General features: G+C 59.3%; 52 protein-coding genes and 1 pseudogene (1 of these 53 running past the window's edge). 32 read left to right on the top strand and 21 right to left on the bottom strand.

Annotation, left to right across the window (positions count from 1 at the left end; genetic code table 11):
- The 3 genes and pseudogenes from QSK43_RS17775 to QSK43_RS17765 form a co-directional block, all read right to left on the bottom strand.
- Positions 1-98: pseudogene (locus tag QSK43_RS17775) on the bottom strand (sugar ABC transporter permease); the annotation flags it as partial.
- A 71-nt stretch (positions 99-169) separates the two neighbouring features.
- Positions 170-1447: a D-tagatose-bisphosphate aldolase, class II, non-catalytic subunit gene (locus tag QSK43_RS17770; RefSeq protein WP_332304559.1), complete on the bottom strand. Its 1278-nt coding sequence runs from the start codon at positions 1445-1447 to the stop codon at positions 170-172.
- Entirely contained in the window at positions 1444-2451 is a 1008-nt protein-coding gene (locus tag QSK43_RS17765; RefSeq protein ID WP_332304569.1) for a tagatose kinase, read from the bottom strand. The genes QSK43_RS17770 and QSK43_RS17765 overlap by 4 nt, the downstream gene beginning before the upstream one ends.
- Before the next feature lie 310 nt (positions 2452-2761).
- On the opposite strand from QSK43_RS17765, the gene QSK43_RS17760 reads away from it, so the two are divergent.
- The 10 genes from QSK43_RS17760 to QSK43_RS17715 all read left to right on the top strand — a co-directional run bounded on the left by QSK43_RS17760 (position 2762) and on the right by QSK43_RS17715 (position 12938).
- A complete protein-coding gene (locus QSK43_RS17760) occupies positions 2762-4075 on the top strand; it encodes an ABC transporter substrate-binding protein (protein ID WP_332304558.1) in 1314 nt (437 codons plus the stop codon).
- A 181-nt stretch (positions 4076-4256) separates the two neighbouring features.
- Positions 4257-5027: a galactitol 2-dehydrogenase gene (locus QSK43_RS17755; RefSeq protein ID WP_332304557.1), complete on the top strand. Its 771-nt coding sequence runs from the start codon at positions 4257-4259 to the stop codon at positions 5025-5027.
- A gap of 16 nt (positions 5028-5043) precedes the next feature.
- Positions 5044-6054 (top strand): D-altritol 5-dehydrogenase, encoded by a 1011-nt coding sequence (locus QSK43_RS17750; RefSeq protein ID WP_332304556.1) that lies wholly within the window; start codon positions 5044-5046, stop codon positions 6052-6054.
- Between the two features lie 116 nt (positions 6055-6170).
- Positions 6171-7184, top strand: coding sequence for a LacI family DNA-binding transcriptional regulator (locus tag QSK43_RS17745; protein ID WP_332304568.1), 1014 nt, complete (start codon positions 6171-6173; stop codon positions 7182-7184).
- Between the two features lie 263 nt (positions 7185-7447).
- Positions 7448-8806, top strand: a complete 1359-nt coding sequence (locus tag QSK43_RS17740; RefSeq protein WP_332304555.1) for an NAD(P)H-dependent oxidoreductase — start codon at positions 7448-7450, stop codon at positions 8804-8806.
- Positions 8807-8823: 17 nt separating this feature from the next.
- Entirely contained in the window at positions 8824-9126 is a 303-nt protein-coding gene (locus tag QSK43_RS17735) for a putative quinol monooxygenase (RefSeq protein WP_332304554.1), read from the top strand.
- Entirely contained in the window at positions 9117-10040 is a 924-nt protein-coding gene (locus QSK43_RS17730) for an NAD(P)-dependent oxidoreductase (RefSeq protein WP_332304567.1), read from the top strand. The genes QSK43_RS17735 and QSK43_RS17730 overlap by 10 nt, the downstream gene beginning before the upstream one ends.
- A gap of 21 nt (positions 10041-10061) precedes the next feature.
- The gene (locus QSK43_RS17725; protein ID WP_332304553.1) at positions 10062-11057 is read left to right on the top strand and encodes a DctP family TRAP transporter solute-binding subunit; all 996 of its coding nucleotides are present in this window, start codon (positions 10062-10064) and stop codon (positions 11055-11057) included.
- Between the two features lie 55 nt (positions 11058-11112).
- Positions 11113-11661, top strand: coding sequence for a TRAP transporter small permease (locus QSK43_RS17720; protein ID WP_332304552.1), 549 nt, complete (start codon positions 11113-11115; stop codon positions 11659-11661).
- Positions 11658-12938, top strand: coding sequence for a TRAP transporter large permease (locus QSK43_RS17715; RefSeq protein WP_332304551.1), 1281 nt, complete (start codon positions 11658-11660; stop codon positions 12936-12938). Before QSK43_RS17720 ends, QSK43_RS17715 begins: the two co-directional genes overlap by 4 nt.
- 24 nt (positions 12939-12962) lie before the next feature.
- On the opposite strand, the gene QSK43_RS17710 is transcribed toward QSK43_RS17715, so the two are convergent.
- Together QSK43_RS17710 and QSK43_RS17705 are read right to left on the bottom strand one after the other, a co-directional pair.
- A complete protein-coding gene (locus QSK43_RS17710; protein ID WP_332304550.1) occupies positions 12963-13859 on the bottom strand; it encodes a LysR substrate-binding domain-containing protein in 897 nt (298 codons plus the stop codon).
- A gap of 90 nt (positions 13860-13949) precedes the next feature.
- A complete protein-coding gene (locus tag QSK43_RS17705) occupies positions 13950-15146 on the bottom strand; it encodes an MFS transporter (protein WP_332304549.1) in 1197 nt (398 codons plus the stop codon).
- Positions 15147-15269: 123 nt separating this feature from the next.
- Between QSK43_RS17705 and QSK43_RS17700 the strand changes: the two genes are divergently transcribed.
- Complete coding sequence (locus QSK43_RS17700) at positions 15270-16124, top strand: AraC family transcriptional regulator (protein WP_332304548.1); 855 nt, start codon at positions 15270-15272, stop codon at positions 16122-16124.
- Here QSK43_RS17700 and QSK43_RS17695 read toward each other — a convergent pair.
- A complete protein-coding gene (locus QSK43_RS17695) occupies positions 16121-17017 on the bottom strand; it encodes a helix-turn-helix domain-containing protein (RefSeq protein WP_332304566.1) in 897 nt (298 codons plus the stop codon). The two genes, QSK43_RS17700 and QSK43_RS17695, sit on opposite strands and share 4 nt — an antisense overlap.
- 86 nt (positions 17018-17103) lie before the next feature.
- Here QSK43_RS17695 and QSK43_RS17690 point away from each other — a divergent pair, with 86 nt between their 5' ends.
- From QSK43_RS17690 to QSK43_RS17665, 6 genes are all read left to right on the top strand, one after another.
- Positions 17104-18375: an ABC transporter substrate-binding protein gene (locus QSK43_RS17690; protein ID WP_332304547.1), complete on the top strand. Its 1272-nt coding sequence runs from the start codon at positions 17104-17106 to the stop codon at positions 18373-18375.
- Between the two features lie 253 nt (positions 18376-18628).
- On the top strand, positions 18629-19489 hold the full coding sequence (locus QSK43_RS17685) for a carbohydrate ABC transporter permease (RefSeq protein WP_045020538.1): 861 nt from the start codon (positions 18629-18631) through the stop codon (positions 19487-19489).
- On the top strand, positions 19486-20322 hold the full coding sequence (locus tag QSK43_RS17680; protein ID WP_332304546.1) for a carbohydrate ABC transporter permease: 837 nt from the start codon (positions 19486-19488) through the stop codon (positions 20320-20322). Before QSK43_RS17685 ends, QSK43_RS17680 begins: the two co-directional genes overlap by 4 nt.
- Before the next feature lie 10 nt (positions 20323-20332).
- Positions 20333-21418: an ABC transporter ATP-binding protein gene (locus tag QSK43_RS17675; protein ID WP_332304545.1), complete on the top strand. Its 1086-nt coding sequence runs from the start codon at positions 20333-20335 to the stop codon at positions 21416-21418.
- Between the two features lie 66 nt (positions 21419-21484).
- Positions 21485-23488, top strand: coding sequence for an aldo/keto reductase (locus QSK43_RS17670; RefSeq protein ID WP_332304544.1), 2004 nt, complete (start codon positions 21485-21487; stop codon positions 23486-23488).
- 333 nt (positions 23489-23821) lie between these two features.
- A complete protein-coding gene (locus tag QSK43_RS17665; RefSeq protein ID WP_332304543.1) occupies positions 23822-25054 on the top strand; it encodes a Xaa-Pro peptidase family protein in 1233 nt (410 codons plus the stop codon).
- 29 nt (positions 25055-25083) lie between these two features.
- Here QSK43_RS17665 and QSK43_RS17660 read toward each other — a convergent pair whose 3' ends face one another.
- The 3 genes from QSK43_RS17660 to QSK43_RS17650 all read right to left on the bottom strand — a co-directional run bounded on the left by QSK43_RS17660 (position 25084) and on the right by QSK43_RS17650 (position 27112).
- On the bottom strand, positions 25084-25401 hold the full coding sequence (locus tag QSK43_RS17660) for a cupin domain-containing protein (RefSeq protein ID WP_045020530.1): 318 nt from the start codon (positions 25399-25401) through the stop codon (positions 25084-25086).
- A gap of 41 nt (positions 25402-25442) precedes the next feature.
- A complete protein-coding gene (locus tag QSK43_RS17655; RefSeq protein ID WP_332304542.1) occupies positions 25443-26180 on the bottom strand; it encodes a FadR/GntR family transcriptional regulator in 738 nt (245 codons plus the stop codon).
- 134 nt (positions 26181-26314) lie between these two features.
- The gene (locus tag QSK43_RS17650; protein WP_332304541.1) at positions 26315-27112 is read right to left on the bottom strand and encodes an NAD-dependent epimerase/dehydratase family protein; all 798 of its coding nucleotides are present in this window, start codon (positions 27110-27112) and stop codon (positions 26315-26317) included.
- Positions 27113-27290: 178 nt separating this feature from the next.
- On the opposite strand from QSK43_RS17650, the gene kduI reads away from it, so the two are divergent.
- The 8 genes from kduI to QSK43_RS17610 all read left to right on the top strand — a co-directional run bounded on the left by kduI (position 27291) and on the right by QSK43_RS17610 (position 34929).
- On the top strand, positions 27291-28115 hold the full coding sequence (gene kduI / locus QSK43_RS17645; RefSeq protein ID WP_045020526.1) for a 5-dehydro-4-deoxy-D-glucuronate isomerase: 825 nt from the start codon (positions 27291-27293) through the stop codon (positions 28113-28115).
- Positions 28112-28855 (top strand): 2-dehydro-3-deoxy-D-gluconate 5-dehydrogenase KduD, encoded by a 744-nt coding sequence (gene kduD, locus QSK43_RS17640; protein WP_332304540.1) that lies wholly within the window; start codon positions 28112-28114, stop codon positions 28853-28855. Before kduI ends, kduD begins: the two co-directional genes overlap by 4 nt.
- 113 nt (positions 28856-28968) lie before the next feature.
- Entirely contained in the window at positions 28969-29880 is a 912-nt protein-coding gene (gene kdgD / locus QSK43_RS17635; RefSeq protein ID WP_332304539.1) for a 5-dehydro-4-deoxyglucarate dehydratase, read from the top strand.
- 36 nt (positions 29881-29916) lie between these two features.
- On the top strand, positions 29917-31053 hold the full coding sequence (locus tag QSK43_RS17630; RefSeq protein ID WP_332304538.1) for a mandelate racemase/muconate lactonizing enzyme family protein: 1137 nt from the start codon (positions 29917-29919) through the stop codon (positions 31051-31053).
- Complete coding sequence (locus tag QSK43_RS17625) at positions 31050-31928, top strand: amidohydrolase family protein (RefSeq protein WP_332304537.1); 879 nt, start codon at positions 31050-31052, stop codon at positions 31926-31928. Before QSK43_RS17630 ends, QSK43_RS17625 begins: the two co-directional genes overlap by 4 nt.
- 142 nt (positions 31929-32070) lie before the next feature.
- Complete coding sequence (locus QSK43_RS17620; protein WP_332304536.1) at positions 32071-33048, top strand: TRAP transporter substrate-binding protein; 978 nt, start codon at positions 32071-32073, stop codon at positions 33046-33048.
- A 78-nt stretch (positions 33049-33126) separates the two neighbouring features.
- Entirely contained in the window at positions 33127-33648 is a 522-nt protein-coding gene (locus QSK43_RS17615; protein WP_332304535.1) for a TRAP transporter small permease, read from the top strand.
- A complete protein-coding gene (locus QSK43_RS17610; RefSeq protein WP_332304534.1) occupies positions 33649-34929 on the top strand; it encodes a TRAP transporter large permease in 1281 nt (426 codons plus the stop codon).
- 8 nt (positions 34930-34937) lie between these two features.
- On the opposite strand, the gene QSK43_RS17605 is transcribed toward QSK43_RS17610, so the two are convergent.
- Entirely contained in the window at positions 34938-35894 is a 957-nt protein-coding gene (locus QSK43_RS17605; protein ID WP_332304533.1) for a helix-turn-helix domain-containing protein, read from the bottom strand.
- A 213-nt stretch (positions 35895-36107) separates the two neighbouring features.
- Between QSK43_RS17605 and QSK43_RS17600 the strand changes: the two genes are divergently transcribed.
- The 6 genes from QSK43_RS17600 (at position 36108) to QSK43_RS17575 (ending at position 43058) form a co-directional block, all read left to right on the top strand.
- Positions 36108-36989, top strand: a complete 882-nt coding sequence (locus tag QSK43_RS17600) for a carbohydrate ABC transporter permease (RefSeq protein ID WP_045020511.1) — start codon at positions 36108-36110, stop codon at positions 36987-36989.
- Between the two features lie 4 nt (positions 36990-36993).
- Positions 36994-37878 (top strand): carbohydrate ABC transporter permease, encoded by an 885-nt coding sequence (locus tag QSK43_RS17595; protein ID WP_332304532.1) that lies wholly within the window; start codon positions 36994-36996, stop codon positions 37876-37878.
- Positions 37879-37881: 3 nt separating this feature from the next.
- Positions 37882-38982, top strand: a complete 1101-nt coding sequence (locus QSK43_RS17590) for an ABC transporter ATP-binding protein (protein ID WP_332304531.1) — start codon at positions 37882-37884, stop codon at positions 38980-38982.
- A 42-nt stretch (positions 38983-39024) separates the two neighbouring features.
- On the top strand, positions 39025-40293 hold the full coding sequence (locus tag QSK43_RS17585) for an ABC transporter substrate-binding protein (protein WP_332304530.1): 1269 nt from the start codon (positions 39025-39027) through the stop codon (positions 40291-40293).
- 111 nt (positions 40294-40404) lie between these two features.
- Positions 40405-41955, top strand: coding sequence for a polygalacturonase PglA (gene pglA, locus QSK43_RS17580; RefSeq protein ID WP_332304529.1), 1551 nt, complete (start codon positions 40405-40407; stop codon positions 41953-41955).
- Positions 41956-41963: 8 nt separating this feature from the next.
- Complete coding sequence (locus tag QSK43_RS17575; RefSeq protein ID WP_332304528.1) at positions 41964-43058, top strand: glycoside hydrolase family 88/105 protein; 1095 nt, start codon at positions 41964-41966, stop codon at positions 43056-43058.
- 83 nt (positions 43059-43141) lie between these two features.
- Here the strand turns inward: QSK43_RS17575 and QSK43_RS17570 are convergent, their stop codons facing one another.
- Positions 43142-43378, bottom strand: a complete 237-nt coding sequence (locus QSK43_RS17570) for an acyl carrier protein (protein ID WP_332304527.1) — start codon at positions 43376-43378, stop codon at positions 43142-43144.
- 308 nt (positions 43379-43686) lie between these two features.
- On the opposite strand from QSK43_RS17570, the gene QSK43_RS17565 reads away from it, so the two are divergent.
- The gene (locus tag QSK43_RS17565) at positions 43687-44784 is read left to right on the top strand and encodes an acyltransferase family protein (protein WP_332304526.1); all 1098 of its coding nucleotides are present in this window, start codon (positions 43687-43689) and stop codon (positions 44782-44784) included.
- A gap of 267 nt (positions 44785-45051) precedes the next feature.
- On the opposite strand, the gene QSK43_RS17560 is transcribed toward QSK43_RS17565, so the two are convergent.
- The 10 genes from QSK43_RS17560 to QSK43_RS17515 form a co-directional block, all read right to left on the bottom strand.
- Positions 45052-45363, bottom strand: coding sequence for a hypothetical protein (locus QSK43_RS17560; protein WP_332304525.1), 312 nt, complete (start codon positions 45361-45363; stop codon positions 45052-45054).
- A 12-nt stretch (positions 45364-45375) separates the two neighbouring features.
- Positions 45376-45666, bottom strand: coding sequence for a hypothetical protein (locus tag QSK43_RS17555; protein WP_332304524.1), 291 nt, complete (start codon positions 45664-45666; stop codon positions 45376-45378).
- A 582-nt stretch (positions 45667-46248) separates the two neighbouring features.
- Positions 46249-46386, bottom strand: coding sequence for a hypothetical protein (locus QSK43_RS17550; protein WP_167341582.1), 138 nt, complete (start codon positions 46384-46386; stop codon positions 46249-46251).
- 517 nt (positions 46387-46903) lie between these two features.
- Positions 46904-47119: a hypothetical protein gene (locus tag QSK43_RS17545; RefSeq protein ID WP_332304523.1), complete on the bottom strand. Its 216-nt coding sequence runs from the start codon at positions 47117-47119 to the stop codon at positions 46904-46906.
- 33 nt (positions 47120-47152) lie between these two features.
- Positions 47153-47389, bottom strand: a complete 237-nt coding sequence (gene rpsU / locus QSK43_RS17540; protein WP_003517876.1) for a 30S ribosomal protein S21 — start codon at positions 47387-47389, stop codon at positions 47153-47155.
- 26 nt (positions 47390-47415) lie between these two features.
- Positions 47416-47706, bottom strand: a complete 291-nt coding sequence (locus tag QSK43_RS17535) for a cold-shock protein (protein ID WP_332304522.1) — start codon at positions 47704-47706, stop codon at positions 47416-47418.
- A 110-nt stretch (positions 47707-47816) separates the two neighbouring features.
- Positions 47817-48026: a cold-shock protein gene (locus tag QSK43_RS17530; RefSeq protein WP_003517872.1), complete on the bottom strand. Its 210-nt coding sequence runs from the start codon at positions 48024-48026 to the stop codon at positions 47817-47819.
- A 386-nt stretch (positions 48027-48412) separates the two neighbouring features.
- Positions 48413-49648: a Gfo/Idh/MocA family protein gene (locus QSK43_RS17525; protein ID WP_332304521.1), complete on the bottom strand. Its 1236-nt coding sequence runs from the start codon at positions 49646-49648 to the stop codon at positions 48413-48415.
- A 20-nt stretch (positions 49649-49668) separates the two neighbouring features.
- Positions 49669-50490 (bottom strand): sugar phosphate isomerase/epimerase family protein, encoded by an 822-nt coding sequence (locus QSK43_RS17520; RefSeq protein ID WP_332304520.1) that lies wholly within the window; start codon positions 50488-50490, stop codon positions 49669-49671.
- Positions 50491-50533: 43 nt separating this feature from the next.
- Positions 50534-51527, bottom strand: the 3' portion of a protein-coding gene (locus QSK43_RS17515) for a dihydrodipicolinate synthase family protein (protein WP_332304519.1). The gene runs 170 nt beyond the window's last position; 994 of the gene's 1164 nt are visible here — the last part of the coding sequence; its start codon lies off the right edge, out of view — the gene reads right to left on this strand; the stop codon is at positions 50534-50536.

Genomic DNA, 51527 nt, shown 5'->3' with positions numbered 1-51527 from the left:
AGCGTCATCGCCAGAGGTACGATCATCCACACCAGCAAAAGCAGCACCGAAGGCGCAAGCATTACCCGCGCCAACCCGCTCGTGTTTCGTGTTGCCATTGGTAGTCCCCTCCCTGACCAATACCCGCGACGTCTCCGCCGGGGCATCCGAATTTAACTTGAGGATTGTCTCAGTGGCGACCTTCGCCTGTCGCCGCATGGTAGGTGGCAAGCACCTGATCCACCGCCGCGACCAGAACCTCCTCCATACTCTTGCCTGCAACCATGGCGAGCGGAAACTCGCCGAGGTATTGGCGCAGCAGGGTTTCGGGTATTGTCTTCCCATCAAGCGCCTTCTGCAAGGTGGTAACGGCCGCGAGCGCCTCGGGCCTTGTCCAGTAATAGCGAATGCGATCGCTGTAGCTGTAGTGACGCTGCAATCTGAGCGTGATGTCATCACCATGGTAATGACCCTGCCAGTCGCCGGGCGCGCCGAGCATCAGCTGTTCCATGGTCCGCGCCAGTGGCCGGTCGCCATAGTCGCCGACCATCTCGGATGCGATCATATCGAGAGCGTAAAGTGCTTCGCGGTAAGCGAAGGTCAGCCCCGGACCGACCTTCAGGATCGGATATCCATCGCGCACCAGGGCTGTCAGCGCTGGTCTCGTTTGATAATCCGTCGAGTGTGCCTCGAAGACCAGTTGCGGTTCGCCGTCCAGCACTTGGCTGAGGCTCCGAGCGGCCTGCGGGTCATAAGCGACGACATTGTCGCTGCCGAATTCCACGCCGGGCTGTACGACAAAGGCGATGACCCGTTCGAACGCATCGGAAAGACCGTGCTGCGCGAATATTTCACGATGAAGATCGATGGTCTTGCGCGCCGCCTGCGGCTCCGTGGGCGCAACCGTGTCGAGCACGTGATCGGCGCCGCCAGGCACCGGTACTTCGGTGCCGAGAATGTAAAGCGGTTTTGACAGACCCGCCTCAGTGGCGGCTTTTTCGGCGACAGCCGCGAGTTTCGCGGCGCGATTGGCAATCGTCACATCATCCAGTGCGGCCGGCTCACCGGCGCAGCCCATCGACGCATCCAGATGAATCTTGCAAAAACCAGCTGTTACATAGGCGTCGACCATGGTGGCTGCTTTTGTCAGCGCGTCCTCTGCTTTCTCCCTGCGCCAGGGATTGGGGCCAAGATGATCGCCGCCGAAAATCATGAGTTCGCCGGGCAGTCCTTCTTCCTGCGCAATACTGTTGACGAAGGCAACGAAGTCGCGCGGCGTCATGCCGGTATAACCGCCGAGATGATTGACCTGATTGCAGGTGGCCTCGATCAGCACGGCTGTTTGACTGGCAGCTGCGCGGCGGATTGCGGCGCGCAGAACAACGGGGTGGGCAGAGCAGACCGAAGTGATGCCTGCGGGCTTGCCGGCACGGCGCGCGGCGGCGAGGTTTTCCAATATGCCGGTCATCTGGCTTCTCCGGAAGTTTGTGCAGCCATGAAGGCGTCGAGTTCGGAAAGGCTGGCGGTGCCCTCCATCGGGCCGCGCCTGATAACGTTGTGCGCACCTGATGCATTGGCATAAGCCAGCGCCTGTTCGGGATGCATGCCGAGGCGGCGGCAGGTGAGGTAGGTTGCGCCGAAACAGTCGCCCGCACCGGTCGGGTCGATTTCGGAGACCGTCAGTCCGGGAGCGTCAATGCGGCCATGGGTGCGGCTGAAGTGGCTTGCCCCGCCTGCGCCGCGCTTCAGCACGATTTCGCCGATACCGGAGGCGAGGAGCATTTCTATCGCTGCGTCCTCGTCATCCAGACCGGAGGCGGCTTGAAGTTCTTCGCCGGAAGGCAGCAGAAGGTCAGTGACATCAAGGAGATTATCGATCAGCTTGCGGCCCTCGTCACCCTGCACCAGTTCCTTGCGGATGTTCGGATCGAAAGACACCGACCCACCGCGCAACTTGACGCTTTTGATCGCCTCCAGAATGATCTCGCCGATACCGGCAATCGCAAACGCCGATCCCATCACATGCACATGGCCTGCCTGTTCGATGAGAGCCTGCGCTTTATCAGTCATGTGCGTTTCGCGCGCTGCGGAATGGGCGATGTTAAAAACGAAGTCCCGCGCGCCGTTCTCCCTGTAGCGGACGAAAGCGCTGCCGGTCGGCCGGTCAGCTATGGTGGCGATCGCCGATATGTCCACGCCGTCACGGCGCAGCCGCTCGATGTTGAGGCGGCCGAAATCGTCATCACCCACTGCAGCGATAATGCCGGCGCTGCCGCCGCAACGCGCTACCTGATCGATGAAGATGGCGGGAGCGCCGCTCGGAAAGGGGCCGATCAGCGTTTGCGGCTCGAGAAAGCCATCCCCCACTGTCGTCGCCATGATTTCCACGAGGATTTCACCCGCCGTAATGGTCGGGCCTTTCGTATGCGGCGCCAGTGCGGATACCTGCCTCATCGTCTCCTCCATATGCATCGGCTCCCATCTTTCCGGTTGGCGCAAATCCCCGGCATCCCGGCTCTGTTATTTCCCGGATATCAGTTAAAATTTACGCGCGTCAAGATATTTATTGACGAAAATTTTGTTGCGATGCAGCAAGTAAAGTGGATTATGAATTTATTTTTTATTACATTATCGGCTTTAAAACAGCGGGTTATAGCGATATATCCAAGCTTGCTCACGTCACCATATATATTGGGATGTTGACAAGTGGCGCGATTTTGCGAGATAAAAATTTACGCATGTATTGTTGTGCGTGGACATCCGTAAAGGAGGAGCGGGTCTCATGAGCAAATTCATTGGAATTCTGTCGGCGTCTGTGGTCGGAGCGGGCCTTTTGGCCGGACTTGCGCAGGCGGAAGAAATCAACATCGCCACTGTCAACAATGGCGACATGATCATCATGCAGAAGCTTTCCAGCGCCTGGGAGAAGGAAACAGGAAACAAGATCAACTGGATCGTGCTGGAAGAGAATGTTCTGCGCGAACGCGTCACCACCGATATCGCCACCAATGGCAGCCAGTTCGACATCATGACCATCGGCGGTTATGAAGCACCGATCTGGGGCAAGCAGGGCTGGCTGGCGCCGGTCGATGATCTCGGCGACGATTACGATTACGCCGATCTGCTCGATCCGATCAAGAAAGGCCTGACGGTGGGCGGCAAGCTCTATGCCGTGCCGTTTTATACCGAAAGCTCGTTCACTCTCTACCGCAAGGACCTGTTCGACGCGGCCGGCCTGAAGATGCCTGATAATCCGAGCTACGACCAGATCAAGGACTTTGCGGCCAAGCTGACCGACAAGTCGAAACAGCAATATGGCATTTGCCTGCGCGGCAAGCCGGGCTGGGGCGAGAATATGGCTTTCCTCGGAACCATGATCAACACCTATGGTGGGCGCTGGTTCGACATGGAGTGGAAGCCGCAGCTGACGAGCGAGCCGTGGAAAAAGGCGATCTCGGACTATGTGGCGCTGATGACATCTTACGGCCCCCCCGGTGCAGCCACCAACGGCTTCAACGAGAACCAGACACTGTTCGCATCCGGCCATTGCGCCATGTGGATCGACGCCACCTCGGCTGCGGGACGCATTTACGATCCCAAGCAGAGCCAGGTAGCCGACAAGACCGCTTTCACGCGTGCTCCGGTAGAGGCAACGCCGAACGGGTCGAGCTGGTCGTGGTCATGGAACCTTGCAATTCCGAACACCACGAAGAAGCTCGAAACCGCCAAGTCATTTGTCAAATGGGCGACCTCGAAGAACTATGTTAAGACGGTCGGTGAAAGCGAAGGCTGGGTCGCCGTGCCGCCGGGCACGCGCAAATCCACCTATGATCTACCGGAATACAAGAAGGCTGCGCCCTTTGCGGATACGGTGCTGAAAGCCATCATGTCCGCCGATCCGTCGAAGCCGACAAAGGATCCGGTTCCCTATGCCGGCGTCCAGTTCGTCGCCATACCGGAATTTCAGTCCATCGGTACGATTGTCGGCCAGCAGATTGCGGCAGCACTCTCCGGCCAGCAGACCGTCGATACGGCGCTCGAAGGCGCACAGAAACAGGTTGAGCGTGACATGACCCGCGCGGGCTACATCAAGTAGCCGCGTCCTCCCGGCGTGCCGCCCGTTCGCCTTCCGGCGACGGGCGGTATGGGCGGGGTTTGGGCCGCAGCGCCTGCTTCCTCATTCCTGTGACAAGCACAGGAATGAGGGGATGGTAAAAATTGCATCTAACAACAAACGAGCATGGCCGAGTTGCCCGCCATGCATCACGGAGATCGACATGAGATTGAAGAACAAGGTCGCGCTGATTACCGGCGCCGCCCGCGGCATCGGCCTTGGTTTTGCACAGGCTTTCGTCGCTGAGGGTGCAAAGGTCATCATCGCCGATATCGATATTGCCCGGGCGACCGCTTCGGCAGCCGCCATCGGCCCTTCTACCAAGGCCATCCGGCTGGACGTGACTGACCTTGGTCAGATCGATGCCACGGTGAAGGCGGTGGATGAGGAATTCGGCGGCATTGATATTCTCGTCAACAATGCCGCGATCTTCGATATGGCGCCGATCAACGGCATTACCGAAGAGAGTTATGAGCGGGTTTTTGACATCAATCTCAAGGGGCCGCTTTTCATGATGAAGGCCGTCTCCAATGTCATGATCGCGCGCGCACGCGGCGGCAAGATCATCAACATGGCGAGCCAGGCCGGTCGGCGCGGCGAGGCGCTCGTCACGCTTTATTGCGCTTCCAAAGCGGCGATTATTTCCGCCACGCAATCGGCGGCGCTGGCGCTGGTCAAACACGGCATCAACGTCAATGCGATTGCACCTGGTGTCGTGGATGGCGAGCATTGGGAAGTGGTCGATGCGCATTTCGCCAAATGGGAAGGATTGAAGCCGGGTGAGAAGAAGGCGGCGGTGGCCAAATCCGTACCGATCGGTCGTTTCGCCACGCCGGATGACATCAAGGGCCTTGCCGTTTTCCTCGCCTCTTCCGACAGCGACTATATTCTCGCCCAGACATATAATGTCGATGGCGGCAACTGGATGAGCTGAAAAGCTGGAGATGACCATGCATGCCATTCAATTCGTGGAGAAGGGACATGCCGTGCTTACGGACGTGCCCGTCGCCGATCTGCCGCCGGGGCATGCCCTTGTCCGGGTCAAGGCTTCGGGGCTGTGCCATACCGATATCGACGTGCTGCACGCGCGTTACGGTGACGGTGCGTTTCCCGTCATCCCGGGCCATGAATATGCCGGCGAGGTTGCGGCCGTGGCCAGCGATGTCACGGGCACCAAGATCGGCGACCGGGTTGTCGTCGATCCCAATCTGCCCTGCGGAATTTGCCCCAGCTGCAGCAAGGGGCTAACCAACCTCTGCAGCACGCTGAAGGCCTATGGCGTTTCCCATAATGGCGGCTTTGCGGAATTCAGCTTGGTGCGCGCCGACCAACTGCACGGCATCGGTTCCATGCCCTACGATGTTGCGGCGCTGGCCGAACCGCTCGCCTGCGTCGTCAACGGTATGCAGAGCGCGGGCATTGGCGAGAGTGGGGCGGTGCCGGGTAACGCGCTCGTTTTCGGTGCCGGCCCCATCGGCCTGCTGCTCGCCCTGTCGCTGAAATCACGCGGCATCGCGACGGTGACGATTGCGGACATCAACGAAAGCAGGCTGGCCTTTGCTGAAAGTCTCGGGCTTCAGACAGCGGTTTCCGGGTCTGAGGCGCTGCTGCGGCAACAGAAGTCGTTCGATTTCGTAGCGGATGCGACCGGCATCGCAGCTGTTGCGGAAGCAATGGTCCCGCTGGTCGCGGATGGCGGCACGGCGCTGTTTTTTGGCGTCTGCGCGCCGGATGCCCGTATCTCGGTTGCGCCTTTCGAAATCTTCCGGCGGCAGCTGAAGCTTGTCGGCTCACATTCGCTGAACCGTAATATACCGCAGGCGCTTGCCATTCTGGAAACGGATGGCGATGTCATGGCGCGGCTGGTGTCGCACCGGCTGCCGCTTTCGGATATGCTGCCGTTCTTTACGAAGAAGCCGTCCGATCCCGCCACGATGAAAGTGCAATTTGCAGCCGAATGATCGTTTGGCCGTTGATAACCGCATTCGACCGGCTTTTCGTGCGAAGGCCGGTCGATATAGAGTACCACATGTAATATTTCATGGGGGCAAGCACTTTGGCCAAATCTATCAGGACGATGGAAGAGTTTTCGGAATTCGTCGGCCTTTCCCGCCCGACCGTTTCGAAATACTTCAATGATCCGGCCTCGGTCCGCAAGAAGACGCGGGATGCCATCGAGGATGCGCTGAAGAAATCGGGCTTCAGGCCCAATATTTTCGCCGTCAACCTCAACCGCCGCCGCTCCAATATCATAGGCATCATCATTCCCAACTCGACCGACCCGTTCTACATGGCGCTGACAAGCCGTATCGAACTGATCGCCAACGAGGCGGGGTTCCTCGCCTTCGTGCTGTCGTCTGATGGAAAGGCGGAAATCGAAGACCGTGCCATCCGCACCTTCAAGTCTATGAATGTCGCAGGCGCGATCATCGCCCCGCTCGGCGTCAAATCCCACCGCGCAACGCTTGAGCAGCTCGCGGCCAGCATTCCGATCGTTTATGTCGACTCGCCACTCGACGAGACCTCGGCATTTGTCGGTACCGACAACCGCCAGAGTGTCGGGCTCATGGTTGACTACCTGTGCCGTTCGGGCGAGCCGCCCTGTTTCTTCGACATGCCGCAGGTCAATACCAACGCTGCAACACGCCGCACTGCCTACGTGGAGGCTATGCAGCGCCTCGGTTTCGAACCGCATGTCATCGATGTTCCTGGCATCGTCACCTGGGATTTCGAGCGTTTCGCCTTTGATGAAGCGGTCCGGCTGCTGGACGGGGAGGGCCTTCTGCCATCGCGCACCATTCTGTGCGCCAACGATCGTATCGCGTTCGGCGTCATTGCCGCCGCCTTTCAGAAAGGCATCAAGGTTGGCCATGGCGCGGATTACGACCTCAGGGTCGCTGGCCATGACGATCATCCACTGTCGCGTTATGCCTGCCCGCCGATTACCACCGTGGCGCAGAACTATAACGAGATCGGCAGGCTATCGATTGAACTTTTGCTGCAGAAGCTGAACGAGGAGGCGGATGGCACCGCCCGGATGCGCGAGCGCATTCTTCTTAGCGCCGATCTGATGTTACGCAAATCGGCCTAGTGAATTTTAGAAAATCTAAACAAAAAATCTATTTTTCTAAATAGAACTAATATTTGAACGCTCCTACTCTATTCCCAAGGTTGCTTTGGGAGGCGACCGCGAGAGCCGGCGCAAAGGCGTGCCGGGATCCGGGAGGAACGCAGAAACGTCATGTTGCCGGTGCCGCGAGGGTATTTAGCCTTTGCAGCGGTGACGTCGCATGGCCTTCGCCGGGCAGACTGGAATCTCTCGCCAGGATTATTCCCAGCGAAGGATGTCAAAACATGAATCTCTATTCTCTTCTGTCAGCGCGTGCAGCCGGTGGTAAACCTGTGCGGGTCGGCCTCATCGGTGCGGGCAAATTCGGCTCCATGGTGCTGGCACAGGCGCAGCGCATCGCCGGCTTCCATATGGTCGCCGTCGCAGATCTCAATGTTGGCAAGGCAAAGGAATCGCTGCATCGAGTCGGCTGGCCGAAGGAGCGTTATGACGCGGCGAGCTGCGCAGAAGCGTTGAAGAGCGGCAAGACCTATGTGACTGATGATGTGAACGAGCTTTTCGCTTGCGGCGAGATCGAATGCGTCATCGAGGCGACCGGCCACCCGCTTGCCGGCGCGCGTCATGCCCTTGGCGCCATCGAACACAACAAGCATGTCGTCATGGTCAATGTGGAAGCCGACGTTATGGTCGGGCCGATCCTTGCGGAAAAGGCGAAGGCCAAGGGCCTGATCTATTCTATGGCCTACGGTGATCAACCGGCTCTGATCTGCGAATTGGTCGACTGGGCGCGCGCGACCGGCTTTGAGGTTGTTTCTGCCGGCAAGGGCATGAATTTCGAGCCTCGCTATCGCTATTCGACACCGGATACAGTCTGGAGCTACTTCGGCTGGACCGATGAGGAAGTGGCCAAGGGCGATTTCAATCCGAAAATGTACAATTCCTTTACCGACGGAACCAAGGCGGCCATCGAAATGGCTGCGGTGGCCAACGGAACCGGTCTCGATTGCCCGGATGACGGTCTGGCGTTTCCGCCTGCCGGTCTACATGATCTTGCCCGGGTGTTTCGACCTGCTGCCGATGGCGGCCGCATGTCGCGCTCCGGTCTGGTGGATATTGCAGCGAGCCAGGAACCGGATGGGCGCGAGGTGTTCAACAACATCCGTTACGGCGTCTTCGTCACCTTCAAAGCGCATAATGAATATGCCCGCGCCTGCTTCAAGCAATATGGCCTGCTGACCGACCCTTCCGGCTGGTATGCCTCCATGTGGCGTCCGTTCCACATCATTGGCCTGGAAACATCGATCAGCGTGCTTTCGGCCGTCCTGCGCAACGAGGCCACGGGTTGCTCAAAGGAGTTTCGCGGCGATGCGGTTGCGACCGCGAAGAAGGATATGCAGCCCGGCGAAATGCTGGATGGTGAGGGCGGTTACGCGGTCTGGGCGAACGCCATTCCGGCAACCCGCAGTCTCGACATGAAGGCGCTGCCGATCGGCCTTGCCCATAATGTCAAGCTGAAGCGCGCCATCAAGAAGGATCAGATCGTCAGCTTCGACGATGTCGAGCTGGTGAGTGACCTTGACGTGGTGAAACTTCGTCAGGACATGGAAAATCGCTTCCGTCCGGAAAAGGACGCTGCTGCGTGATGGACGGAGAACGGGACATGTCAAATGGAGCTTTCGTGGTCATCGCGGAATTCCGGGTAAAGCCGGACTCGATGGATGCCTTTCTCGACGCCGCGCGCGATGACGCGACACATTCGGTTCAGGATGAACCGGGTTGCCGCCAATTCGACGTCGTGCGTCCTGAAGCCGGAAACAATGTCGTGTTCTATGAGGTCTACGATAGCCAACAGGCATTCGACGACCACCTGCAAACACCGCATCTCGACCGCTTTCGCGAAGCGTTTCCCGCACTCATCGAAGAAGAGTTGCCGGTACGTTTCCTGAACCGGCAATACCTTTGAAGGTGACAAACATGCAGGACATCCGCGACATCGCCGTCATTGGTACCGGCATCATGGGTGCACCCATGGCGACGCGTCTGGCAGAAGCCGGTTTCCCGGTCAAAGCGTGGAACCGCAGCAGTGAGAAAGCCGCTGTCCTGGCCGAAAAAGGCGTGACGCAGGCGGCAACGGCGGCTAATGCGGCGGCGCATGCGGATGTTGTGCTCTGCATGTTGAGTTCCGCTCCGGTTTGCGCCGAGGTCCTGCTCGGGGCTTCTGGGGTCGTTTCACGTATGAAGCCCGGCGCGGTGCTGCTGGTGATGAGTTCCATTCCCGTCGATAGCGCGGTGGAACAGGCGGAGGCGGCGAAGGCCTGCGGCATCAGATATGTCGATGCGCCCGTTTCCGGCGGTGAAAATGGGGCAATCGAAGGAACGCTGGCAATCATGGCCGGAGGAGAGCAGGCGGACGTGGAGGCGCTACGGCCACTCTTCGATTGTCTTGGCTGCGTCACCCATGTCGGTCCGGTGGGTTGCGGCTCGCTGGCCAAGCTTGCCAACCAGCTGATCGTTGCGTCCACAATATGCGCGGTCGCGGAAGCACTTACTCTTGTTGAAGAGGGCGGAGCCGATCCCGCGCAGGTTCGCCACGCACTGCTTGGAGGGTTTGCCGATTCCACCGTTTTCCGCCAACACGGCAAACGCATGGTGGAGGGTGATTTCCGCCCTGGCGGGCCGGCGAAATATCAGGTGAAGGATACATCCACGGCGCTGGCTTTTGCCAGAAGCCGGGGCCTTAAACTACCGGTCGGCGAGGAGGTTGACCGGCTGTTCCGCTCCATGGTCGAGCATGGTGCGGGCGAGCTTGACCACAGCGGCGTGATTCTTGAAATCAAACGCATGAATGCGTTCGGAGGAACGCTGGAAACTGTTTAGAGACAACAAAGGGAGGAACACATGAAAATTTCAAAACTTTACGGGCTGGCTCTGGCCGCCACCATGCTTGTCACATCCATTGCGAAGGCCGAAACACTGACACTTTCGACACCGGATCCGGACAATTCTGAAATCACGCTGGCTGCAAACAAGTTCGCGGAACTGGTCTCCGCAAAGACGAACGGTGAACTCACCGTCAAAGTTTTTCCGAACGGTTCGCTTTATGGCGGTGATCCATCCGGCGCGGTCAAGCAGCTTGCGGGTGGGTCGCTCGACATGCTGCTTTTGGCAACATCGCTCTACGCGAATTTCGATCCGCGTTTTTCGGCAATCTCCATTCCCTATCTTTTTGACGATGAAGAACAGCTTCGTACTTACCTAGGAGGTGAGCAGGGCAAGGAACTGATCGCCGGACTGGAGAAAATCGGCATCAAGGCCGTCGATCTCTGGCCGCGTCCGTTCCGTCAAATGACCAACTCCAAACGCCCGGTCACTTCCCCGGACGATCTACGTGGGCTGAAATTCCGGGTCCCGAACAACCCGCTCTGGGTGGAGTTCTTCAAGAAGATGGGCGCGGCACCGACCCCGCTGGCCTTTGCTGAAGTTTACAACGCCCTGCAGTTGAAAGTCGTCGACGGTCAGGAAAACCCCGTCAGCGTACCCCTGTCCGCAAAGTTCTACGAGGTCCAGAAATACGTCTCCATCACCAACCACATGGGGGATGGCTGGGTTCTGGGTATCAGCCCCGCCAAGTTCAACGCCCTGAGCGATGCGCACAAGGCGGCCGTCGAGGAGGCGGCGAAGGAGGCGGAAGTCTGGAAGGTGCAAAACGACGCCTCCAGCGCGGAGGCCACGATTGCCGAGCTGCAAAAACATGGCATGGAGGTCAATCGCCTCACGCCTGAGCAGCAGAAGGCGTTCGTGGAAGTCTCGAAGGGCCTCTATCCCGTCTTTGCCGGGCTGGTGAAAGATCAGGCTTTCTTTGACAAGACCATTGCCGCCGTTGGCAAGAAATAAGGCAATCAGGTCTTCCGGGCCGGCGCGCAGCCGGTCCGGTCGGGAGGACAGGTTTATGGACGAAACGTCATCAATTTTCGGCAGGGTCATCAGATTGGCGACCGATGTGCTGGCCGGTCTGGCCGCGATCGGGGTTCTGGCCATCGTGCTGTTGCAGGTATCGACCCGTATGTGGGGCACCCCGGTCTCGTGGACCGAGGAAGCCACACGGTATCTTTTCATATGGATGGTGTTTCTGGGTGTGGCGGGCAGCTTCCGCACCGCCGACATGGCGCGGGTAACGGTGTTCATCGCGCTGATGCCGGCCTTTGTCCGCCGTCTCGCGCTGCCCATCTATGTTCTGTCGTCGGTCGTCTTTTTCGGCCTGATGATCTGGACGGGCTGGACGCTGGTGCGCCAGCAATATGTGATGAATGAAGCCGCCGCCACGCTTGCCACGCCGATGTGGATGATCGGTGTCATCATTCCGCTCAGTGCAGCTCTCTGCATTGCTGCCATCGTGGAATCCCTGCGTCAACATCGCGACCGCATCGAGCTGCCGCAAGGCTCGCAGCCTCTGGCCGAAGCCGATCTGGTCGTTGGAAATATGGAGAAACGGCCATGAGCCTGACGCTGCTTGGACTTTTCCTGCTGATGAGCGCCTTCGGCGTTCCGCTTGCCGTGGCACTCGGACTGGCCAGCGTCGCCTCCATCGCGCTTTACACCTCGATGCCGATGGACCTTCTGGCGCAGACCATGTTTTCCGGCATGAACTCCTTTCTTCTCGTCGCCGTGCCGCTTTTCATTCTCGTCGGTGTTCTGATGGAACGGGGCAAAGTCGCCGAACGGCTGTTTGATTTTGCCGAGGCGATTGTCGGCTGGCTGCCCGGCGGTCTCGGCCACGTCAATGTTGCATCGTCGGTGATTTTTGGCGGTGTCTCCGGTTCGTCGGTCGCCGATATCGCCTCGATCGGCGCGATCGAAATCAAGGCCATGGAGCGTCACGGTTTTCCGAAGGGATACGCCGTTGGGCTGACGCTCTGCACCTCCACGCTTTCCTCGATCATCCCGCCGTCGATCCTCATCGTCATCGCCGGCTCGGTTGCAAACGCCTCCATCGGAACCCTGCTGGTGGCAGGGCTGGTGCCGGGATTGTTCCTCGCATTCGTGTTCATGGTGTATAATCACATCTATGCGGTGCGAAACGGGTTCAATCCGCCGACGCCGTTCAATGTCCGGCGTGTGGTGACGACCGGCCTTGCGGCCATCCTGCCGATGCTGACGCCGGTGATCCTGCTGATCGGAATTGTCGACGGCTATTTCACGCCGACGGAAGCGGCCGGCATTGCCGTTGTCTACACGCTGTTTCTCTCGGCCATCCTTTACCGGACGATCCCATTTTCGGCGCTGCTTGGCATCTTCATGGACACGGCGCGGACATCCGGCTCGATCCTGTTCATCGCCGCGACGGCGAAACTGGCGGCCTGGGTCTTCACCTTTGATGGCTTGCCGGCGCAGGTTGCGGTCTTCCTTGGCCATATCAGCACCGGCCCGACCATGGCGATGGTTCTGATCTTCCTGTTCCTGATCGTCGTCGGCATGTTCATGGATGCGATTGCGGCCATGTTCATCCTGATCCCGGTGCTCATGCCGCCAGCCGTCCTGCTTGGGGTCGATCCGATCCACTTCCTGATCGTCATGGTCATCACCCTGACGCTTGGGCTTGTCACGCCTCCGGTCGGTGTATGCCTGTTTGCGGTGGCGCAGGTGGCGAAAATGCCCATCGAGGATGTGATCAAGGGCTCGCTTGCGCCGATGTCCATCCTTGTCGCGGCAATCTTGGCGCTGGTGCTGTTCCCGGCTCTGACGCTTGGGCCCATCAGGCTGATGGGTCTCTACTGACGCAAAAACGCACGGCCGGAAACTTCAGACAACGCGACGGGTTTGCCACTCGTCGCGTTGTTTTCGCATCCACTCCAGAAACAGCGTCACTTTTCTCTGCCGCAGGTGGGAATGCGGGCAAACGATCCATTGCGTGACAAGCTTGATGCGGGGCGCATCGGCGACGGCCGGGATCAGCATTCCGCGTTGCAGTTCCCGCTCCATCATCAATGTGCTTTCCAGCGCCACGCCGATGCCGAGAACGGCGGCGTCGATGGCCATGTGGCTGCGATCGAACAGGACGCGACGCCAGCGCTTTTCAGCCGTCACGCCGGAGAGCGGGAACCAGTGGTTCCATTGCGCCTGCGCCTTGACCGAGTGGATCAGTCGCTGGTTCTGCAAATCTTCGGGCAGGAAGGTGCCGGCACCGAGCATGTCCGGCGAGCAGACCGGCAGGAATTCCTCCTCCACCAGCCCTTCCACGAACAGGCCCGGCCAGCGGCCATCACCGTGGCGTAGCTCTATGTCGACGAGCTCCTGCGAAAAGTCGGTGGGTTCGTTGGTACCATCGAGACGCACTTCCAGTTCGGGATGCTCCTCCAGAAAGGAGCCGAGCCGTGGCAGGAGCCATTTGTTGGAAACGGTCGGCGTTGCCCGTATCGTCAGCGTCGTCACCGAGCGGAAGCCGCGTATACTGTCGGTTGCGTCGGTAATCTGCTCGATCTGGGCGGTGATCATCGAGAAGTACCGCTCGCCTGCCTCGGTCAGAGTCACCTTGCGACCGGTTCGCGCCAGCAGGGTCGTGCCGAGTTGGCCCTCCAGCAACTGGATCTGCTGGGAAACGGCCGAAGGCGTGACGCTTAGTTCTTCCGCCGCCCGCGAAATGCTGCCCGCCCTTGCTGCGGCGTGAAAAACGAGGATCGATTTTATCGGTATCTGCATAAGGCTGGTCTTCGCTCAACGAATTACGGCAGTCACCTGTTGATTAACACAGGTGACTGCCGTGACGAAACGCTTGAGAGCGAAGGGCTTTTATCGGTGGCTCGGCAGTTTTGGCAAAAGCACGGTCAACAGGCCAAGCAGCGGCAGGTAGGAGCAGATGCGGTAGACGAACTCGATGCCTTCCTTATCCGCATAGACGCCGAGAACAGCCGCCCCGATGCCGCCGAAACCGAAGGCGAAACCGAAGAACATGCCGGCGATGAGGCCGACGCGTCCGGGTACCAGTTCCTGCGCGAACACGACGATGGCCGAGAAGGCGGAGGAGAAGACGAAGCCGATGACGACGACGAGAACGGTCGTCCAGAACAGGTTCGCATAGGGCAGCATCAGCGCGAAGGGGATGACGCCGAGGATCGAGAACCAGATGACGACGCGTGAGCCGAAACGGTCGCCGATCGGGCCGCCGAAGAAAACGCCGGCCGCCGAAGCGCCGAGGAAGAGGAACAGCAGAACCTGCGCATCCTGCACGCCCAGCCCGAACTTCTCGATGGTGTAGAAGGTGAAGTAGCTGGAGAGGCTGGCGAGATAAGCATTCTTGGTGGCGGTCAGAACCACCAGCACGGCGAGCGTCATCGCCACAGCGCCGCGTGCGAGCGGCAGGGTACGGCTGGCGGGAGCCTTGCCGACGGTTGCGCGCCGGTGACGCGTGTACCAGACGCCGACCCAGGACAGCACGATAAAACCAACAAGGGCGATCAGAGAAAACCAGCTGAGGCTCGACTGGCCGAGCGGGATGACGATGAAGGCAGCCAGCAGCGGGCCGATGGCCGTGCCGGTATTGCCGCCGACCTGAAAGAACGACTGCGCAAGGCCGTGGCGTCCGCCCGATGCCAGGCGCGCGACGCGGGAGGCTTCCGGATGGAAGATGGCCGAGCCGATGCCGATGAGGCAGGCGCCCGCGACCAGAACGGCAAAGCTATGAGCGAAAGCGAGCGTGATGAGGCCGGCGCAGGTGGAAAGCATGGCGACGGGCAGGGAGAACGGCATGGGCCACCGGTCGGTCACCAGACCGATGACCGGCTGCAGCAGCGACGCTGTCACCTGAAAGGCAAAGGTGAGCAGCCCGATCTGCATGAAGTCGAGCGCATAATTGGCCTTCAGCAGCGGATAAAGCGACGTCAGCAGCGATTGCATGATGTCGTTGAGCATGTGGCAGAAACTGGCGGCTGCGATGATTGAAAACGCCGTGCGTTGCGGGTTGAACCCGGCGCTGGTGACGGTGGCCATGATGTATCCTCTCCAGATTCCCGGCGGGAGACGGGAAATGTGTCTTTATTTCTTCCCGCTTTTATTCATATTGTTTCTGGCCTGCTTTCGTGTTCTGGACGAGTTTCTTTGTGAATGGGCCAAATGGCAAAAATCAAATCGCTAAAGCCTGCCCGTCTGGCGGATGACGACCATGAGCGCAGCCTGAAATTGATCGACGGCACCAACGAACCGGTGCTGGCGCTTCACCGTGCCTACCCAACGGGACACCGCACGCCGATCCACAGCCATGGCCGGGTGCAGATATGGTGCGCCCGCCAGGGCGTCGTGCTGGTCAGCACCGCTGCCGGGCGTTGGATGATACCGCCCGGTCACGGACTTATCATTCCCGCCGGGCTGAAACACGAGTCCGAGATCATCTCTACGGTGGAGATGCACTCGATCTACGTTCACCCCGATCTGTTTCACGCCGGGGCTCCGAGGGTGGTGGAAATAACCGATCTCGCCTCCAGCTTGATTTCAGAATTGCTCGGCGAGGAGATTCAGCCCGTTGCCTTTCACCGGCAGGGTCTGGTGCGGGCGCTTTTGCTGGATGAGGTCAACCGCCTGCCGGAGCGGCCGCTCGGTTTGCCCTTTCCAAATAACCAGCGTCTGGCCGCTCTCTGCCGCGATTTTCTGAAAAAGCCGGTTGCGCGGGTGGAGATAGACGACTGGGCGGCGGCCATGGGCATCAGCCGGCGTTCGTTCACACGGCTGTTCCGCAAGGAACTGGGGCTAAGCTTCGTCACCTGGCGCCAGCAGGCCTGCATTTTCGCGTCGCTGCCGAGGCTTGCGGCGGGGGAGGCAGTGACCAACGTGGCGCTCGATGCCGGCTATGAAAACATTCCGGCTTTCACCACCATGTTCCGGCGGATGCTCGGCAACTCGCCCCGCGCCTATCGCAAGGCGGCAGGCCAGCGCGGTGCCGGTTTCGCCGACTTTGGAGAAATCGACAACTAGGCCGCCGTTGTGCGCATGTCGCGGCGGAAATCGGAAGGCGACATGCCTGCGATCTGGCGGAATGCCTTGTTGAAGGCGCTGACGGAGCCGAAGCCGCTTTCCATGGCAATTTGCAGAATATTGTCTTTGCCGTTCATCAGCATCGCCTGCGCGCGGGAAAGCCTGAGCAGGGTGAGATATTTGATCAACGTCATGCCGGTGGATTTGCGGAACAGGTTCATCGCATATTTCGGATGAAGCGCGGCAGCCCGGGCAATCTCGGTCGCGTCGATGTCGTTGAGAAAATTGGCGGCGATGAAATCGCACATGCGCACCACCCCGATGGAAGGCGCAATGCTCTCGTCGTCTTTATCGCGTTTGCCGTTGATGGCGGAGGATATGACGGAATAAGGTTCGAGGAACATCCGCTCGACCCTGAGCAGCAATTCCTCCACCGCGTGCTGCGCCTTGGCGGGATCGCCCGAGGTAACGTAACGGAACCAGCGGCCGAAGTTTTCCTCGTCGGCCCGGTCGGTCTCAGCGCTCACCATCGTTGCGCCGCCCATCAGCAGGCTGGAAACCGCAGCCGGCAGCCGCATGCGGAAAAAATGGACGAGCGGCAGATGTGCGCCAGTATAGAAGGAATCGTCGGAAGAGCGGTCCATCTGGTGCGGCTGCCCGCCCCAGAAAATGCACATCTGGCCGGCATGGAGCGAAAGGTCGTGGTCGCCCATGCGGTAGTGCACGGACCCGGACATGACGTAGTTCACCTCCACCTGGGCGTGCCAGTGCGGACGCAGCATGATGGGCGGGTGGTTGTGAAAAAGCTGCAGCGTCGTCGGCATGCCTTCGATGCTGCTGGCGCCCGGCTGGTAGAAGGCTCTTTCGGCAATCTTACTTTCCGCCAAATCGATGTTCCCTTTGTACGAGACAGATTTCCTGCCGCCGATAATGTGCCCATGTTCGCTAAAGAACGGCAATTGGAAAAGGGAGGTTTTCAATGTGCTTTAAATTTCTTGGCGCGTCGACGGCTTTGGTGCTCTTTGCAGCACCGGCAATGGCGCAACCCGAGACCGTTACCATCTGGAGCTGGAATGTCGCCGCCTCGGCGCTGAAATCCACGGTCGAAGGCTTCAACAAGCAAAATCCGGATATCAAGATCGTCGTTGAAGACCTTGGAAACGATCAGGTTTTTGACAAGGCGCTGGCGGCCTGCGCAGCCGGTGGCGATGGTCTTCCGGATATTGTAACCGTCGAGAATTTTGAGGCGGAGCTGTTCTGGAGCCGTTTTCCCGATTGCTTTGCCGATTTGACCGCACTTGGTTATACGCCTGAAAAACAGGCGCTTTTTCCGGACTTCAAGCGCACCGAACTGGAAATTGACGGTGTGGCCTATGCTGTTCCATGGGATTCCGGTCCGGTTGCGGTTTTTTATCGTCGTGACTTCTACGAAAAGGCTGCTGTCGATCCGGCCGCCATCAAGAGCTGGGATGATTTCATCGCGGCGGGCAAGAAGGTCATGGCCGCGAACCCCGGCACGGTGATGGCGCAGGCCGATTTTAACGGCGACAGCGAATGGTTCCGCATGATCGCCAACGAGCAGGGATGCGGTTACTTTTCGACCGATGGCCAGAATATCACCATCAACAAACCTGCCTGTGTCGCCACGCTTGAGAAGATCAAGCAGATGAAGGACGCAGGCATCATCACGGCCGCGATCTGGGATGAGAAGATCCAGTCCAATACGGCCGGTAAGGCGGCGAGCCAGATGTTTGGCGCTTGGTATGAAGGCACGGTTCGCTCCGGCTCTCCTGATCTTTCGGGCAAGTGGGGCGTCTATATGATGCCGAGTCTTACGCCCAACGGCCCACATGCGGCCAATCTCGGCGGCTCTTCGCTGGCCATCAGTTCGGCGTCGAAGCACAAGGAAGCTGCGTGGAAATACATCGATTATGCGCTCACCACCAATGAGGGGCAGGTGACAATGCTGAAATCCTTCGGCCTCGTTCCCTCGCTTCTCTCCGCCGTCGATGATCCTTTCGTCAAGGAAAAGCAGCCCTATTGGGGCGGGCAGGCGGTCTGGACCGATATTCTGGCAACCCTGCCGAAAATCGTGCCGAGCCGGGGCACCGCGTTCCAGTCGGATGCGGATGCAATCTACAAAGCGACGCAGACCAAATATTTCGCGGGCGGTTATCCCGATGCGAAAGCAGCACTCGATGATGCGGCAAAGCAGATCGAAACGGCCACGGGTCTTCCGGTAGCCGAGTAGCCCGTCTGCTGTTGAGGGAACGAGCGGTGCCGTGTGTTTCTTCTCCCCGCCGGGGAGAAGGTTGCTGCGGCGGGATGAAGGGGCGACGCCAGCGATAGGCCGACAGCTTGCCCTCTCATCCGGCCCTTTGGGCCACCTTCTCCCCGATGGGGAGAAAAAACACGCGGCACCGCCTTGCAATGGCCTTGCCCCTGAAACGGGGCGGGCCTCTTCCAAGCTTTTCCGGTCAACCATCCGGCATCTGGAGGTCGTCATGCCGTCAAGGAACAGGATCGCTTACGCGTTCCTTGCGCCCTATCTTCTGATTTTCGCGACGTTCTGGGTCTGGCCGATCATCAGTTCGTTCATGCTGTCGTTCCAGAACACCCGTATCAATCCATGGCGATTCGCGCCGTCCATGAACTGGGGACGGCTCGTCTCCGATCCGGCTTTTTATAACGCGCTCTACAATACGCTGATCATTCTCGTCATTCAGGTGCCTGTCATGATCGCGCTTGCCACCGTTATGGCGGTGCTCCTGAATTCACCGCTCTTAAAGGTGCGCCCGCTTTACCGTTTCGCCTTCTTCGCGCCTGTTGTCGTTGGGGAGGTCGCCTATGCTGCGGTCTTCCGGCTGATGTTCAGCGCCGATTTCGGCATCATCAACAAGCTCATCACGTCCGTCGGTCTTTCACCGATCTCGTGGTTCGACAATGCCAATGCTGCCATGGCGCTGGTCATCATCGCCGTCACCTGGCGCTGGGCGGGTTATAACGCCATCATCATTCTTGCCGGCCTGCAATCCATCCCCGGCGATGTCTACGAGGCGGCGACGCTGGACAAGGTGAACAAGCGGCAGCAATTCTTCCACATCACCCTGCCGCTCTTAAAACCCATCATCCTCTTCTGCGTGGTCCTGTCGGTCATCGGCACCATGCAGCTTTTCGCTGAACCTTTCCTCATCACCAACAGGGGTGGACCCGGCGGCGGCACGGAGACGCTGGGGCTGTTCCTTTACCGGCAGGGCTTCACCTCGCTCAATTTCGGTTACGCCTCGGCCATTGCCTACACCATGGCGGCGCTCGCCATCGCCATTTCGCTTCTTAATCTCTGGGTCGGGAGGGAGCCGAAATGAGATCGAAATCCAGATCGCTTTTCTGGCAGAAGATTACGCTGCATGCGGCGCTGACGCCGCTTGCCATCATCTGGCTGTTTCCGCTGTGGATGATGTTCGTGTTTTCGACCATGCCCGATTTCGGCATTTTCAGCCCTGATATCGTACTCGTGCCGTCCACCAACTTCATCGAGAATTTCAGCAACCTTCAGGCGGATACCAACTTCCTCAGGGCCATGTTCATCTCGATTACCGTTGCGGTCATCTATACGGTTCTCTCGGTGTTCCTGACCTCCATGGCGGGCTGGGCGCTGGCGCGTTATCGTTTCGCAGGACGCTCAGTGGTGATCGCCATCATTCTCGGCACCATCACCCTGCCTTTCGCGGTCGTCGTCATTCCGCAATTCATCATGGTGGCGCGTGAATTCAAGCTCGCCAATAGCTGGGTCGCGCTCATCGTGCCGCCGCTGTTCAATTCGCTCGGTGTGCTGTTCATGCGGCAGTCCTTTTCGATGATGCCGACGGAGCTTTTCGATGCGGCAAGGGTGGAAGGCGTCAAGGAATGGCAGATATTCCTGCGCATCGCTTTGCCATTGGCGCGGCCCACCATGGCGGCGCTGTCGATCATTCTCTTCCTCGCTTCGTGGAATAATTATCTCTGGCCGCTGCTGATCAACTCTCGCCCGGAAATGATGACCGCACCCGTGGCGCTTGGCACCCTTATCGGGCTCACCAAAGTGTCATGGGGCGGCATCATGGCCGGTGCGGTCTTGCTCACGGCGCCCATCCTCGTGGTTTTCGTCGCTTTGCAGCGTCACTTCATCGCCGGCATTTCCGCCGGGGCAGTCAAGTAAGGGAGGCCGCATGGCGGAACTTTCGCTCAAAAATGTCGTCAAGCGCTATGGTGCGCTGAAAGTTATCCATGGTGCGGATCTCGATATTGCCGATGGCGAGTTCGTCGTCTTCGTCGGCCCATCCGGCTGCGGAAAATCCACGCTGCTGCGCATGATAGCCGGGCTGGAGGATATATCGGGCGGCGATATCAGCATCGGCGGCAGAACGGTCAACGATGCCGATCCGGCCGATCGCGGCATCGCCATGGTGTTTCAATCCTATGCGCTTTATCCGCATATGACGGTTGCCGAAAACCTGTCCTTTGGCTTGAGGATGAATGGCAACCCAAAGGCCGATACGGAAAAGCGCGTCAGCCGGGCCGCCGAAATCCTGCAGATCAACGAGTTGATGGAACGCAGGCCGAAGCAGCTTTCCGGTGGCCAGCGGCAGCGTGTCGCCATTGGCCGCGCCATCGTGCGTGAACCGCAGGTGTTCCTGTTCGACGAACCTCTGTCGAACCTCGATGCGGAGCTACGGGTGCAGATGCGGGTGGAAATATCGCGGCTGCACAAGCAGCTCGGCACCACGATGATCTATGTCACCCACGACCAGACCGAAGCGATGACACTTGCCGACAAGATTGTGGTTCTGCGGGCGGGCAAGATCGAACAGGTCGGTGCGCCGCTCGATCTTTATGATGACCCCGCCAACCGTTTCGTCGCCGGTTTCGTTGGTTCGCCCAAGATGAATTTTCTGGAGGCGACCATTATCGGTGCCGGCGCGGAGAGCGCGACGCTCTCGCTCGACAGCGATCCAGCAGTGCGGCTAACCCTGCCGCTCAAGGACCGGCTCAACGAGGGAGCCCGGGTCTCGCTCGGCATCCGGCCTGAACATTTCACGGATATGGGCAGGGGCGATGCCGATCTCACCGTCGACGTCGATGTCGCCGAACATCTTGGCAATACCAGCTATGTCTACGCCCGTACGCAAGGCGACGAGCAGCTCATTATCGAACGTCCGGAATCGCGCGACGTTGTCAATCGCGACCGGCTGACGGTCGGCCTTTCCGCCCGCAAGGCATTTCTTTTCGACAGCGAGGGCAACCGCCTGCGCTGAAACTTCCCAAGCACCCACATGCCAAACACTTACATGCCAAACACCTACATGAAAGACGAGGTTTTCATGACGACCGACCAACCGATCCGCTGGGGCATCATCGGCCCGGGCACCATCGCCAGGACCTTCGCGGACGGCATTGCCCATTCCCGCACCGGCAGGCTTGAGGCCATCGCCACCCGCAATCCGGACAAGCCGGGTCTTGCCGAAGCTTTTGCCGGCGCGCGCATTATCCATGGCTACGATGCGCTGCTTTCCGATCCCGATATCGATGCCGTCTATATCGCAACGCCCCATACCGGCCATGCGGAATGGGCGATCAAGGCGATCCGGGCGGGTAAAAACGTGCTGGTGGAAAAGCCCATCGCGCTTTCCGCCTACGATGCCGACGCCATTTTCCACGAGGCGAAAAAGGCCGGCGTCTTTGCGGGCGAGGCCTATATGTATCGTCTGCATCCCCAGACGGCGAAACTGGTGGAACTGATCAAAAGCCGCGCGGTGGGCGATATCCGTATCATCCGCTCCAGCTTCGGTTTCAACATGGGGTCTTTCCGGGCCGACCACCGGCTTTTCGCCAATGAGACGGCTGGCGGCGGCATTCTCGATGTCGGCGGGTATCCGGTTTCCATGGTGCGGCTGATTGCCGGCGCTGTGGATGGCAAGCCCTTTGCCGAGCCGGAAAAGGTTGTCGGTGCCGCCCATCTCGGCCAGTCGGGCGTCGATGAATGGGCTTCGGCCGTCCTGAAGTTTTCAAACGGCATCGTCGCCGAAGTGTCCTGCTCGATCATGGCGGGGCAGGACAATGTGCTGCGCATCATCGGCTCGGAAGGCCGTATCGAGGTCAAGGATTTCTGGTACGCCGCCGGCCACAAGGGCGGTACCGGCCGGATCGATATTTTCAGGGGCGACAAGACCGAAACAATCGAGATACCGGAGGATCGCTGGCTCTATTCCTTCGAGGTCGATGCGGCTGGCGAGGCGATCCGTCAGGGCAAGCGGGAATTCGACGCGCCCGGCATGGTCTGGGCCGACAGTCTCGGCAATCTGCGCGTCATGGATCAGTGGCGCGCTTCCGTCGGCCTCGGATACAGCGTCGAGAAAGCAACCGCGCGCATCGCCAATATTGCAGGCGGAAAGGTCGTGGCTGGCAATGCTGTTCCCAAGCGCCAGATACCGGGCATTGCCAAACCGGCTTCCGTGGTCGCGCTCGGTTTCGAGTTCTTCCCCAATTTCGCTTCCGCATCCCTGACGCTCGATGCCTTTTACGAGGCGGGCGGCAATCTGTTCGATACGGCTTACGTCTATGGAGGGGGCAAGACCGAGGCGATTTTTGGCGACTGGCATACCAGCCGTAACGTGCCGCGCGAAGAGATCGTTCTGATCGGCAAGGGCGCGCATTCGCCGCTTTGCTATCCGGACATGATCGCCAAGCAGCTCGACCAGTCGCTGGAGCGGTTGAAGACGGATTATGTCGATGCCTATTTCATGCATCGCGATAATCCCGACGTGCCGGTCGGCGAATTTGTCGATGCGATGGATGCCGAAGTCCGCCGCGGGCGCATTCGCGGCATTTTCGGCGGCTCGAACTGGACGCGCGAGCGCATGGACGAGGCTGCCGCCTATGCCGGGACAAAAGGCAAACAGGCCCCGGCGGCACTTTCCAACAATTTCTCACTTGCCGAAATGCTTGATCCCATCTGGGCGGGATGTGTTGCGGCGTCGGATGATGACTGGAAGGAGTGGCTCAAATCCCGCCAGATTCCGAACTTCGCCTGGTCGAGCCAAGGGCGTGGCTTCTTTACCGACCGTGCCGGACGGGACAAGCATGACGACGAGGAGATCGTCCGCGTCTGGTATTCCGATCGCAATTTCGACCGCCGCGACCGGGCGATCGAGCTTGCCCGGAAACTCGGCCGTCACCCGATCCATATCGCGCTTGCCTATGTCATCGCCCAACCCTTCCCGGTCATCCCGCTGATCGGGCCGCGCACGATAGCGGAGCTGGAGGACAGTCTTTCGGCGCTGGATATCAAGCTGACGGATGAGCAGCTGAAATGGCTTGAGGCTTGAGCAGCCACGGGACGGCGGGTTTCCCGCCGTTTCCGTTTTTCACCTCCGTCATGCCGGGCTTGATCCGGCATCCAGCCACGGCGCGTCCGCGCGGTGAAAAGAGTTTTTTGCGATCAGGGACTTGATCGCGCTAGACCCCGGATCTAGTCCGGAGTGGAGGAAAGTGGAGGTTGCGACCTGTAAAAAAGCACTGGGTCGGGGGGCTAATCCCGGCCTCCGGCCCAAATCCTGTTTTCCTGCTTCTTTCCTCACCCGGCCGCTGATAAAGCGAAGTTGTAATGAAACTTGCCTGCACCAAAAACAAAGCGGGTGAAACAATCTACCGGGGTTCTTATGGGCGATATCGATCGAAGCCGTGCGCAGCAATTGATGGTCGAGGCGGGCATGGATGCGCTGGCGCTCTTCCAGCCGGAAGCCTTCCGTTATGCTGTCGGCGCTCATGCCGGTGTTGCGACGATGTGGGGCAGGGCGGGTTCGGCCATCGCGTTGGTGCCGGCCGATGCCGGGGCGAGATTGGCCGCCGTCGTCAGCGACCATGCCGCACCTCTCGTCGCCATGGCCGCGCCGGATGTCGATCTGCGCCGCCATCGTATCTGGATCGATATGGTCGATCTTGGCGGCGCCTCAGGTGTTGCGCAGGTGGACGATGTCTATCGCCGCAGCAATTCCGGCGGTCCGAGGCCAGAGACATTCGATCGCACAGCCTGTTTCAGCCTGCTGGCCGACCTTCTGCGGGAACGAGGCATGTCTGCGGCGCGCATCGGCGCGGACCTCGAATTCATGCCCGCCGCCGATTTTCTAGCCCTGCGTCAGGCGCTACCCAATGTGAACTGGGTGGACGGTTCGACGGTACTGAAACGTCTACGCGCGGTGAAATCCGAACGCGAAATCGAGCTTCTAAGACGCGCAGCCGCCACCGCCGAGGCCGGGCTGGTGGAGATGGCGGCCACCGTGCGGGCGGGAGCGGCGCTTGGCCAGCTTTCAGCCGCCTGGAAATCGGGCGTGCAGACGCATGCCCTGAAATCGGGCTTTTTGCTGAGCGGTCACTGGGATTACATATCGGTCGGTCCGGCCCTGTCGGATATGGCGGCGGTCGTCACGCCGGGGGCGCTGATCAAGGCCGATGTCGGCACGTTGGTCGACGGTTATTCGTCGGATGGCGCGCGGACCTTTTCATGGGGGCCTGTCTCGCCGCTGGCGGCCGATATTTTCAAGGCGCTGGAAGCAGCCTTTGCCAGCGGGCTGGAAGCGCTTCGCCCCGGCAATACATTCGGCGCGGTGCACGCCGTCATGCTGGCCTCGATGCGCGGCCAAGGTTTCAGCGAATATTATCGCGGCCATTTCGGCCATTCTGTCGGCGGCGGTGTGGGTATCGAAGAGTGGCCGTTCTTTTCCAACGACAATCCGGAAATCATTCTGCCCGGCATGGTCGTGGCGCTCGAAGCGCCCTTCTATGGCGAAGGGCTGGGTGCGCTGATGATCGAGGACCAGTTCCTTGTGACCCCGACAGGGGCCGAGTGCATGAACAGCCTGCCACGCACCCTGCGGGATTTGTCCCGCGCCTGAGGCCCCTGAATTTCAGAGGAAAGGTGGGTTCAGAGGAAATCGTCGCGTCGCGGGGTGAAGCAGTCGATCAGTTCGCCTTCTTCCAGACACAGGCAACCGTGTTCGACATGGCCGGGCACAATCAGGCTGTCGCCTTTTTCGAGGTCATAGGCCTCGCCGTCGCGGTAAAAGCGGAAGCTGCCGCGCGCCACATAGGTGGATTGCACATGCGGATGGCTATGCAACTTGCCTTCCGCACCGGTTTTGAAGCGGAAGGAAACAACCATCAGCTCGGGCGCTTCGGAAAGCACGGTGCGTTCGACGCCATCGTCAGGCGAAACGGTGGGGAATGTCGGAAGTTGCTGCATGTTGTCTCCTCAGTCGTGCAATGTCGTTATGCGGATAGTTTTCAACGCGGTGCGCGCAGCATGGCGCGGTAACGCGTCTGGCTGCTTTTCAGGTGGTGACGCATGGCGCTTCGTGCCGCCTCTTCGTCACCGTCCTGTATCGCGATCAGGATCGCTTCATGCTCGCCGACAAGCCGGTTGAGGTCGGCGGGCGAAAGCACGGTTTCCTTGCCGTTTTCAGCGACCGCACGGCGCGGAATGAGGGTCGTGCCAAGTACCTGCAAAAACTCGCTGAAGCGCGGATTGTTGGTTGCCTCGGCAACGGCGAGGTGAAAGGCGAAGTCGGCTTCGGCTGTCGGAATGCCCTTGGCTGCGCTGGCGCGAAAAGCATCGAAGGCCTCGATGATCTTTTCCTCTTGCCCCGGCGAGCGGCGAATGGCCGCAAGACCGGCGGCATCGCCTTCCACGGCGGTGCGCAGTTCAAGCATTTCGATCAGCGAGGAGACGCGGGCAAGATCGATATTGTGAAAGGGACGTCGCTCGACAGGCGCGGGCTCCAGCACAAAGACCCCGGCACCCTGACGCGGTTCGACCAGACCATCGGACCTGAGTGAGGCGATGGCCTCACGCACCACGGTGCGGCTCACGCCGAATTCCTGCGTCATCTGCGCTTCGGAGGGCAGGCGTTCGCCCGTCTTGTAACGACCCTTGGCGATCTGGCTTCGCAGTTCTTCAGAAACCTTCACCACAAGTGTCCTGCCTTGCGGGGCTGCCGGTTCGGAGGTTGTCGCTCTTGTCATTTTCGTCGCCATTCTAAAAAAGAGTGCAGGTTTGCGTCCGGTTTCCCTCGATACGTTATTCGTGGCCCGGCTTGCAATGCCGACACTCGCGCAGGATGGACCGGTTGTCGTGCCTGTCGGTCTCATATGGCATTTCACGTCGCCTTGAAGATCGGATTGTCGATGAAAGCGCCGCCCTGGAACCGCGCAATAGCGTCCTTGGGGTCCGGTTGCAGCGTTGTCTCGGCAATATGCTGCCGGAAGGCCTCGGCATTGTCCTTCGGTTTCCAGCCCAGCCAGCCGAGATGGGAATTGTCCCACCAGCTCGCATCATTGGCGGATGCGCCCCAGACGATCGGGCAGCCGAGCACCGGCGCACGGAAAACCGCCTCGATTAGCAAAACGAAATCGTCATGCGAAAACCAGGTCGACAACATGCGGTGATTTTGCGGTTCCGGCGTGCAGGAGCCGATGCGGACCAGCGCCGTCTCCTGGCCGAATTTTTCGAAATACATGCGGGCAAGGCTTTCGCCGAAACATTTGGACACGCCGTAAAGACCGTCCGGCCGGACGGGAACGTCCGGGCCAAGCCGTTCGGTCTGGGAATAATAACCGATCGTGTGGTTGGAACTGGCAAAAACGATTCGCGGCTGCCCGTGGGCGCGCGCGGCCTCGTAGAGATTATAAAGCCCAATGATATTTCCCTGAAGGATTTGCTCGAAGGGCCGCTCCACCGATATGCCGCCGAGATGGACGATGCCGTCACAACCGGCGACCATCGCATCGACGGCTTCCGCATCGGCCAGATCGCATTGCACGCATTCCTCGTTCGGCCCGGCCGGATCGAGCGACGCGAGATCGGCAAGACGCAATGTCTCGGCGATCGGTGCGAGGCGCTTGCGCATGACGCGGCCGAGCTGGCCTGCCGCACCGGTAACAAGAAGCCGTTTCATTGCAATTCTCCCTAAACGAATGGACTGCGGGTCGTTTAAAGCTGCGGGAAAACCCGTGGCCGACGTCTCCGCAGCGGCCGAGTTGTGCCAGCGCCTCTTGACCTTGTCATACAGATCGTACAAAAAGCGGATAACATATATTATGTCCTATACGCAACAATCATGAAGGATGAGTTTGATGCTGACCGTCGAAACAAGGCAGGCCGTCAACCCGGAATTTGCAAAAACGCTCGATACGGAAGGGCTTCGCAAACATTTCCTTGCAAACGACATGTTCCGCTCCGGCGAAATCAGGCTGATCTATACCCACTACGACCGTTTCGTGATGGGCGGTGCGGTGCCTGATGGTGCGCCGCTGACGCTGGATAAGGTGGAAGAGACGAAGACACCTTCTTTCCTCGACCGGCGCGAAATGGGTATCGTCAATGTCGGCGAGACCGGCACCGTCAGCGCCGGCGGGCAAACCTATACGCTCAATCGCGGCGATGTGCTTTATCTTGGCGCGGGCAGCGGTGCCGTCACCTTTGACGGTGCGGGCCGGTTCTACATTACCTCCTGCCCGGCGCATCGCAGCCTGCCGGCAAAACTCGTCAGCCTTGCCGACAGCAAGGAAGTAAAACTCGGCGCGACGGAAACCTCCAACAAGCGCACCATCAACCAGTTCATCCATCCGCTCGTCATGGAAAGCTGCCAGCTGGTGCTGGGCTATACCATGCTGGAGGACGGCTCCGTCTGGAACACCATTCCTTCGCATATTCACGATCGCCGCATGGAGGCCTATCTCTATTTCGGCATGGATGAAAAGTCGCGTGTTCTGCACCTGATGGGTGAGCCGCAGGAGACCCGACATCTGTTCATTTCCAATGAGGAGGGCGCGATTTCGCCGCCCTGGTCCATTCATTCGGGCGCTGGCATCGGCTCTTACACTTTCATCTGGGCAATGGCGGGAGACAATGTCGATTATACCGACATGGACTTCATCCAGCCGGGGGATCTGAAATGAGAAACCCCTTTTCGCTTCAAGGGCGCAAGGCGCTGGTGACGGGCGCCAATACGGGGCTTGGCCAGGCAATCGCGGTTGGCCTTGCCGCCGCTGGCGCGGAAGTCGTCTGCGCTGCCCGCCGTGCGCCGGACGAGACGCTGGAAATGATAACGAAGGCGGGAGGCAAGGCCGACGCGCTGTCGATCGATTTCGCCGATCCACTGGCGGCGAAGGACAGTTTCACTGACGCCGGTTTCGATATCCTCGTCAACAATGCCGGCATCATCCGTCGCGCTGATTCCGTCGAGTTCTCCGAACTCGACTGGGATGAGGTGATGGACGTCAATCTCAAGGCACTGTTCTTTACCACGCAGGCCTTCGCAAAGGAACTGCTGGCGAAAGGGCGTTCCGGCAAGGTCGTCAATATCGCCTCACTGCTGTCGTTTCAGGGCGGCATCCGCGTGCCGTCCTACACGGCGGCGAAACATGGCGTGGCAGGTCTCACCAAGCTTCTGGCAAATGAGTGGGCCGCAAAGGGCATCAACGTCAATGCCATCGCACCCGGTTACATCGAAACCAACAATACCGAGGCGCTGCGCGCGGATGTGGCCCGCAACAAGGCCATTCTCGAGCGCATTCCAGCCGGCCGCTGGGGTCATTCCGAAGACATTGCCGGGGCGGCGGTTTTCCTCGCTTCGCCGGCTGCCGACTACGTGCATGGCGCCATTCTCAATGTTGATGGCGGCTGGTTGGCGCGCTGATTGTGCAAATTCATAAAATTCATCATACAACATGTATGATGAGTTGTTGACAAAGACATGGCTGGCGGATTAGGTAGTGGCCAATCCATCGAACTTGCAGAGGAATACCGATGATGAACCCTGAACAAATCAAGGCGGCGCTCGGCTCCGGCCTGCTCTCCTTCCCGGTCACCCATTTCGATTCCGAGGGCCGTTTTGCGGCCGATAGCTACAGGGCGCATGTCGAATGGCTCGCCGGTTACAAGGCGCCGGTGCTGTTTGCCGCCGGCGGCACGGGCGAGTTCTTTTCGCTGAAGCCGGATGAAATCCCGACCATCGTTTCCGCCGCCAAGGAAGTGGCCGGCGAAACGGCAATCGTTTCCGGCTGCGGATACGGCACCGAAGTCGCGGTCGATATTGCCCGCTCCGTCGAAAAGGTCGGTGCCGACGGCATCCTGCTTCTGCCGCATTACCTCATCGATGCACCACAGGAAGGCCTTTACGCGCACATCAAGAAAATATGCCAGTCGGTCGGCATCGGCGTCATGGTTTATAACCGTGACAACTCCGTGCTTCAGGCCGATACGCTGGCGCGTCTTTGCGACGAATGCCCGAACCTCGTCGGCTTCAAGGACGGCACAGGCGATATCGGTCTCGTTCGCCAGATCACCGCAAAAATGGGCGACCGCCTGATGTATCTCGGCGGCATGCCGACGGCGGAACTGTTTGCCGAAGCCTATCTCGGTGCCGGCTTCACCACCTATTCCTCGGCCGTCTTCAACTTCGTTCCCGGCCTTGCCAACGAGTTCTACGCGGCGCTGCGTGCCGGCGAGCGTGCCACCTGCGAACGCATCCTGACGGAGTTCTTCTATCCGTTCATGGCGATCCGCAACCGCGCCAAGGGTTATGCCGTCGCCGCCATCAAGGCTGGCGTTCGCCTGCAGGGCTTCGATGCAGGTCCGGTGCGTGCGCCGCTGAAGGATCTGACGAATGAGGAAGTAGACATGCTCGACGCCCTGATCGGCACGCACAAGCGCAAGGTCTGATCAAGGCCTGATCCGGGGCATAACGGGAGGGGAGCGATGAAGATCACAGCGGTGCGCACGCATCTGCTCGAACATCGGCTGGACACGCCGTTTGAAAGCGCATCCATGCGCTTCGACCGGCGCGCCCATATTCTGGTGGAAATCGAATGCGATGACGGAACCGTCGGCTGGGGCGAATGCCTCGGTCCGGCGCGACCGAACGCCGCCGTGGTTCAGGCCTATTCCGGCTGGCTTCTTGGCCAGGATCCGCGCCAGACTGAAAAAATCTGGGCCGTGCTTTATAATGCCCTCCGTGATCAGGGCCAGCGCGGCCTCAGCATCACGGCCCTGTCCGGCATCGATATCGCGCTGTGGGACATCAAGGGAAAGCATTACGGCACCTCCGTCTCTATGCTGCTCGGCGGGCGCTGGCGCGAAAGCGTGCGCGCCTATGCCACCGGTAGCTTCAAACGTGACGGCGTTGATCGGGTCTCCGACAATGCCTCTGAGATGGCGGAACGCCGTGCGGAAGGTTTCCACGCCTGCAAGATCAAGATCGGTTTCGGCATCGAGGAGGATCTTGCTGTCATCGCCGCCGTGCGCCAAGCGATCGGGCCTGACATGCGGCTGATGATCGACGCCAATCACGGTTATACCGTTACGGAAGCCATCATCCTCGGTAACCGCGCTGCCGAATATGGTATCGACTGGTTCGAGGAGCCGGTGGTTCCTGAACAGCTCGATGCCTATCAGCGCGTGCGGGCGGGCCAGCCAATACCCGTTGCGGGCGGCGAGACCTGGCACGGGCGCCACGGCATGTGGCAGGCGCTTTCCGCAGGTGCTGTGGATATTCTTCAGCCCGATCTTTGTGGCTGCGGCGGCTTTTCCGAAACGCAGAAGATCGCCACGCTGGCCACGCTCCACGGCGTGCGCATCGTGCCGCATGTCTGGGGCACCGGCGTACAGATCGCCGCTGCGCTGCAATTCATGGCGGCGATGACGCCCGATCCGGTGCGCGTCAATCCCATCGAACCGATCATGGAATTCGACCGCACGCCCAATCCGTTCCGGCAGGCCGTGCTGAAACAGCCGCTTGAGGCGGTGGGTGGCGTTGTCGCCATCCCCAACGGGCCGGGTCTCGGCATCGAGATCAACCGCGACGCGCTTGTCGAATACAGGATGCCAGAGGCATGAGCACGCTTGAACGCCAGTTGACGGGCACGCCTGCGAAGCCGTCTTTTCCGAAGGGGGCCATCGATACGCAGATGCATATGTATCTGCCGGGTTATCCCGCCTTGCCGGGCGGGCCCGGTCTGCCGCCCGGCGCGCTGCCGGGGCCGGCCGATTATCGCCGGCTCATGCAATGGCTCGGCATAGACCGCGTCATCATTACCCAAGGCAATGCCCATCAGCGCGACAATGCCAATACGCTCGCCTGCGTTGCAGAGATGGGCGAGGCGGCGCATGCGGTGGTAATCATCGACGCAAGCACGACCGAAAAAGACATGGAACACCTTGCCGCCGCTGGTGCCGTTGGCGCACGCATCATGGATCTGCCGGGCGGCGCGGTGAACCTTTCCGAACTTGAGGCGGTGGATGAGCGCGCTCATACAGCCGACTGGATGGTGGCGCTACAGTTCGACGGTAACACGCTTCTCGACCATTTGCCGCGACTTGAGAAAATCCGCTCGCGCTGGGTATTCGATCACCACGGCAAGTTCTTTAAGGGCATCGACCCTGATGGCCCGGAGATGGCGGCGCTTTTGAAGCTGATCGACCGCGGCAATCTCTGGTTCAAATTCGCTGGTGTCTATGAAAGTTCACGTGACAGCTGGCCCTATGAAGATGTGGCCGCCTTTTCGCGGGTGATCGCGGCGCATGCGCCGGAACGCATCGTGTGGGGCAGCAACTGGCCGCATAATTCCATTCGCGAGACTGCCGCCTATCCTGACGATGCACGTCTTGCTGAATTGGTTCTCGGCTGGTTGCCGGATGAGACGGCGCGCCATCGCGCGCTGGTGGAAAACCCTGAGGCTCTGTTCAAGTTGCCGCCATTCAAGGCGGCATAGTTTCAATTCGGGATGGTTGGGGAAGGGAGGCCCCATCATCTTTATAAGTGAAAGGTCTTTGCATGCCGGCCCGGACGGGCGTGAAAATACGGTCCGATAGCCTTGGAGGGGCGGGGCCGCTGTTACAACGGAGGAGGAAAGCATGAAAAAAATTGCAAGCATGATGTGCGTCGCGATGGGGATCGCGCTGTCAGGCGTTTCCGCCAGCGCGCAGGAAATTACCCTGCGCTCGGCAGACATCCATCCCGACGGTTATCCGACGGTCGAAGCCGTGAAATATATGGGCGAGCTTCTGTCGGAGCGCTCCAAGGGCCGCATCAAGGTGCAGGTCATGAACAATTCGGTTCTCGGCGGTGAGAAAGACACCATCGAGCAGACCCGCTTCGGCGTCATCGACATGAACCGCGTCAACGCCGCGCCCTTCAACAATCTGGTGAAGGAAACCACCGTCCTCGGTCTGCCTTTCCTGTTTCGTTCGACGGAACACATGCACAATACCGTTGACGGTCCGATCGGCGATGAAGTTCTGGCGGCCTTCGAACCGCATGGCCTTATCGGTCTTGCCTTTTACGATTCCGGCGCACGTTCGTTCTACACCACCAAAAAACCTATCGAAAAACTGGCGGACCTGAAGGGTCTCAAAATCCGCGTGCAGCAGTCGGATCTGTGGATTTCGATGATGCAGGCTTTTGGCGCGAACCCGACGCCGATGCCGATGGGCGAGGTCTATTCCTCACTTGAAACCGGTGTGGTCGACGGAGCGGAAAATAACTGGCCGTCCTACGAATCCGCCCGTCATTACGAAGTCGCGAAGAATTATTCGCTGACGGAACATTCCCTCAACCCGGAAATCCTCGTGATATCCAAGGTCTCCTGGGACAAGCTTTCGCCGGAAGACCAGAAGCTCGTGCGCCAGGCGGCGAAGGATTCCGTCGGCAAGATGCGCGAATTGTGGAGCGCCCGCGAAAAGGCATCGGAAGAAAAGGTGCGTGCCGGTGGCGTCAACGTCATCAAGGTCGACAAGGAGGAATTCGCCGCCGCGATGGGTCCGGTCTACGACAAGTTCGTGACCGATCCGAAGATGAAGGACCTTCTTGAACGGGTAAAAGCGGTCAAGTGACATAGGGAAAACCGGCTCTGGCAACAGGGCCGGTTTTCTTTTGTCGTCATCTGGTCTGAAGTTGGAGGAGGAAGGCAAATGCGAAACTTCATGCGGGCGATTCGCCCATTTCTCGGCGCTCTCAGTCACGCGTCGCTTTATATTGCCGGCATCGGCATGGTCGCCATGACCCTTATCGTCGGTTGGCAGGTGTTTGCCCGTTATATCCTGAATGATTCTCCCAGCTGGTCGGAGCCGCTGTCGCTTCACCTCATGTCATGGTTCATCATGCTGGGGGCGGCGGTTGGTGTGCGTGAAAGCGTACATTTGGGGCTGGATATTCTGCGTTACATGATGCCGCCGCGCATCCAGAAGGGAATGGACCTTGCCAGCCTTGCCCTGATCTTTTTCTTCGGTGTCGGCATGGCATGGTATGGAACCTCGCTTTCCATGGGCACATGGACGGCGACGATCCCCGTTCTCGGATGGCCGGGCGGCATGGACTTTTTCCCGCTGATAGGCGGCGGTTTTCTCATCGCGCTATTTGCGGCCGAACGTTTCATCGATCTTGCCCTCGGCGAGGAACTCGCGGCAGATGTGCTCGTGCAGGAGGCCGCGTAAATGGCTTACACCATCCTATTCGGTGTCTTCACCCTGCTGATGCTGATCGGCACGCCGATCGCGTTTTGCCTCGGCATCGCCTCCTTCGTCACCGTTCTTTATCTCGGCCTGCCGCCCATCGTGGTGTTCCAGCAGATGAATTCCGGCATGAACGTGTTTGCGATGATGGCGATCCCGTTCTTCATCTTCGCGGGCGACCTCATGGTGCGCGGGGGCATCGCCCATCGGCTCATCCGTTTCGCTGCCGGACTGGTCGGCCATCTGCGCGGCGGCCTCGGCCAGGTCAACATCGTCGCTTCCACCCTGTTCGGGGGTATTTCCGGCTCAGCCGTTGCCGATGCATCGGCCGTCGGCGGGCTGATGATCCCGCAAATGGCCCAGCGTGGTTATGACAGGGACTACGCTGTCAACGTCACGGTCAATGCCGCCATCATCGCGCTGATGATCCCGCCTTCGCATAACATGATCCTTTATTCGATCGCGGCGGGCGGTAATGTCTCGGTGGCCGATCTCTTCACCGCCGGCATCATTCCGGGCCTGCTGCTTGCTGCGGCTCTGATGGTCACCGCCTATATCGTCGCGCGGCGCAAGGGTTATCCCTCCGAGCCGTTCCCGGGCTTTTCCAAGCTGATGTATTATCTTCTGGCGTCGTTTCCAGGCATCCTGCTGATCGGCATCATCTTCGGCGGCGTGCGTTCGGGCATCTTCACCGCGACGGAAAGCTCCTGCATCGCAGTTCTCTACGCCTTCCTCGTCGCCATGCTGGTCTATCGCGAACTCAACTGGAGCGGCTTCGTGGAAGCGGTGATGGGGGCGGTTCGGACGACGGCCATGGTTCTGCTGGTCATCGGCACGGCGGCGTCCTTCGGCTGGCTGATGGCGTTCCTGCAGGTGCAGACGCTGATGATTGCGGCAATCAGCGCGATTTCGGACAACCCGATCATCGTGCTTCTGGTCATCAACGTCATTCTGCTTTTGCTCGGCACCTTCATGGACATGGCGCCGTTGGTCATTATCTCCACACCGGTGCTTCTGCCTGTCGTGAAGGCCTTCGGCATCGACCCGGTGCATTTCGGCGTCATCATGATCCTCAATGCCGGTATTGGTCTCAACACGCCGCCGGTTGGAACGGTGCTCTTTGTCGGATGTGCGGTCGGCGGCATAACGATCAGGGAGGCGATGCGGACGATCTGGCCGTTCTTCGGGGCCAGTGTCGCGGTGCTGCTCGCGGTCACCTATATTCCGTCACTTTCGCTGTGGTTGCCGTCGCTCTTCCGGTAATCCTTCAATCATGCCGAAACAGGGCCTCGCTGTTCCAGCGGGGCCTTTTCATTTTGAGGGTCAGCGGAGAGCAGCCTTTGCTGTTCGTGCTCATCGAAAGCCATGAGATTGCCGTGGCGGCTTCGACGCACCTTGTTCATGTGGTCGCGCGGGCTCAGGCCCAGCGTGCGTTTGAACATGCGTGAGAAATAATAGGGGTCGGCATAACCCACCTCTGCCGCCGCAGACGCGACTGAAAGGCCGGCCTCCAGAAAATGCATGGCCCGCTCCATGCGCTTGAACTCCTGATATTTTCTGGGTGTGCGTCCGACACGCTTCTGGAATTCGCGCAAAAAATAGTCGCGATTATAGGGGGCGGCGTCCGTGGCCCTTCCGGCGATTTCTGGATCGAGCGGATTTGCCGAAATCATCGTGATTGCCTTCATGACGGCAAGATCGAGGGCTTCCGCGCCCTCCGGCTGGAAGCTTGGACGGTCGACCCAGCCCAGGAAGGCATCATCGATGAAAGCGATCAAAAGCACCATGAACAGGTGATGCTGGCCAAGCGTGACGGAGGAGGGCGGGGCGCTTTGCCGATAGTGGCGAACAAGTGGCTCCAGAAGCGGCCAGCGGCTCAGCCGCAGTTTCGGTTTCAGATCCATCTGCGCGATCAGGTTGTGGCGGCCGTAAATATCCAGCATGAAATGTTGTGCGACACCTCGGTAGGTTGCCGCCTGTTCGTTCCAGCCGACGAAACGCTGCCCCTTAAAAATCAGCATCGCATCGCCCGGTTCCAGCACCCGCGCCTCGCCGTCCACAAGATAGTGCCCGCGTCCCTCGAGGCAGATGACGAGGTCGTCCACCTGATTGGACTTGTCGATCTGCCAGGTGCGGGAATGCTCCATCTTGATCGTCGCGCGTGTCAGATTGAGCGTGAGCGCGGCAGGCGGAATGGATGACAGAATGCCACCTTCGATTTCATCCATCTTTTTCCTCGTCTTTGTTAATTCACCTTGGCGCGGAAATTTGGTTTTGTCACCCCATAAACCGCTTATACGCGCCGTATCAATGAGGGAGGAGATCGGTCGCGGCAGATAAACTGCGCCACTATGCGCTTGCCGCGTGCCGTTCCAGGAGAACCACTTGCACGAAATTGTATTCTTGAATTCGCGTCTCGCCGAGGCGCGGGGAGGGACGTCATGAAATCTCAGCGCTTCCTGGGGCTGGGATATCTGACGCCCTATATTATCGGGCTTCTGGTTTTCACGGCGATCCCGTTTCTCGGTTCCCTCTATCTCAGCTTCACCCGTTACGACCTGATGAGCGATCCCATCTGGGCGGGACTGGCAAATTACGAGCGCCTGTTCACCCGCGATCGCACCTTCATGAAATCGCTGAACGTTACCCTGTTCTACGTGTTTTTGACCGTGCCGCTGAAGCTTGCCTTCGCGCTTTTCATTGCTGCGATACTCAATTACAAGCTGCAATTCATCAATTTCTTTCGTACAGCATTTTACGTGCCGTCCATCCTCGGCGGCTCGATTGCGATTGCGGTTCTGTGGCGTTACATCTTCGCAAGCGAGGGGCTGGCCAATATGGCGCTGGCTGCGATCGGATTGTCGCCGGTGGATTGGTTCGGCGATCCCGGCAACGCACTTTTCACCATCACGCTGCTGCGCTGCTGGCAGTTCGGTTCAGCCATGGTGATTTTTCTCGCCGCCCTGCAATCCATCGACAAGTCGCTCTTTGAGGCGGCCGCCATCGACGGTGCGGGCAAGATCAGGACGTTCTTTTTCATCACCCTGCCGCTCCTGACGCCGGTGATCTTCTTTAATCTCATCATGCAGATGGTACAGGCGTTTCAGGAGTTCAACGGACCCTACATCATCACCCAGGGCGGCCCCTTGAAATCCACCTATCTGCTGCCTCTCTACATTTACGACGAGGCTTTCAAGAAGTTCAACATGGGCTATGCCTCAGCCATTGCCTGGGTTCTTTTCACCATCATCACCGTGCTGACCCTCGTGGCCTTCTGGTCCTCGAAAAAGTGGGTCTATTACGCCGGCGACAAGCGGAACTGAGGTCATGACGGATATCGCAACCTTAAACGACATTCAGGCCGCCCGCCGGGCAAGGCTGAGGATGTTATCGACGTCGGTCCGCTACGTGCTGCTGTTTGCGGTCGGCTTCGTCATGCTCTATCCGCTGATCTGGCTGGTGGGCGCAAGTTTCAAGACGAATTCGGAAATCTTCTCCGGCGCAGGCTTTATCCCCGAAAATCCGACGCTCGACGGCTATGTCCGTGGTTGGCAGACGTCCACGCCCTATACTTTCGGCCGGTTCTTCTGGAACTCGTTCCTGATCATCCTGCCCAAGGTCATCGGCACGGCGATTTCCTGCACAATGGCAGCTTATGCCTTTGCGCGATTTGATTTCCCGCTGAAGAAAATCCTGTTCGGCTCGGTCATCGCCATTCTGCTTTTGCCGAATGTCGTCACCCGCATTCCGCAATATATTCTGTTCCGGGATCTCGGCTGGCTGGACAGTTTCCTGCCGCTCTGGGTGCCTTCCGCACTCGCCGGCGATGCGTTCTTCGTCTTCATGCTGGTGCAGTTCCTGCGGTCGCTGCCCTCGGACATGGAGGAAGCCGCCCGCGTGGATGGCGCCAACAGCCTGCAGACGCTGGTCTACATCGTCGTGCCGATGCTGGCGCCGGCTCTGATTTCGGTCTGCCTGTTCCAGTTCATGTGGACGATGAATGATTTCCTCGGACCGCTGATCTACCTGTCCTCGGTCGACAAATATCCGGTGAGCCTTGCGCTCAAACTTTCCATCGACACTACCGAAGCCTTTGAATGGAACCGCATCCTGGCGATGTCGGTGCTGACGATCGCGCCTGCGCTGATCGTCTTCTTCGCGGCGCAACGGTATTTCATTGAAGGGATCTCGTCTGGCGGGGTCAAGGGCTGAAAAATGGCAAGCGTTCAACTTAAAAATCTTGAGAAGATTTACGGCGGCAGCTTCAAGGCCGTGCATGGCATCGACCTCGAAATCGAGGACGGCGAGTTCATGGTATTCGTCGGCCCGTCCGGCTGTGCCAAGTCCACGACGCTACGTATGGTGGCGGGTCTTGAGGAAATCACCGGCGGCGAGATCCTCATCGGCGATCAGCGCGTAAACGACCTGCCGCCGGGCAAGCGCTCCATCGCCATGGTGTTCCAGAACTATGCGCTTTATCCGCATATGAAGGTGCGCGGCAATCTGGCTTTCGGTCTAAAAATCGCCGGTGTCGCCAAGCCTGAAATCACGAAGGCAATCGACAATGTCGCCCGGATTCTGGAAATTGAACCGCTGCTGGACCGGCTGCCGAAGCAGCTTTCCGGCGGGCAGGCGCAGCGTGTGGCTCTCGGCCGCGCGCTTATCAAGAAGCCGGGCGTTTTCCTGTTCGACGAGCCGCTTTCCAATCTCGACGCCAAGCTGCGCGCCTCCATGCGGGTACGCATCACCGATCTCCATCGGCAGCTGAAGGCGGAAGGCCTGTCTTCAACCGTCATCTATGTGACGCACGACCAGACGGAGGCCATGACTATGGGCGATCGCATCTGTGTCATGCAGGCCGGACGTATCATGCAGGTCGCGACGCCGAAGGAACTTTATAACCGCCCCGCCAATCTGTTCGTGGCCGGTTTCATAGGCATGCCGGAAATGAACCTGGTGGATGTCTCCATCGACGGAGCCGAGTTTGTCATCGGGGGGCAGCGTCTTCCGATTGGTGACCATCTGGAAAGGCGTCTCATCGTCAAGCCGGAAGAGGCCGTCATCGGCATCCGCCCGCAGCATCTCTCGCTGGCTGGTGACGCGGATGGCCCGGCGTTGCAGGCGAAGCTGACCAATGCGGAGTTCATGGGGCACGAGGTCTATCTGCATGCCGATCTTGGTGGCCAGAAACTGGTGAGTGTGGTCGGGGCGGCCGAATTCGAGGCGCTCGGTCGCGACGGCAATCTTCGTCTGCGGCCCGATCCTGAAAAGCTGCATATTTTCGACAGGGCCGATGGCCGCAACGTCTCGCTGTGAGGAGGGGACCTGCGTGTCTGATTTTTCGAGGAGGAGAGAGCAATGAAGACGATGACAAGAACGATGACGATGCTGGCAGGTGCCGCTTATGCCGCAATGGCGATGGTTCAGGCGGCTGGCGCCGCTGAACTGCGCATGTCCTGGTGGGGAGGTGAAAGCCGCCACGTCGCCACACAGAAGGCGATTGCCGCCTGCGGCGAAAAATATGGTCACACCGTCAAGGGTGAGTTCACCGGTTTCGACGGATATCTGGAAAAGCTCACCACGCAGATGGCGGGCAAGACGGAGGCCGACATCGTTCAGGTGAACTGGCCGTGGCTGCCGCTGTTTTCCAAGAACGGTGAAGGGTTTGCGGATCTGCGTCAGCTGAAGCCGCTGGACCTTTCCCAGTGGGCTGCATCCGATCTGGAGGCGGGTTCCATGAACGGAGTGTTGCAGGGATTATCGGTCTCGACGACCGGTCGCGTCTTTTTCTTCAACGCTACGACCTTCGAAAAGGCGGGCGTCGAAATCCCCAAGACATGGGATGAGTTCTTCGCGGCAACCAAAACCATCAAAGAAAAGCTCGGCAAGGACCACTATACCTTCAATGCGGTGAAAGAGACCGCCCAGCTTCTCGTGACGCTCGCCGTCGTGCAGAAGACCGGCAAGGACCTGGTCGACCCGAAGACCAACCGAGTCGCCTGGACGCCCGAGGAACTGGCGGGAGGTATCTCATTCGTCGGAAAACTCGTCGAGACCGGCTCCATCCGCTCCCAGAAAGAGGAAGCGGCCGATGGTAACGTCAATCTTTATGAAAAGCCGTCCTGGTCCGAAGGCCGCATCGCCGGCTCCTATGAATGGGATTCGACCTATTCGAAATATGCAGATCCACTGAAGGAAGGCCAAGTCCTAAAACCGGTGCCGATGCTGAAGCTCGCCGACGCCGTGACTGAAGGCGTCTACCGCAAACCCTCCATGGTATTTTCGATTTCAAAGAATTCGAAGAACCCGGAAACGGCCGCGCAAATCCTGAACTGCCTGCTGAACGAGCCGGAGGGCATCGACGCACTCGGCACGTCGCGCGGCTTGCCCGCGTCCAAGGCTGCGGCGACGCGTCTCGGAAACAAGGGCGAGCCGGAAGTGCGCGCCGCCAATGCCATTGTCATGGCGGCGTCGGGGCCGGTGGTTTCGCCCTTCAACGAACACCCGGAAATTCGCTCTGGCTTCATCGATACGCTGGAGGAATATGCCTATGGCCAGCTGAGCGCTGAAGAGGCGGCCGAGCAGATCATCGATTCCACCAATGATGTCCTGGCCAAGTTCGATTGATGACCATAGCCCGCCGCAGTGGTGCGGCGGGCCTTTTATCCGGTTGCTGGATGACAGGAAGCACGTTCGCCGATGGGTGGCACCGGACAGCGCACAAGACGAGAAGAGAGCATGAACCGACCCTTTATGATCGCGCATTCGGCGCGGATGGCAGCGCTTTGCCTTGCAGCACCCGGTGCGCGGTATCATCTGCCATCGCAGACGGCATGGCGTCTGTCGTCAAAGGATGGCGATGAGCAGCGCGGAGAAACCGCCACTGTCCTCACGCTGCTGCACGATCTCCGCCCAGATACCCACTACATGTTCGAAGCGGATCGGTTCGGAAGCGTGAACTTCAAGACCGCGCCCTGCACCGGACTTGTCGAGGCGGCGGCGTTTTCCCTGATGCCGGATGTTGCGCTCGATGATGAAGAGAGCGCACGCGCCAATGCGCAGGCGCTCGAAAGGGCCGTTGCCGCCGTGCCGCAGGGTGGCGCGTTGCACCTCGCGCCGGGCCTCTGGACGGCTTTTCCGGTGCGGCTGAAAAGCGCGATGACGCTCCATCTTGCGGAGGGAGCGGTGCTGCGTGCACCCCCCACCCGCAGGGGCTGGCCGATCCTGCCCGCCCGCGATGGGGCCGGTCGCATGCTCGGCAGCTGGGAAGGACTGCCGGATGCCTGTTTCGCCGCGCCCGTTCACGCCATAGGCGCGGATAATCTCGTGATCGAGGGCAGGGGCGTCCTAGATGGATCCGGCGACAGGGGCGACTGGTGGAACTGGCCGAAGGAAACGCGCGATGGCGCCCGCCGTCCACGCGGCCTCCACCTCGTTTCCTGCCGTGACGTCACGCTTCTGGGCTTTACCATCCGCAACGCGCCGTCATGGACGATCCACCCACAGGGTTGCGACAATCTGACGGCGGCCGGTCTTGCCATTATCGCCCCGCATGACAGTCCGAACACAGATGGCTTCAATCCTGAAAGCTGCCGTAACGTGACGATAACCGGTGTGCGTTTTTCCGTGGGTGACGATTGCATCGCGGTGAAGGCGGGGAAACGCGGACCGAATGGCGAGGACGACCATCTGGCGGAAACGCGCGGCGTCCGCGTGCGCCATTGCCTGATGGAGCGCGGCCACGGTGGTTTGGTCATCGGTTCGGAAATGTCGGGCGGTGTGCATGATGTGACGGTCGAGGATTGCGAGATGATCGGCACGGATCGCGGCCTGCGTCTGAAGACTCGGCGCGGGCGCGGCGGTTCCGTCACTAACATCGCCATGCGGAGAGTATTGCTGGATGGCGTGCAGACCGCGCTTTCCGCCAATGCCCATTACCATTGCGATGCGGACGGGCATGACGAATGGGTGCAATCGCGAAATCCGGCTCCAGCCGACAAGGGCACACCTTTCATCGACGGAATTACCGTGGAAGATGTCGAAATCCGCAATCTGGCCCATGCTGCCGGCGCCTTTCTCGGTCTTCCCGAAGCCCCTATCCGCAACATCGCCATTCGCAATCTCACCATCGTTTCACACGATCCCTCGGCCGTCGCCACGCCGCCGATCATGGCGGACCGGGTGCGGCCCATGCTGCATGAGACGATCGTTTTTGAACAGGCGGAAATCGTCTGCGATAATCCCGCCTTGCTGAGCGGCGCCTCCGTTTCCATTTCATCAGACCATTGAGAAAATCCATGAAACCAACTGATTATTTTGATCAATTCTCCAGCCGTTACAGGCATTATAAGGGCGGAAGCTGGTGTTATGAGGATGGCTGCGTCTATCGGGGTCTGCAACATCTGTTCCAGGCGACTGGCGACAGGCGCTGGAACGATCATGTCCATCGCCTGGCCGATGCACAGATAGCGCCGGATGGGACGCTCGCCGGTTACGATCCGCAGGAATATAACATCGATCACATCCTCGCCGGTCGCATTCTCTTTTCCCTGACGGCGGAAACGGGCGATCCGCGTTATCTCGCCGCAGCAGGGCATCTGGCAGGTCAACTCCGCACTCATCCGCGTATCGCTGCCGGAAATTACTGGCACAAGAACCGTTATCCGCATCAGGTCTGGCTGGACGGACTTTATATGGGCCTACCCTTCCAGATCGAATATGCGCAGGCGACCGGCCAAACTGATTTGATCGACGATGCGCTGCGGCAATTTTCGACAGCACTGGCCCTGACGGCAGATGTCGGCGGGTTCTATGTCCATGGTTATGACGACAGCCGCAGCCAGCGCTGGGCCGACCCCTTGACCGGCCAGTCGCCGGCCATCTGGGCGCGCGCCGTTGGCTGGCTCGCCATGGCGCTGGTCGATGCGCTGGTCGTCTTGCCGGATGACGGCGCGACAGCACCGCTTCGGGAACGCGCACGTCTGCTTCTGGCCGGTATCGTCGCGCGGCAGACGGAAACCGGCCTTTGGATGCAGGTACTCGACAATCCGACGCTTGCCGGCAATTACGAGGAAACTTCCGCTTCGGCCATGTTCGCTTATGCCTTACTGCGCGCGGCCCGGTTGGGGGTTTTGCAGGACGAGGAGGCAAATGCCGCCATTTCGGCGGGTCGCCGCGCGCTGGAGGCACTTCTTGAGACTCGGCTGAGGACTGACGAAGAAGGCGTCACCCGCCTTACGGGCATCGTCCATGTCGCCGGGCTCGGTGGCTTCGAGGGCAATTATCGTGACGGCTCGCCGGAATATTACCTGACCGAGCCGGTGGTGTCCGACGACGCAAAGGGGGTTGGGCCACTGATGATGGCCTATGCCGAATATCTTTGTCTTGAATGACAGCTGCTGGGCGGAGGCGGAAACGCTGTTCCGCCTCTTTGGGTCGGCGGGCTTGCCCGGGTCGTTAATCCCGCCGTTGCTGCCTACGCCTTGTTCTTTTCGATGAAGCGGATCGCGTCGCCGACGGTCAGGATGGTGTTTGCGGCGGAATCTGGAATCTCCACTCCGAACTCTTCCTCGATTTCCATGACGACCTGAACGACCTCGAGGGAATCGGCACCGAGATCGTCAACAAAATTGGCGTCGTCGACAACCGCGGCCGGATCTGCACCCAGCTGGTCTACGATGATTTTTTTGATACGGTCTGCGATGGTGGACATTATGGGACTCCGCGAAAGTTGCTTGCCGCCGAGCCGCCGGATTGAATTTGCGCCCAGGGCAGATATGAAAACCGAAACCGGTTTTCGCAAGGGATGAAACGCAGAGTCAAAAGGTCAAAGCATCGATGACACCCGGACGTAGCACGCCTTTGACGGCTGCGAAAGAGTAGCGGCCATGGGTAAATGCCCATAAGAATGCGGGGTGTGTATGGCGCTAAACAGTTTGTGACTGGAAGCGATGAACCACTGCGCGGTAAACTTGTTTTTGTGGAGTGAATATAATCCAGTCTCGTCGAGCATTAAACCCCATGGTCCAGTCGCCCCCGGAACGCTTCATATTGCTCGATGGCATAAGAGGTGTGGCCGCGCTCTTCATCGTCCATCGCCATGCCGAGCAGCTTTTCGGGAAAAGCGCTGCTTCGAGTTATCTCGCCGTGGATCTGTTCTTCGCCTTGAGCGGTTTCGTGCTGGCGCACGCCTACAGTGCGAAACTGCGTGAGGGGGCGATCACATCAGGCTTTTTCATGAAAGCGCGCCTTGCGCGTCTTTATCCACTCTATGTGCTGGGGCTGGCGTTGATGGCGGCCTATTTCCTCTGCCTCTATGTGTTGGGCCTGCCAACGCCGATTGACGATCTTCATCGCCTTGTCGACCCCGGCGAGCTGGCGATCGCGTTGCTGACCGGGCTTCTTTTCGTCCCGGCACCCTTCACGTTCACATTGAACGGCGCGTTGTTTCTCGTCAGCCCGGCTTGGTCGCTTTTCAACGAACTGGTCGTGAATGCGGTTTACGCCCGCTGGGGCGTGCGGGCGACAACGAAACAGACGATCGCGGTGCTGGCCGTCAGCGCCTGCGTGCTCGCGGTGGCGGCTGCCGAGTTCGGCAGGTTGCATGCGGGTTTTCGCTGGCACGAAATGTATGCCGGCATGGGAAGGGTGTTCTTCTCGTTTTTCGCCGGCGTGCTGATTTACCGTTTCCGCAACCGCGTGCCGGTATTGAGGCCCATCCGTGCGTCGCTCTGCCTTCTGCTGGTCTGCTTCATTCTCGCCGTTCCGGTTTCGCGCGAACTTCGGCCGTTTTTCGATCTCGCCGTCGTCCTGCTCGTTTGGCCGCTGCTGCTGTTCGTGGCCAGCAATACGGTTCCGGGCCGCAGGGTCGGAACGTTGTCGACCTTTCTCGGCACGGCTTCCTACGCGGTCTATGTGCTGCATATTCCGCTGCTGGCCTGGACGGAGTTTCTGATCCCGGCTGTGGATAGAGAGAACGTCGCCTTGCCGGCGGGCGTCGTTTTCCTGATCGGAACGACGTGGCTGTCATGGTACCTGACTGTCCACTACGATCAGCCAATCCAGAAATGGCTGAAAGACCGCCTGAAAAAACGGGCGGAAATCAGACAGCCGGTGTGAATGGACCGTCGCTGCGGAACGTCAGTAATGGGCGAAAATCGGAGCCGTCAGCACGAAGGCCGCGACGATGCTGATGATCGTCAGTTTCGCCGCACGCATGCGGCGCATTCTGCGGCCGCTCCAGTCATACGTCATACTCATCCTCCACGCAGACGCAAACTCTTGGACATGATGTCCAACCAATTCAGTGTCTTCTTATATATCCCATTTGCCAAGCCGTTATTTTTACCAGTGATTTTGGTGGTATGGCCCGGCGGCAGCCGTGCTTCAGGGAAAAAGCCGAATGAGTTGATTGTCTTTCAGCTTCAGGCGGCTTGCCTCGTCGGAGGAAATGCAATGCTCTATGTTCTTGCGCAGGTCGTCGGGAACGGTCGGTCCGCCTGCCTTCAAAAGCTTGTGGCTCATCGAAAACAGAATACCGAACTGGGCCTCGCATTCGGATGACGTCATCAGGAGCGGCAGGGACGCGACCGTATTTGCCGGAAAAACGCTATCGGCCGTATCGTACATGGTGACGAGGTACCAGGTCAGAAACAATCCCAGCCAGAGGCCGGTGCTGACCATGATATATTCGCGCATCGGTGCTCTCCCTCAATGGCGGTAAAGCAGTGGCAGTCCCTGGATCGCGTATCGGGGGAGCGGCTTCCACGGCGTGCCGTGATCGTGCTTCTGCACGCCGAACAGGAAACGCATTTCGGTCGTGAGTTTTGTCGGGTCGGTCAACCCTTCCAGATACAATTCTATTACCTTGCGGGCAGCTCTGTTGTGCAGCTTCTTGTCGCGATCCTCGGTACGGTGATTAAAACCCACGCTCTCGAGAACGGCCTGGAGCATTTTGAGATCCTGAGAGGAGATTAAAAAATTGCTGGACACGGAAGACATGAAGTCCTCCTTTCTTGCTGGTTCAGAAAAGCCAAAGCCTCGCGCGCTCCTTTAAAAGGTTGCACGGGGACGCTCCAACGCTTTGAAACGATATGCCGGGCGGTCGATGGACCTGCCGGTTTCGGGCAGACGCCTTCATGCGTGCCCCGGTAAATTCCAGAAGCCGCCCTGTCGATTGAAGGCATGTGCAAGCGGGGCTAGAGACGGCAGACAAGCCTGACAGCGGTAGCGCCCTTTGATTACCGATGGGGAAGCGTGCGCTCTTTGCGCGAAATAGGCAAGCTAATTCCACTGCTCGTGGTGAGTATGTGACCGGTACGGCGCCAACACCAAGGGGGTGTTACAGACAACAAAAAAGGCCGGGGCAATATTGCACCGACCTTCCTCATATCGCTCTTAACACCAGTGCCAGTACATCCGTGGTCAAAAGTCTGAAGCGACTAAAACAACTGCGAACGACATTTTTGCGCTCACCAGCAGCTGCTACATGAGCTATATAGAGAGGCAATGTGGCCAAAACAAGTCCGGGTTCTGAAGAATTGTTTTATTCGTCACGATCCCGAATTTCGGACCGCCATTATTCTATTTCTTTTTGCCGTCAGCCGTCGTGGAGTTTGCGAACTTGACCTGTGTGCCAACGGGCGGTGCGTCCGGAGTTTTCGTCTTGTCCTTCTTCGGTTTACGGATTTCCTTGTTGCTGCGTACTTGACCCTTGGCCATGGTGTCCTCCTGATATTAACTGATGTCGGATGGGTGGTGTGGTCCGGTGCATGGTCGCCCGCCGCAGACGCGCTGCGGGAAGCGGTTTCATCGTCAGGGTAAAGGCGGCCCGGCCAACGGATGTTTCCCGAAGGGAAGGGTCCCTTGGGATAGGCGGATACGCCCTGCGGGGACGCTTCGCGCGAAGTCTGTCTGGAGGCCAAAATCTGGAAAGGCCGCAAAGCCGATGGGCGCGCCGCGATCCAGGCGCATAGCCGTTTCTTCGGCTGCGTTCAGGAGAAAACGAAGCGAGACGTTTTCCCTATAACCCGCACCGCCGGTGCGGACGAGATTGCGTGAAAGGCTTGATGAATAAAAATCGGAAGACATCTCGTCCTCCTTTCGTTTGGGGGCGAGGACACTCTGCCCTCAATCATCAGTGCACTTCAGCTACGGTGCTGACAGGCGAAGCGTGCGCCTGTTGCGTATAAGGTTCAAGAAGTTTTTCGGGGTGGTGGCGTCAAAAGGCGCACCCGGGCTATTTCTTCCCGGATGGCCTTTTGGTGCGGGTGGGCGCGGGGGCGACGATTGCCGCCTCTTGGGCTTCGCGAAGCTGGCGAAGCCGTTCCGTCTTTTTGGCGCGCTGGTCGGATTCGGCAGTTATGATCTGCTTTGCCGCCCTGTCCGTAAGGGATGCCTTGTCCTGCGAGGATAATTTTCCAGGTTTGAAAAAAGCCTCTTTTGTCGCGGTCATGGCATTCTCCTTCACGGATGCGCCGGATTGACGTTATCGAGCGCGGGCAACCTTTTTAGGAGCGGGAAGCAATCCTTCGCGCTGCAATTTTTTCTTCGCCATCTTGCGGTGGCGGCGCACGGCTTCCGCTTCTTCACGGATGCGCTTTTCCGACGGCTTTTCATAAGATTCCCGCGCGCGCATCTCGCGGAAGATACCCTCGCGCTGCATCCTCTTTTTCAAGACGCGGAGGGCTTGCTCTACATTGTTATCCCTGACGAGTACCTGCAACATATCTCCTTAACGCAGCCATGCTGCTATTTTCTGATTTTGATCGTATTCGAATTGATCCAGCTCGTTCCCGCATCGCGCGAGGACGAGCCTTCGACTTCCACGGGTCGCGACGACGATGACGCTGCCACATCGATTTCATCGAGCGCTATATTGCGTTCGAAGTTCTCGTACTGGAAACGCACCCTGTAGCGAACCGCGCCTTGTGTCTCGGGCAGTGCCGATACGACCCGGCCGGGACCTTTGGGCTGATCGCCCTTAAGTACACCCGGTTTAAGAAAGATCGCATCGCCGGAACGATAAAGATTTTTGCGCATGAGAGCCTCCCCATGGCCAAAAAAACAAAAGGCCGGGCTTTAACCCGACCTCTCACAATCACTCAGCTCCGCTACCCAGTACATCCGTGGTCGGCGGGGCAAATGACAAATCAAGCTGCGCGGAGATTGTCAGCGGAGCTCTTGCCGGACTTGCGGTCCTGCACGATGTCGTAGGTGATCTTCTGGCCATCGTTCAGCGAACGCAGACCTGCGCGCTCAACAGCAGAGATGTGAACGAAAACGTCCGTGCCGCCGTTGTCAGGCTGAATGAAGCCGAAGCCCTTGGTGGCGTTAAACCACTTTACAGTACCAGTGTTCATAACGATTTCCTTTCGTAGTAATCGTTGTGGTTCCCGCGATACCTTGCGGGATTAGATCGATTATTTGAGAGGAAATCCGACGGGAACGTAGAGTCCCAGGAGCGACGTCACAAGCAATTGTCGATTTGCAGAATATAGACTCAATTTTTGATTTTGCAATGGGCCAACCGGAAAAATGCACAGCCCTCTGATTGCCTGCGCCGTGCAGGCCTTTTTTCGGCCGTCAGGGCGAAATTTCGGCTTTTTTCGCCCCTGTTCATGCCGCGCGCCACCCATTTGCAGAAACAATCGGGCCGGTGGCGATGATGATAAGCGGAACGTTATCCGTTCCTTGGCGGCAATTGCGGCATGCGGCATCGCTGTCCAGGGGCCGCATGCCCGGCTGTCTAGAGGGGCAGGGATTTCACCGTTGCCGTGCCGCCTTCGCGGGCGCTTTTCAGCGCCGCAACACCACAGAGAACCGACATGGCGCCGGCGCGCGAACCCGCCCGCTGCCGCAGCCGGTCGTTCGAGCCGGGCTTGAAGATCATGTCGCGCATGCGATTGTCGCCGCCGTAATGGCCGCCCGGCTCATGTGGCACCCAGATACGCTCGACACCGCCACCGAAACTTTTCACCAGCAGGATTTCGTCGGCGGGCGGCTCCGTCCAGGGCTGCTTTTCATATTGGCGCATCTCGATGCGGCCCTTATGGCCGTTAAAGGCGATGTGGTGGCCCTCGATCGGCATATAGGTATTGAGGGAATAGGAGACCTGTACGCCGCTCGCATAGCGGATCGAGGCGCTCATCGTATCGGGAATGTCGATCTCCTCGCGGAAGACGCAGGCGTCGCGCATATACCCGTCCACAGCCGAAGGGTCTTCGTAAAGCGCATCGAGGAAGGGATCGGCGCCGAGATCCATGAAGTAATCGCATTCGCCCTTGTGCGGACAGGTGCGACAGCGCGTTCCCCGAAACGGGCCGTTCTTACCATAATGCAGCAATTGCCCGAAGCCCTTCACTTCCACCGGGTCGGAATCGAGATACCAGTTCAGGAGATCGAAGTGGTGCGTGGCCTTGTGCACGAACAGGCTGCCGGAATGTTCGGTGAAGGCGTGCCAGCGGCGGAAGTAATCCGCGCCGTGCTGGTTATCGAGGTACCAGTGGAAATCGACCGACGTAACGGTGCCGATCGCGCCGTCGTCGATCAGTTCCTTGATACGGGCGGCAGTCGGCGAAAAACGGTAGTTGAAGGAAACGTCGACGCGCCGACCGCTCTTGGCCTCCGCCGCGCGGATGCGGTCGATCTTTTCCGGGGTGGTGGTCATGGGTTTTTCGCTGATGACATCCGCTCCGCCTTCAAGGGCGCGAATGATGATGTCGTCATGGGTGTCGTCAGGCGTGCAGACGATCACCAGTTCCGGGCGCTGCTCGGTCATCATCCGGTCGAAATCGTCGTAAAGCGGTGCGCTCGATCCCATCATGGCGCGGGCCCGTTCGGCGCGCATCAGGTTCAGGTCGCAAATGCCGACCAGTTCGACATAGTCGCTCCACCCGGCCAGAAGCTCGCGTCCCCACATGGTGGTGCCGCGATTGCCGGTGCCGACCAGCGCATAACGTTTGCGTTTCACCTTTTCAGGCATTTCCTCTCTCCCGGACATTATCAACAAACAGTCTTGAAGCGCTCCACCACGGTGGACAGAACCTCGTCCATCGGGCGCGCCTGCCAGCGATGCGAAAAAATCTCGACTTCCTGCGGGCCGTGGAAGCCGGCGGCTTCGATCATGGCGCGAAACGCCTTCAGGTCAATCACGCCGTCGCCCATCATGCCGCGATCATTGAGCGGATCGGTGGTGGGCACCAGCCAGTCGCAGATATGATGCGCCAGAACCTGCCCGTTCTTTCCGGCGCGCGCCACCTGTTCCTCCAGCTCCGGGTCCCACCAGACGTGGTAGACGTCGATGGCCACGCCGGTTCCGGCACCCAACCGGTCGCAGAGATCGAGCGATTGTTTCAGCGTGTTGAAACAGGCGCGGTCGGCGGCATAAAAAGGATGCAGCGGCTCGATGGCGAGCGGCACGCCGGCAGCCCGGGCATAGGGAAGAAGTTCGGCCATGCCGTCCTCCACCATTTGCCGCGCACCTTTTAGATCGCGCGAGCCGGCGGCCAGGCCGCCGACGACCAGCACAAGGCAATCGGCCTTCATGGCGGCGGCTTCATCGACGGCGCGTTTATTGTCCTCGATGGCGCGGCGGCGGCCTTCCGCATCGGGGGCGGGGAAAAAGCCGCCACGGCAGAGGCCGCTGAGACGAAGGCCGTTCTGTTCGACGATGCGGGCGGCCTCGGCAAGGCCGGTGCCGTGCACCTGATCGCGCCAGGGCGAGATGGTGGTGATACCTTGCGCAAGACAGGCATCGACGATCGCGCCGAACGAACCGCCCTGACGCACGGTCGCGAAATTTATGGAAAGGCCTTCAAGGCTCATCTCATTATCTCCCCTTGTTCTGTCCGCAACCGGTGCGGCCATCTCAACCGACGCCCCGGACCGCGAGAAATGCCTTCATGCGGTGCGTGGCGAGATCCGGTTCGGCAAGCACATTGGCCTTGTCCGCCAGCCGGAAAAGCTCGGCGAAATGTTGTGTGGAGCGGGTACTTTCCTGCCCGCCGATCATGGTAAAATGGTCCTGCAGGCCGTTGAGATAGGCGAGGAACACGACGCCGGTCTTGTAGAAGCGGGTCGGCGCCTTGAAGATATGGCGCGAAAGCGCCACCGTCGGCTCCAGAATGTCGAAGAATTCATTGTCCGCCCCGCGCTTCAGGCTGGCGAGCGCCTTGGACGCCGCCGGCGCAATGGCATCGAAAATGCCCAGCAACGCGTCCGAATGACCTTTTTCGTCGCCGGCGATCAGTTCGGCATAGTTGAAGTCGTCGCCGGTATACATGCGCACGCCAGCCGGCAGGCGGCGGCGCATGGCGATTTCCTTTTCCTTGGAGAGAAGCGAAATCTTGATGCCGTCTATCTTGTCGGCATTCTCCTCGATCATTGCAAGGCAGGTTTCCATTGCCTCCATGTGGTCGCGAGACCCCCAGTAACCCTCAAGCGCCGGATCGAACATTTCGCCCAGCCAGTGGATCACCACCTTGTTCTCTGCACGGGAAAGAACCTTGGCATAGGCGCGCAGATAGTCATCCGGGGAGCGGGCGGCAGCGGCCAGCGCGCGGCTCGCCATCAGGATTACACGTCCGCCATGTCCCTGAACGAAATCAATCTGTTCCAAGTAAGAGTCAATAATCTGGTTCAGCTCATAGCCGCCGTTATCAAGATGATCAGTGCCGACGCCGCAGGCAATCAGTGCATCCTTGCGGGTGGCCGCTTCCTTCAGCGAACGGGAGATCAGTTCCTGCGCCTGCGGCCACGCCAGCCCCATGCCGCGCTGCGCCGTATCCATGGCCTCGGCGACGCCGAGGCCGAGGTCCCACAGGCGGTGACGGAAGCGTAGCGTGGCGTCCCAGTCGATGGCG

Origin of the sequence: Rhizobium sp. GR12 (assembly GCF_036596185.1) — a bacterium.
Taxonomy (GTDB): domain Bacteria; phylum Pseudomonadota; class Alphaproteobacteria; order Rhizobiales; family Rhizobiaceae; genus Agrobacterium; species Agrobacterium nepotum.
This window is presented reverse-complemented; position numbering and strand designations above follow the sequence as displayed.

Coding starts and splice junctions, on each gene's coding strand:
- QSK43_RS17770 (WP_332304559.1), bottom strand. CDS start 1,447: ATGACCGGCATATTGGAAAACCTCGCCGCCGCGCGCCGTGCCGGCAAG.
- QSK43_RS17765 (WP_332304569.1), bottom strand. CDS start 2,451: ATGCATATGGAGGAGACGATGAGGCAGGTATCCGCACTGGCGCCGCAT.
- QSK43_RS17760 (WP_332304558.1), top strand. CDS start 2,762: ATGAGCAAATTCATTGGAATTCTGTCGGCGTCTGTGGTCGGAGCGGGC.
- QSK43_RS17755 (WP_332304557.1), top strand. CDS start 4,257: ATGAGATTGAAGAACAAGGTCGCGCTGATTACCGGCGCCGCCCGCGGC.
- QSK43_RS17750 (WP_332304556.1), top strand. CDS start 5,044: ATGCATGCCATTCAATTCGTGGAGAAGGGACATGCCGTGCTTACGGAC.
- QSK43_RS17745 (WP_332304568.1), top strand. CDS start 6,171: ATGGAAGAGTTTTCGGAATTCGTCGGCCTTTCCCGCCCGACCGTTTCG.
- QSK43_RS17740 (WP_332304555.1), top strand. CDS start 7,448: ATGAATCTCTATTCTCTTCTGTCAGCGCGTGCAGCCGGTGGTAAACCT.
- QSK43_RS17735 (WP_332304554.1), top strand. CDS start 8,824: ATGTCAAATGGAGCTTTCGTGGTCATCGCGGAATTCCGGGTAAAGCCG.
- QSK43_RS17725 (WP_332304553.1), top strand. CDS start 10,062: ATGAAAATTTCAAAACTTTACGGGCTGGCTCTGGCCGCCACCATGCTT.
- QSK43_RS17720 (WP_332304552.1), top strand. CDS start 11,113: ATGGACGAAACGTCATCAATTTTCGGCAGGGTCATCAGATTGGCGACC.
- QSK43_RS17715 (WP_332304551.1), top strand. CDS start 11,658: ATGAGCCTGACGCTGCTTGGACTTTTCCTGCTGATGAGCGCCTTCGGC.
- QSK43_RS17710 (WP_332304550.1), bottom strand. CDS start 13,859: ATGCAGATACCGATAAAATCGATCCTCGTTTTTCACGCCGCAGCAAGG.
- QSK43_RS17705 (WP_332304549.1), bottom strand. CDS start 15,146: ATGGCCACCGTCACCAGCGCCGGGTTCAACCCGCAACGCACGGCGTTT.
- QSK43_RS17700 (WP_332304548.1), top strand. CDS start 15,270: ATGGCAAAAATCAAATCGCTAAAGCCTGCCCGTCTGGCGGATGACGAC.
- QSK43_RS17690 (WP_332304547.1), top strand. CDS start 17,104: ATGTGCTTTAAATTTCTTGGCGCGTCGACGGCTTTGGTGCTCTTTGCA.
- QSK43_RS17685 (WP_045020538.1), top strand. CDS start 18,629: ATGCCGTCAAGGAACAGGATCGCTTACGCGTTCCTTGCGCCCTATCTT.
- QSK43_RS17680 (WP_332304546.1), top strand. CDS start 19,486: ATGAGATCGAAATCCAGATCGCTTTTCTGGCAGAAGATTACGCTGCAT.
- QSK43_RS17675 (WP_332304545.1), top strand. CDS start 20,333: ATGGCGGAACTTTCGCTCAAAAATGTCGTCAAGCGCTATGGTGCGCTG.
- QSK43_RS17670 (WP_332304544.1), top strand. CDS start 21,485: ATGACGACCGACCAACCGATCCGCTGGGGCATCATCGGCCCGGGCACC.
- QSK43_RS17665 (WP_332304543.1), top strand. CDS start 23,822: ATGGGCGATATCGATCGAAGCCGTGCGCAGCAATTGATGGTCGAGGCG.
- QSK43_RS17660 (WP_045020530.1), bottom strand. CDS start 25,401: ATGCAGCAACTTCCGACATTCCCCACCGTTTCGCCTGACGATGGCGTC.
- QSK43_RS17655 (WP_332304542.1), bottom strand. CDS start 26,180: ATGACAAGAGCGACAACCTCCGAACCGGCAGCCCCGCAAGGCAGGACA.
- QSK43_RS17650 (WP_332304541.1), bottom strand. CDS start 27,112: ATGAAACGGCTTCTTGTTACCGGTGCGGCAGGCCAGCTCGGCCGCGTC.
- kduI (WP_045020526.1), top strand. CDS start 27,291: ATGCTGACCGTCGAAACAAGGCAGGCCGTCAACCCGGAATTTGCAAAA.
- kduD (WP_332304540.1), top strand. CDS start 28,112: ATGAGAAACCCCTTTTCGCTTCAAGGGCGCAAGGCGCTGGTGACGGGC.
- kdgD (WP_332304539.1), top strand. CDS start 28,969: ATGAACCCTGAACAAATCAAGGCGGCGCTCGGCTCCGGCCTGCTCTCC.
- QSK43_RS17630 (WP_332304538.1), top strand. CDS start 29,917: ATGAAGATCACAGCGGTGCGCACGCATCTGCTCGAACATCGGCTGGAC.
- QSK43_RS17625 (WP_332304537.1), top strand. CDS start 31,050: ATGAGCACGCTTGAACGCCAGTTGACGGGCACGCCTGCGAAGCCGTCT.
- QSK43_RS17620 (WP_332304536.1), top strand. CDS start 32,071: ATGAAAAAAATTGCAAGCATGATGTGCGTCGCGATGGGGATCGCGCTG.
- QSK43_RS17615 (WP_332304535.1), top strand. CDS start 33,127: ATGCGAAACTTCATGCGGGCGATTCGCCCATTTCTCGGCGCTCTCAGT.
- QSK43_RS17610 (WP_332304534.1), top strand. CDS start 33,649: ATGGCTTACACCATCCTATTCGGTGTCTTCACCCTGCTGATGCTGATC.
- QSK43_RS17605 (WP_332304533.1), bottom strand. CDS start 35,894: ATGGATGAAATCGAAGGTGGCATTCTGTCATCCATTCCGCCTGCCGCG.
- QSK43_RS17600 (WP_045020511.1), top strand. CDS start 36,108: ATGAAATCTCAGCGCTTCCTGGGGCTGGGATATCTGACGCCCTATATT.
- QSK43_RS17595 (WP_332304532.1), top strand. CDS start 36,994: ATGACGGATATCGCAACCTTAAACGACATTCAGGCCGCCCGCCGGGCA.
- QSK43_RS17590 (WP_332304531.1), top strand. CDS start 37,882: ATGGCAAGCGTTCAACTTAAAAATCTTGAGAAGATTTACGGCGGCAGC.
- QSK43_RS17585 (WP_332304530.1), top strand. CDS start 39,025: ATGAAGACGATGACAAGAACGATGACGATGCTGGCAGGTGCCGCTTAT.
- pglA (WP_332304529.1), top strand. CDS start 40,405: ATGAACCGACCCTTTATGATCGCGCATTCGGCGCGGATGGCAGCGCTT.
- QSK43_RS17575 (WP_332304528.1), top strand. CDS start 41,964: ATGAAACCAACTGATTATTTTGATCAATTCTCCAGCCGTTACAGGCAT.
- QSK43_RS17570 (WP_332304527.1), bottom strand. CDS start 43,378: ATGTCCACCATCGCAGACCGTATCAAAAAAATCATCGTAGACCAGCTG.
- QSK43_RS17565 (WP_332304526.1), top strand. CDS start 43,687: ATGGTCCAGTCGCCCCCGGAACGCTTCATATTGCTCGATGGCATAAGA.
- QSK43_RS17560 (WP_332304525.1), bottom strand. CDS start 45,363: ATGCGCGAATATATCATGGTCAGCACCGGCCTCTGGCTGGGATTGTTT.
- QSK43_RS17555 (WP_332304524.1), bottom strand. CDS start 45,666: ATGTCTTCCGTGTCCAGCAATTTTTTAATCTCCTCTCAGGATCTCAAA.
- QSK43_RS17550 (WP_167341582.1), bottom strand. CDS start 46,386: ATGGCCAAGGGTCAAGTACGCAGCAACAAGGAAATCCGTAAACCGAAG.
- QSK43_RS17545 (WP_332304523.1), bottom strand. CDS start 47,119: ATGACCGCGACAAAAGAGGCTTTTTTCAAACCTGGAAAATTATCCTCG.
- QSK43_RS17535 (WP_332304522.1), bottom strand. CDS start 47,706: ATGCGCAAAAATCTTTATCGTTCCGGCGATGCGATCTTTCTTAAACCG.
- QSK43_RS17530 (WP_003517872.1), bottom strand. CDS start 48,026: ATGAACACTGGTACTGTAAAGTGGTTTAACGCCACCAAGGGCTTCGGC.
- QSK43_RS17525 (WP_332304521.1), bottom strand. CDS start 49,648: ATGCCTGAAAAGGTGAAACGCAAACGTTATGCGCTGGTCGGCACCGGC.
- QSK43_RS17520 (WP_332304520.1), bottom strand. CDS start 50,490: ATGAGCCTTGAAGGCCTTTCCATAAATTTCGCGACCGTGCGTCAGGGC.